At 57.3% G+C, this 56,451-nt stretch carries 52 protein-coding genes, 1 pseudogene and 1 other annotated feature (2 of these 54 running past the window's edge); of the genes and pseudogenes, 24 read left to right on the top strand and 29 right to left on the bottom strand.

Features of this window, described 5'->3' with window-relative positions:
* Together FOY96_RS16730 and FOY96_RS16725 are read left to right on the top strand one after the other, a co-directional pair.
* Positions 1-970, top strand: partial view of a LacI family DNA-binding transcriptional regulator gene (locus FOY96_RS16730; protein WP_143347461.1) — the 3' portion only. It extends 101 nt beyond the left edge of the window; only the last 970 of its 1,071 coding nucleotides appear in the window; the start codon falls outside the window, past its left edge; its stop codon occupies positions 968-970.
* 102 nt (positions 971-1,072) lie between these two features.
* Complete coding sequence (locus FOY96_RS16725; protein WP_143347460.1) at positions 1,073-4,162, top strand: beta-galactosidase; 3,090 nt, start codon at positions 1,073-1,075, stop codon at positions 4,160-4,162.
* A gap of 38 nt (positions 4,163-4,200) precedes the next feature.
* On the opposite strand, the gene FOY96_RS16720 is transcribed toward FOY96_RS16725, so the two are convergent.
* Positions 4,201-5,028: a nickel/cobalt efflux protein RcnA gene (locus FOY96_RS16720; protein ID WP_143347459.1), complete on the bottom strand. Its 828-nt coding sequence runs from the start codon at positions 5,026-5,028 to the stop codon at positions 4,201-4,203.
* Positions 5,029-5,162: 134 nt separating this feature from the next.
* On the opposite strand from FOY96_RS16720, the gene FOY96_RS16715 reads away from it, so the two are divergent.
* Positions 5,163-5,435 carry a metal-sensing transcriptional repressor gene (locus tag FOY96_RS16715; protein ID WP_023310594.1) on the top strand — a complete coding sequence of 91 codons (273 nt, stop codon included), beginning with the start codon at positions 5,163-5,165 and terminating at the stop codon, positions 5,433-5,435.
* Here FOY96_RS16715 and FOY96_RS16710 read toward each other — a convergent pair.
* Positions 5,428-6,993: an EAL domain-containing protein gene (locus FOY96_RS16710; protein ID WP_047061248.1), complete on the bottom strand. Its 1,566-nt coding sequence runs from the start codon at positions 6,991-6,993 to the stop codon at positions 5,428-5,430. The genes FOY96_RS16715 and FOY96_RS16710 overlap by 8 nt on opposite strands.
* A 219-nt stretch (positions 6,994-7,212) precedes the next feature.
* On the opposite strand from FOY96_RS16710, the gene FOY96_RS16705 reads away from it, so the two are divergent.
* Entirely contained in the window at positions 7,213-7,473 is a 261-nt protein-coding gene (locus FOY96_RS16705) for a type B 50S ribosomal protein L31 (RefSeq protein ID WP_010428154.1), read from the top strand.
* Positions 7,474-7,475: 2 nt separating this feature from the next.
* The gene (gene ykgO, locus FOY96_RS16700; RefSeq protein ID WP_003859006.1) at positions 7,476-7,616 is read left to right on the top strand and encodes a type B 50S ribosomal protein L36; all 141 of its coding nucleotides are present in this window, start codon (positions 7,476-7,478) and stop codon (positions 7,614-7,616) included.
* Here ykgO and FOY96_RS16695 read toward each other — a convergent pair.
* Positions 7,613-8,323, bottom strand: a complete 711-nt coding sequence (locus FOY96_RS16695; RefSeq protein WP_096149983.1) for a GNAT family N-acetyltransferase — start codon at positions 8,321-8,323, stop codon at positions 7,613-7,615. The genes ykgO and FOY96_RS16695 overlap by 4 nt on opposite strands.
* A 101-nt stretch (positions 8,324-8,424) precedes the next feature.
* Here FOY96_RS16695 and pdxR point away from each other — a divergent pair, with 101 nt between their 5' ends.
* Positions 8,425-9,885 carry a MocR-like pyridoxine biosynthesis transcription factor PdxR gene (gene pdxR, locus FOY96_RS16690; protein WP_143347458.1) on the top strand — a complete coding sequence of 487 codons (1,461 nt, stop codon included), beginning with the start codon at positions 8,425-8,427 and terminating at the stop codon, positions 9,883-9,885.
* Here pdxR and FOY96_RS16685 read toward each other — a convergent pair.
* From FOY96_RS16685 to acrA, 6 genes are all read right to left on the bottom strand, one after another.
* On the bottom strand, positions 9,857-10,324 hold the full coding sequence (locus FOY96_RS16685) for a YlaC family protein (RefSeq protein ID WP_045400719.1): 468 nt from the start codon (positions 10,322-10,324) through the stop codon (positions 9,857-9,859). The two genes, pdxR and FOY96_RS16685, sit on opposite strands and share 29 nt — an antisense overlap.
* A gap of 117 nt (positions 10,325-10,441) precedes the next feature.
* Positions 10,442-10,993, bottom strand: coding sequence for a maltose O-acetyltransferase (gene maa, locus FOY96_RS16680; RefSeq protein WP_039263961.1), 552 nt, complete (start codon positions 10,991-10,993; stop codon positions 10,442-10,444).
* Between the two features lie 205 nt (positions 10,994-11,198).
* Positions 11,199-11,417 carry a hemolysin expression-modulating protein Hha gene (hha, locus tag FOY96_RS16675; RefSeq protein WP_008499287.1) on the bottom strand — a complete coding sequence of 73 codons (219 nt, stop codon included), beginning with the start codon at positions 11,415-11,417 and terminating at the stop codon, positions 11,199-11,201.
* 27 nt (positions 11,418-11,444) lie between these two features.
* Entirely contained in the window at positions 11,445-11,819 is a 375-nt protein-coding gene (gene tomB / locus FOY96_RS16670) for an Hha toxicity modulator TomB (RefSeq protein ID WP_008499288.1), read from the bottom strand.
* 511 nt (positions 11,820-12,330) lie between these two features.
* On the bottom strand, positions 12,331-15,477 hold the full coding sequence (acrB, locus tag FOY96_RS16665) for a multidrug efflux RND transporter permease subunit AcrB (protein WP_029741964.1): 3,147 nt from the start codon (positions 15,475-15,477) through the stop codon (positions 12,331-12,333).
* A 22-nt stretch (positions 15,478-15,499) separates the two neighbouring features.
* Positions 15,500-16,693: a multidrug efflux RND transporter periplasmic adaptor subunit AcrA gene (acrA, locus tag FOY96_RS16660; RefSeq protein WP_029741963.1), complete on the bottom strand. Its 1,194-nt coding sequence runs from the start codon at positions 16,691-16,693 to the stop codon at positions 15,500-15,502.
* Positions 16,694-16,834: 141 nt separating this feature from the next.
* Between acrA and acrR the strand changes: the two genes are divergently transcribed.
* Together acrR and mscK are read left to right on the top strand one after the other, a co-directional pair.
* A complete protein-coding gene (gene acrR / locus FOY96_RS16655; protein WP_033144791.1) occupies positions 16,835-17,488 on the top strand; it encodes a multidrug efflux transporter transcriptional repressor AcrR in 654 nt (217 codons plus the stop codon).
* 113 nt (positions 17,489-17,601) lie between these two features.
* The gene (gene mscK / locus FOY96_RS16650) at positions 17,602-20,949 is read left to right on the top strand and encodes a mechanosensitive channel MscK (protein WP_143347457.1); all 3,348 of its coding nucleotides are present in this window, start codon (positions 17,602-17,604) and stop codon (positions 20,947-20,949) included.
* A gap of 11 nt (positions 20,950-20,960) precedes the next feature.
* On the opposite strand, the pseudogene rsmS reads toward mscK, so the two are convergent.
* Positions 20,961-21,159 (bottom strand): annotated as a pseudogene (rsmS, locus tag FOY96_RS16645) (pleiotropic regulatory protein RsmS).
* A 14-nt stretch (positions 21,160-21,173) separates the two neighbouring features.
* Positions 21,174-21,701: a primosomal replication protein N'' gene (gene priC / locus FOY96_RS16640; protein WP_064673431.1), complete on the bottom strand. Its 528-nt coding sequence runs from the start codon at positions 21,699-21,701 to the stop codon at positions 21,174-21,176.
* A gap of 50 nt (positions 21,702-21,751) precedes the next feature.
* On the opposite strand from priC, the gene FOY96_RS16635 reads away from it, so the two are divergent.
* From FOY96_RS16635 to FOY96_RS16595, 9 genes are all read left to right on the top strand, one after another.
* On the top strand, positions 21,752-22,129 hold the full coding sequence (locus tag FOY96_RS16635; protein WP_033144794.1) for a DUF454 family protein: 378 nt from the start codon (positions 21,752-21,754) through the stop codon (positions 22,127-22,129).
* A gap of 150 nt (positions 22,130-22,279) precedes the next feature.
* Entirely contained in the window at positions 22,280-22,831 is a 552-nt protein-coding gene (gene apt, locus FOY96_RS16630; protein WP_000127359.1) for an adenine phosphoribosyltransferase, read from the top strand.
* An 88-nt stretch (positions 22,832-22,919) separates the two neighbouring features.
* Complete coding sequence (dnaX, locus tag FOY96_RS16625) at positions 22,920-24,845, top strand: DNA polymerase III subunit gamma/tau (RefSeq protein WP_143347456.1); 1,926 nt, start codon at positions 22,920-22,922, stop codon at positions 24,843-24,845.
* Positions 24,175-24,239: a sequence feature (DnaX frameshifting element), on the top strand. Its footprint overlaps the gene before it by 65 nt.
* Positions 24,846-24,899: 54 nt before the next feature.
* Positions 24,900-25,232, top strand: coding sequence for a YbaB/EbfC family nucleoid-associated protein (locus FOY96_RS16620; RefSeq protein WP_003858972.1), 333 nt, complete (start codon positions 24,900-24,902; stop codon positions 25,230-25,232).
* Entirely contained in the window at positions 25,232-25,837 is a 606-nt protein-coding gene (gene recR, locus FOY96_RS16615) for a recombination mediator RecR (protein ID WP_008499298.1), read from the top strand. The genes FOY96_RS16620 and recR overlap by 1 nt, the downstream gene beginning before the upstream one ends.
* A 110-nt stretch (positions 25,838-25,947) precedes the next feature.
* Positions 25,948-27,822 (top strand): molecular chaperone HtpG, encoded by a 1,875-nt coding sequence (gene htpG / locus FOY96_RS16610; RefSeq protein WP_143347455.1) that lies wholly within the window; start codon positions 25,948-25,950, stop codon positions 27,820-27,822.
* Between the two features lie 194 nt (positions 27,823-28,016).
* Positions 28,017-28,661: an adenylate kinase gene (gene adk / locus FOY96_RS16605; RefSeq protein ID WP_006809841.1), complete on the top strand. Its 645-nt coding sequence runs from the start codon at positions 28,017-28,019 to the stop codon at positions 28,659-28,661.
* 123 nt (positions 28,662-28,784) lie between these two features.
* Entirely contained in the window at positions 28,785-29,747 is a 963-nt protein-coding gene (gene hemH, locus FOY96_RS16600) for a ferrochelatase (RefSeq protein ID WP_033144798.1), read from the top strand.
* A gap of 62 nt (positions 29,748-29,809) precedes the next feature.
* Positions 29,810-31,114 (top strand): inosine/guanosine kinase, encoded by a 1,305-nt coding sequence (locus tag FOY96_RS16595; RefSeq protein ID WP_029741032.1) that lies wholly within the window; start codon positions 29,810-29,812, stop codon positions 31,112-31,114.
* A gap of 282 nt (positions 31,115-31,396) precedes the next feature.
* On the opposite strand, the gene ybaL is transcribed toward FOY96_RS16595, so the two are convergent.
* Both ybaL and FOY96_RS16585 read right to left on the bottom strand, forming a co-directional pair.
* On the bottom strand, positions 31,397-33,073 hold the full coding sequence (gene ybaL / locus FOY96_RS16590) for a YbaL family putative K(+) efflux transporter (protein ID WP_047061258.1): 1,677 nt from the start codon (positions 33,071-33,073) through the stop codon (positions 31,397-31,399).
* A gap of 229 nt (positions 33,074-33,302) precedes the next feature.
* Positions 33,303-34,511, bottom strand: coding sequence for an MFS transporter (locus FOY96_RS16585; RefSeq protein WP_143347454.1), 1,209 nt, complete (start codon positions 34,509-34,511; stop codon positions 33,303-33,305).
* A gap of 169 nt (positions 34,512-34,680) precedes the next feature.
* Here FOY96_RS16585 and ushA point away from each other — a divergent pair, with 169 nt between their 5' ends.
* Complete coding sequence (ushA, locus tag FOY96_RS16580; protein WP_143347453.1) at positions 34,681-36,333, top strand: bifunctional UDP-sugar hydrolase/5'-nucleotidase UshA; 1,653 nt, start codon at positions 34,681-34,683, stop codon at positions 36,331-36,333.
* Between the two features lie 121 nt (positions 36,334-36,454).
* Here ushA and ybaK read toward each other — a convergent pair whose 3' ends face one another.
* The 3 genes from ybaK to copA form a co-directional block, all read right to left on the bottom strand.
* Positions 36,455-36,934 carry a Cys-tRNA(Pro)/Cys-tRNA(Cys) deacylase YbaK gene (gene ybaK / locus FOY96_RS16575; RefSeq protein ID WP_023310615.1) on the bottom strand — a complete coding sequence of 160 codons (480 nt, stop codon included), beginning with the start codon at positions 36,932-36,934 and terminating at the stop codon, positions 36,455-36,457.
* A 199-nt stretch (positions 36,935-37,133) separates the two neighbouring features.
* A complete protein-coding gene (locus FOY96_RS16570) occupies positions 37,134-37,928 on the bottom strand; it encodes a TraB/GumN family protein (protein WP_143347452.1) in 795 nt (264 codons plus the stop codon).
* Between the two features lie 50 nt (positions 37,929-37,978).
* A complete protein-coding gene (gene copA, locus FOY96_RS16565; RefSeq protein WP_143347451.1) occupies positions 37,979-40,477 on the bottom strand; it encodes a copper-exporting P-type ATPase CopA in 2,499 nt (832 codons plus the stop codon).
* Between the two features lie 108 nt (positions 40,478-40,585).
* On the opposite strand from copA, the gene cueR reads away from it, so the two are divergent.
* Entirely contained in the window at positions 40,586-40,996 is a 411-nt protein-coding gene (gene cueR, locus FOY96_RS16560) for a Cu(I)-responsive transcriptional regulator (RefSeq protein WP_039263976.1), read from the top strand.
* Here the strand turns inward: cueR and FOY96_RS16555 are convergent.
* The 3 genes from FOY96_RS16555 to FOY96_RS16545 are packed head-to-tail and all read right to left on the bottom strand — an operon-like array spanning position 40,993 to position 43,252.
* Positions 40,993-41,445 carry an NfeD family protein gene (locus tag FOY96_RS16555; protein WP_023310619.1) on the bottom strand — a complete coding sequence of 151 codons (453 nt, stop codon included), beginning with the start codon at positions 41,443-41,445 and terminating at the stop codon, positions 40,993-40,995. The genes cueR and FOY96_RS16555 overlap by 4 nt on opposite strands.
* Entirely contained in the window at positions 41,442-42,356 is a 915-nt protein-coding gene (locus tag FOY96_RS16550) for an SPFH domain-containing protein (protein ID WP_023310620.1), read from the bottom strand. Before FOY96_RS16550 ends, FOY96_RS16555 begins: the two co-directional genes overlap by 4 nt.
* A gap of 44 nt (positions 42,357-42,400) precedes the next feature.
* On the bottom strand, positions 42,401-43,252 hold the full coding sequence (locus FOY96_RS16545; protein WP_033144808.1) for a hypothetical protein: 852 nt from the start codon (positions 43,250-43,252) through the stop codon (positions 42,401-42,403).
* Positions 43,253-43,395: 143 nt separating this feature from the next.
* Here FOY96_RS16545 and fetA point away from each other — a divergent pair, with 143 nt between their 5' ends.
* Positions 43,396-44,067 (top strand): iron efflux ABC transporter ATP-binding subunit FetA, encoded by a 672-nt coding sequence (gene fetA / locus FOY96_RS16540; RefSeq protein WP_045887951.1) that lies wholly within the window; start codon positions 43,396-43,398, stop codon positions 44,065-44,067.
* Positions 44,060-44,842 carry an iron efflux ABC transporter permease subunit FetB gene (gene fetB, locus FOY96_RS16535; protein WP_039263980.1) on the top strand — a complete coding sequence of 261 codons (783 nt, stop codon included), beginning with the start codon at positions 44,060-44,062 and terminating at the stop codon, positions 44,840-44,842. The genes fetA and fetB overlap by 8 nt, the downstream gene beginning before the upstream one ends.
* Before the next feature lie 49 nt (positions 44,843-44,891).
* Here fetB and FOY96_RS16530 read toward each other — a convergent pair whose 3' ends face one another.
* From FOY96_RS16530 to tesA, 3 genes are read right to left on the bottom strand one after another with little or no spacing between them, the layout of a single operon-like run.
* Entirely contained in the window at positions 44,892-45,746 is an 855-nt protein-coding gene (locus tag FOY96_RS16530) for a co-chaperone YbbN (protein WP_023310624.1), read from the bottom strand.
* A 58-nt stretch (positions 45,747-45,804) separates the two neighbouring features.
* Positions 45,805-46,575: an SDR family oxidoreductase gene (locus FOY96_RS16525; protein ID WP_014882827.1), complete on the bottom strand. Its 771-nt coding sequence runs from the start codon at positions 46,573-46,575 to the stop codon at positions 45,805-45,807.
* Positions 46,576-46,603: 28 nt separating this feature from the next.
* Positions 46,604-47,227, bottom strand: a complete 624-nt coding sequence (gene tesA, locus FOY96_RS16520; RefSeq protein ID WP_032661743.1) for a multifunctional acyl-CoA thioesterase I/protease I/lysophospholipase L1 — start codon at positions 47,225-47,227, stop codon at positions 46,604-46,606.
* Here tesA and ybbA point away from each other — a divergent pair.
* From ybbA to FOY96_RS16505, 3 genes are all read left to right on the top strand, one after another.
* A complete protein-coding gene (gene ybbA / locus FOY96_RS16515; protein ID WP_143347450.1) occupies positions 47,198-47,884 on the top strand; it encodes a putative ABC transporter ATP-binding protein YbbA in 687 nt (228 codons plus the stop codon). The two genes, tesA and ybbA, sit on opposite strands and share 30 nt — an antisense overlap.
* Positions 47,881-50,295 (top strand): putative ABC transporter permease subunit YbbP, encoded by a 2,415-nt coding sequence (ybbP, locus tag FOY96_RS16510; protein WP_143347449.1) that lies wholly within the window; start codon positions 47,881-47,883, stop codon positions 50,293-50,295. Before ybbA ends, ybbP begins: the two co-directional genes overlap by 4 nt.
* Before the next feature lie 183 nt (positions 50,296-50,478).
* A complete protein-coding gene (locus FOY96_RS16505; protein WP_023310628.1) occupies positions 50,479-51,624 on the top strand; it encodes a porin in 1,146 nt (381 codons plus the stop codon).
* 123 nt (positions 51,625-51,747) lie between these two features.
* Here FOY96_RS16505 and mnmH read toward each other — a convergent pair whose 3' ends face one another.
* The 7 genes from mnmH to ppiB all read right to left on the bottom strand — a co-directional run.
* Positions 51,748-52,818 carry a tRNA 2-selenouridine(34) synthase MnmH gene (gene mnmH, locus FOY96_RS16500; protein ID WP_143347448.1) on the bottom strand — a complete coding sequence of 357 codons (1,071 nt, stop codon included), beginning with the start codon at positions 52,816-52,818 and terminating at the stop codon, positions 51,748-51,750.
* A gap of 84 nt (positions 52,819-52,902) precedes the next feature.
* On the bottom strand, positions 52,903-53,970 hold the full coding sequence (gene purK, locus FOY96_RS16495) for a 5-(carboxyamino)imidazole ribonucleotide synthase (RefSeq protein WP_032661448.1): 1,068 nt from the start codon (positions 53,968-53,970) through the stop codon (positions 52,903-52,905).
* A complete protein-coding gene (gene purE, locus FOY96_RS16490) occupies positions 53,967-54,476 on the bottom strand; it encodes a 5-(carboxyamino)imidazole ribonucleotide mutase (RefSeq protein WP_023310631.1) in 510 nt (169 codons plus the stop codon). Before purE ends, purK begins: the two co-directional genes overlap by 4 nt.
* 161 nt (positions 54,477-54,637) lie before the next feature.
* The gene (locus FOY96_RS16485) at positions 54,638-54,823 is read right to left on the bottom strand and encodes a hypothetical protein (protein ID WP_032661445.1); all 186 of its coding nucleotides are present in this window, start codon (positions 54,821-54,823) and stop codon (positions 54,638-54,640) included.
* A 68-nt stretch (positions 54,824-54,891) separates the two neighbouring features.
* On the bottom strand, positions 54,892-55,101 hold the full coding sequence (locus FOY96_RS16480) for a YdgH/BhsA/McbA-like domain containing protein (protein ID WP_023310633.1): 210 nt from the start codon (positions 55,099-55,101) through the stop codon (positions 54,892-54,894).
* Positions 55,102-55,238: 137 nt separating this feature from the next.
* A complete protein-coding gene (gene lpxH / locus FOY96_RS16475; protein WP_143347447.1) occupies positions 55,239-55,961 on the bottom strand; it encodes a UDP-2,3-diacylglucosamine diphosphatase in 723 nt (240 codons plus the stop codon).
* A gap of 3 nt (positions 55,962-55,964) precedes the next feature.
* On the bottom strand, positions 55,965-56,451 hold the 3' portion of the coding sequence (gene ppiB / locus FOY96_RS16470) for a peptidylprolyl isomerase B (RefSeq protein ID WP_023310635.1). 8 nt of this gene lie beyond the right edge of the window; the window shows 487 of its 495 coding nt (coding positions 9-495); the start codon falls outside the window, past its right edge — the gene reads right to left on this strand; the stop codon is at positions 55,965-55,967.

The following is a 56,451-nucleotide window of genomic DNA, read 5'->3' as shown; positions in this document are numbered from 1 at the left end:
GCGAGAAAAGGTGCAGCAGGCGATGGCGGAGCTGCACTACGTTCCTAACCTTCGGGCGCAGCAGCTGGCGGGGAAACGCACCCGTACGCTGGGCCTCATCACCACCGATCTGGCCCTGCACGCGCCTTCGCAAATTGTGTCGGCGGTCAAATCGCGTGCGGCGGAACAGGGGGCGAGCGTCCTTATCTCCATGGTAGAGCAACCCCAGCAGTGTCAGGCCGCGCTTCAGGCGCTGCTGGCACAGCGGGTGGACGCGCTGCTGGTGAATGTGCCGCTTGACGATCCGCTCGCCGAAGAGCTCGGGGCGCTGGCGTCGCCCGTCCCGGTGCTGTTCCTCGATGTGGCGCCCTCAGCGCGGGTAAACAGCCTCGTGTTTAACGCGGAGCAGGGGGCGCGTCTGGGCGTTGAGCATCTGCTTTCTCTGGGGCATCAGCGCATTGCCCTGCTGAGCGGGCCGGAAAGCTCGGTCTCTGCGCGGGCGCGCCTGGCGGGCTGGAAAGCGACGCTGGCGCTGGCGGGTCTTAATGCGACGGCTGTGGCCTACGGTGACTGGAGCGCGGCCAGCGGATATGAGAAGGGGCACGTGCTGCTGTCGGGTGCGGCATTACCGGACGCGATTCTGGTGGCGAACGATCAGATGGCGCTCGGGGTGATGCGCGCCTGCGCGGAAAAAGGTATCGCGATCCCTGGCCAGCTTTCGGTGGTTGGGTTTGACGATACGGCCGACAGCACCTGGTTTTCCCCGCCGCTGACAACCATTCGTCAGGCGTTTCGCGAGGCGGGCGAACGCAGCGTGGAGTGGCTGCTGGCGCCTTCCGGGGGCGAAGCGTGCCGGCAGGTTCAGCTGCCGGTGACGCTGGTTATCCGTCATTCCAGCGCGCGGCGCAACCCTAAGCAGGCCGAACGTGAGGATCTGGCGCAGCAGCTCAGAAGCCTGGCACTGCTTGCCGAGCAGATTGCCCGCAAATAAAACTTTGTGATCGGACTCGCTACCCCGCGATTGAACGCTTTACCGTTGCCCGGTGCCAGGGCATGTTAACCAAAATTGTGAGCGCTTCGCAAAGAGGTTACTATGTCCACCACTTCACCGCTGACCCTCAGCGCCATTCTGGCCCGTCGGGACTGGGAAAATCCTGGCGTCACCCAGTGGAACCGTCTGGCCGCACACGCGCCGTTACACAGCTGGCGCAATGAGCCCTCTGCCAGAGAGGACGCTGGATCCATCAGCAGGCAATCTCTGAACGGAGTGTGGCAGTTTAGCTTCTTTACCGCGCCGGAACGGGTTCCTCAGGCATGGGTAACCGAAGATTGCGCGGATGCCGTTGCGATGCCCGTGCCGTCTAACTGGCAGATGCAGGGGTTCGACACGCCCATCTATACCAATGTCACCTATCCTATCCCCGTTAACCCGCCTTTCGTGCCGCAGGAAAACCCGACCGGTTGTTACTCGCTCACATTTGAGGTGGATGACGCCTGGCTTCGAAGCGGGCAGACCCGCATCATCTTCGACGGCGTGAACTCGGCGTTCCATCTCTGGTGCAACGGGCAGTGGATGGGCTATTCCCAGGACAGCCGATTGCCCGCCGAATTTGACCTCTCGGCGGCCTTGCGCCCCGGGCAGAACCGGCTGGCGGTCATGGTATTGCGCTGGTGCGACGGCAGCTATCTGGAAGATCAGGACATGTGGCGCATGAGCGGCATCTTCCGCGATGTGACGCTGCTGCATAAACCCAAGACGCAGATTGCCGATTATCACGTGGTGACGGACCTGAATGCGGAGCTGGACCGCGCGGTGCTGAAGGTGGATGTCGCGCTGGCAGGCGCTGGCTTTGCAGACTGCGAGGTGGTCATGACCCTGTGGCGCACGGGTGAAAAATGCGCCAGCGTTTCCCGGCGTCCAGGATCTGCCATCGTCGACGAGCGCGGCAGCTGGGCAGAGCGCTTAACGGCGGCGATCCCTGTTGACCAGCCCGCGCTCTGGAGCGCTGAAACGCCAGAACTGTATCGCCTGACGATTGCGCTTCTTAACCCGCAGGGTGAGGTGCTGGAGGTTGAGGCGTGCGACGTGGGCTTCCGCCGCGTTGACATCGGCAACGGCCTGCTGAAGCTCAACGGTAAACCGCTGCTGATCCGCGGGGTTAACCGACACGAGCATCACCCGGAAAACGGTCAGGTGATGGACGAAGCGACCATGCGCCGCGATATCGAAATCATGAAGCAGCACAACTTCAACGCCGTGCGCTGCTCGCACTACCCTAACCATCCGCTGTGGTACCGGCTTTGCGACCGATACGGGCTGTACGTCGTTGACGAAGCCAATATCGAAACGCACGGCATGGTGCCGATGAGCCGCCTTGCTGACGATCCGCGCTGGCTGCCCGCCATGAGCGAGCGCGTGACCCGCATGGTGCAGCGCGATCGTAATCATCCCTCGGTTATCATCTGGTCTCTGGGCAATGAGTCGGGCCACGGCGCGAATCACGATGCGCTGTACCGCTGGCTGAAAACCACCGATCCTACGCGTCCGGTGCAGTATGAAGGCGGCGGCGCGAACACGGCGGCGACCGATATTGTCTGTCCGATGTACGCCCGGGTCGATCGGGATCAGCCCTTCCCGGCAGTGCCTAAATGGTCAATCAAGAAATGGATCGGCATGCCGGACGAAACGCGCCCGCTGATCCTCTGTGAATACGCCCACGCGATGGGAAATAGCTTTGGCGGGTTTGCGAAATACTGGGAAGCGTTTCGCAGCCATCCTCGCCTGCAGGGTGGGTTTGTCTGGGACTGGGTCGATCAGGCCCTGACGAAACGGGACGAAAAGGGCAACGCGTTCTGGGCCTACGGCGGAGACTTCGGCGATAAGCCGAACGATCGGCAGTTCTGTCTTAACGGGCTGGTGTTCCCCGATCGCACGCCGCACCCGGCGCTGTACGAGGCGCAGCGCGCCCAGCAGTTCTTTACCTTTACGCGGGTCAGCACCTCTCCGCTGGTGATTGAGGTGCAAAGCGGCTATCTGTTCCGCCACACCGATAACGAAGTGCTGAACTGGACGGTTGCCCGGGACGGGGACGTGCTGGCCGCGGGTGAGGTGACGCTCTCGATGGCGCCTGAAGGCACCCAGCGTCTGGAGATTGACCTGCCGGCGCTGAAAGCCGGGCCGGGAGAGATCTGGCTGAACGTTGAAGTACGCCAGCCGCGGGCAACGCCGTGGTCTCCGGCTGACCATCGCTGCGCGTGGGAGCAGTGGCCGCTTCCGGCTCCCCTCTTTATTGCTCCGCCAGCCCCGGCGGGCGAGCCGCCGGTGTTAACGCAAAGCGATCGCATTCTGGAGATCGCCCATCGTCAACAGCGCTGGCAGTTCGATCGCGCAACCGGAAACCTGTCCCAATGGTGGCGAAATGGCGTTGAAACGCTCCTTTCACCTCTGACGGACAACGTCAGCCGCGCGCCGCTGGATAACGACATTGGCGTGAGTGAAGCGACGCAGATCGATCCGAACGCCTGGGTTGAACGCTGGAAAGCGGCGGGCATGTATGAACTCACCTCGCGCGTTCTGCACTGTGAGGCACGGCAGCACGCAGGCGACGTGGTGGTCACAACCCAGCACGTGCTTGAGTATCGCGGCAAAGCCCTGTTCATGAGCCGTAAAGTCTGGCGGGTGGACGATCGTGGCGTTCTGCATGGCGATATTCAGATTGACGTTGCGTCTGATATCCCTGAACCCGCGCGCGTTGGCCTGAGCGTTCATCTTGCCGAAACGCCGGAAAACGTTCACTGGCTGGGGCTGGGGCCGCATGAAAACTACCCGGACAGAAAGCTGGCGGCGCAGCAGGGTCGCTGGACATTACCTCTCGAGGCCATGCACACGCCGTATATCTTCCCGACGGAAAATGGTTTGCGCTGCGATACCCGGGAACTTGTGGTGGGAACGCATCAGCTGAACGGCCGGTTCCATTTCTCGGTGAGCCGCTACGGCCAGCAGCAGTTGCGTGAGTCAACCCATCATCATCTGCTGCGCGAAGAGTCGGGATGCTGGCTCAATCTCGATGCGTTCCATATGGGCGTGGGCGGCGACGACTCCTGGAGCCCCAGCGTCTCTCCGGAATTCCTCCTGCAGACACGCCAGCTTCGCTATACCTTCAGCTGGCAGCAGAACCCTTAACTGACCAAGAGATGCGGCCACAGAGCGTGGCCGCAGTCTTACGCCAGAATGCCGCTCAGGCCATGCAGGCTCATGTAAATCCCTACTACGGTAATCAGCGCAGCGGAGATCCACGGCGCTTTACGGGATAATTCGCTAAACCCGGGCCAGCGTTTGGTCGCGTGCTTGAGGCTTAAGGCCGCAATCGCGCCGGAAGCGACCAGCGTTAACGCCAGACCAATACTGAAGCTGAACACCAGCGTCGCGCCGAGGGCGAAATGCTTCAGCTGCAGGCAGATCAGCAGCACGGTGATGGACGCCGGACAGGGGATAAGCCCGCCGGTCAGGCCAAACATCACGATCTGGCCTGTGGTGACGTTTTGACCGCTGAAGCGCCGGTTAATATCCTGCGCGTGAGCGCGCTGGTGGGCGTCCTGCCACTCTTCTTCAACCAGCGAGTGTTCGTGGTGGTGGTGGTGATGATCATGATGGTGGTCATGGTCATTGTGGTGGTGATCATGGTCGTGATGATGATGATCGTGCGGCTGGCTCTCTTTCCAGGTTCGCCACGCCATCCACAGGGCGATCGCAACGATCAGCACTCCGGAGATCAGCTGGAACCAGGGTTCGGACGTGTGCGCATCCCAGCCCCGACCAAACCATAATCCCGCCATCGCAACGAGCCAGACCACCGCCGTATGGGAGAGCGTGGCCGCCAGGCCTAGCAGCACCGCCTGTTTCAGCGTGCCTCGGATGGCAACAATAAAGGCGGCCATCATTGTTTTTGAATGGCCCGGTTCCAGGCCATGTAGCGCACCGAGCAGGATAGCGCTGGGAACAAACAGCCAGGCGTTGCCCTGCTGAAGGAGTGAAGCAAAATCGGTCATGGGAAATTCCGGAGTGGAAAGCGTGCGGAGATACTACTCCCCCCCAGTAGTTCAATACTACCCCCCAGTAGAAAAATACTCGGGGGGAGTAGAGCATGATATGCTTTAAAAGCCAAAAAATAAGGGGTACAGAGATGTCACATACCGTTCGAGACAAGAAGATGTTACTGACTCGCCTGAAGAAAATTCAGGGGCAGAGCACCGCGCTGGAGAAAATGCTCAACAGCGATCACGAATGCGCCGAGGTGTTACAGCAGCTGGCGGCGATCCGCGGGGCGGTCAATGGCATGATGATGCAGGTGATCGAAGGGCATTTAACCGATCATGTGGTGAAAGAGCCTGAAGAAGCGCAGCGTGAAGCCGATCTTGGCGTGGTGTTGCGGGTGATGAAATCCTATCTCAAGTAGCGTGCGTGCCGAGGTTATTTTCTGCCCAGAGAATAAATTCCGTTTTTGGCAGCGCTTTGCTGTAGTACCACCCCTGCCCGTACTGCACGCCGTGTTGGTGTAGCCAGGCGAGTTGCCCTGCGGTTTCGACGCCCTCCGCCACCATCGCCAGCTTCAGCGACTTCGCTATTTCAATGATGTGCGGCGTCACGTTTTTATACTCCAGCGCATCCACGAACGATTTATCAATTTTTAGCGTATCGACGTCCAGATCCTGCAGATAGCTCAGGCTGGAATAGCCCGTGCCAAAATCATCAATATAAACAGGGTGGCCTGAACGGCGAAATGCGGCGATAGCCGGTGCGCTAATTTTGGGATCGGCAAAGCCGCGCTCGGTGAGCTCCAGGGCGATTTGCCGGGGGTGGATCTGCCACTTGTTCAGGAGCTGGCTCAGCAGAGGCGGCAGGATGCCGGAGGTTAAATCGGCAGGGGCGAGGTTAATGGAGATATGCTGATCCGGATAGCGTTGCAGCCAGTGGCCCATATCTTCAAACACCTTTTCGATGACTAACTGTGTCAGCTTCGAGATGAGCCCCGTTTGCTCGGCAAGGGGGACAAAAATATCCGGCGAGAGGCAGCTTCCGTCCGGCTGAGGCCAGCGCGTCAGCGCCTCAGCGCCCACAATTTTTCCGCTACAGAGCGCTACGATGGGCTGATAGTGGACCACAAAATCCCGGCTGTTAATGGCGTCAAGCAGGCGATTGCGCGGCGACTGGATACGCCGCAGGATCCGCAGGACAAACAGTGCGGCGAGCAGGCTTATCAACATGCCGAACGGTAACCAGAAAAGAAGCTGCCGGTGCCAGGTTTCAGCCAGCGGTTTGAGCGTTGCCCATGCTACGACGGTAAATCCAAGCTCAGGTACAGACTTCATGACGTACATTGAACCGTTGTACTGCACGCTTTTCACACCCCGCTCCTGAACCATGTCGCGGATGTGAGAGTCGAGCTTGCTGCTGCTGGCAAATATGCGGTGCGTTGCGCTTCCTACCAGGGCGGCATCAATCGCTATCTCGCCGAAAGGGATCACGTCCACCAGCGAGGCAGGATCGATCATGACAAGGTAGTGGCCTTTTCCCAGCACCGTCATGTAGCGGTTAAACCCAAGATCGTTTTGCGTGGTCAGCCACGCGCTGTAACCATCTTCGGTAATGCGCATTGGAGGAGGGAAAGGGGACGCATGACTGGTTTGCTCCAGGGAGGAGCAGAGCGGTCGAAGGTTGTCGATATAAATCACTTCCTGGACATATCGCCACGAGAAAGCGACCCGGCGCATTTCCCGCAATTGCAAGGGGCTACACGGCACGCCCTCAAAGGCCTGCAGGTGATCGAGCGCTTCTTTTGCCTGATCCACAACCCTGTCGGTGCGAACCAGCACGCGGGAGGCATAGTTATCCAGCGCATCGGCGAATTTATCTTCCGCCTGGCGATGGGCCAGCCAGATGCTCAGGCAAATGGGGACCAGCACAGAAAAGATAAGTACGCCAGTCACCAGACTGACCAGATGTCGGGTTTTCATGCTGTCGTGTCCTTCCTCGTATGCCCGTTCCTGGGCATTGAGTTCCCTGCCTGAAGAGAAAGATTTTACCGCGAAATGATATAGTTATAGCACGTGGTTGGCATGGTTTTCATTTTATCTCAGGCATACGAGAAATTATCGTCAGAAGAGAGGGGTTGTTTTTTCAACCTCGCCTGGATATTATTTTGTTATGTTATAACAAAACATAAAGGATTTACGATGAAACCCGATATCCACCCAGCCTATCGCACCGTGGTATTCCACGACACCAGCGCTAATGAATACTTTAAAGTCGGCTCAACCATTAAAACCGACCGCGAAATTGAACTCGACGGTGAGACATATCCGTACATCACCATCGAGGTTTCTTCAAAATCGCACCCGTTTTATACCGGTAAGCAGAAAACGTTCTCCACGGACGGCAGCGCAGCGCGCTTCCGCAAGCGTTTTGGCGGTTTTCTCAATGCGAAGCGGGGCTAACCATGCAGGTACTTAACTCATTACGAAGTGCAAAGCAGCGTCACCCGGATTGCCAGATAGTCAAACGCAAGGGACGCTTATACGTGATTTGCAAATCTAATCCGCGCTTTAAGGCGGTTCAGGGACGTAAAAAAAGACGCTAAACGCGCGTTTCTCGCCAGCTTTCCAGGGATCTTTTCTGTTTGCCATCGGCAGTAAAATTGTCGGTGGCAAGCCAGCTTTCAAAGGCGTTAGCCAGCGCCGGCCACTCTTTGTCGAGAATCGAAAACCAGTCGGTATCCCGGTTACGGCCTTTTATCACCAGCGCCTGGCGAAAGCGTCCTTCAAACTGAAAGCCCAGACGCAGCGCCGCTTTACGGGAAGGCTCGTTCAGGCTATTGCACTTCCATTCATAACGCCGGTACCCCAGGGTATCGAATACGTATCGCATCAGCAGATACTGCGCTTCTGTCGACCCTGGCGTGCGGCTTAACAGAGGAGAGAAGTGAACGTGCCCCACTTCCACGACCCCGTTTTTAGGATCGATCCGCATCAGGGACAGCGTCCCGACAGGAGACTGGGTCCGGTTGTCCATAACGGTAAAGTGGATGGGATCGGATAACTCACTTACGCTCGCCACCCAGTTGGCAAACTCCTCTGCGGTGGCATCGGGTTCACGCAGCAGCCACGTCCAGCTGCGGGTATCTTCGGCCAGGGAATAGGCGGAGAACAACGCGTGGGCATGCTCCACGCGCAGCGGCTCAAGCCGACAATAGTGACCCTGAAGGACCACCCGGGACGGGTGCTGACGAGGCTGCCAGTCGATAAGGGCTTCGCCTACTGGCTGTCCAAACTCGTTGAATGTATTCATCTTTATTTCCATGACGTTGAAAAGATCTCCAGATTAGTGAATTGCTGGTTCCTTAAAAAGAACCACCAGGCTATGTTTTTCTGGTACCACAAGGAGGGAAGATGAATATACCGGGTGATGAGCTTTACACTTTGCTCCATGCTGCGCTGAAAAAGCGTGGGCAGGAGACGCTTCAGCGCGCGCTCTATCTCGCTTTGCGGGAGGCCATACTGAGCGGAAGGCTTCGGTCCGGCAGCCAGCTGCCCGGTTCGCGAACGCTGGCGCAGCAGATCTCGGTTTCCCGAAACACGGTCAATGCGGCGCTGGACCAGCTCACGCTCGAAGGTTATTTACTGCGTAACCGTCAGGGAACGCGGGTGGGGCAATTCGCTCATCGTACGATTGCCCGGGCATTGCCGGATCCTGACATCAGGCTGACAAAACGGGTCGCCCTGCTGCCCGCGCCCGTGCCGCGCGATACCCCGGTGATGGCGTTTACGCCGGGAACGCCAGCCATTAACTATTTCCCCTTGCCGCTGTGGCGGCGATTGTACGATCGTGTCCTGCGCGAGGAGGGAAGCGCCCTGTTAGGCTATGGCGACCCGGCCGGCGAGCCGTCGCTGCGCGCCGCGATTGCCCGGCATCTCGCCCTGTCCCGCGGTATCGACTGCGACGCCAGCCAGATTGTGATAACCGAAGGGGCGCTTGAAGGCGTCAACCTCTGCACGATGCTGTTAAGCGAGCCTGGCGATGTCGCCTGGGTAGAAAACCCCGGCTATAGCGGGGCAAAGAGTGCGTTTGTTAAAACTGGCCTGGCAATGACGGGAATACCGGTAGATGACGAGGGAATGTGCTGGGAAGGGCTGGATGCGCCTGCGCCCTCAATGATTTTTACCTCACCTTCGCATCAGTTCCCTTACGGGAGCGTGCTCAGCGCGCGGCGGCGGCTGGCGCTGCTGGAGCTGGCCCGGCAGCACAACGCGTGGATCATTGAAGACGATTACGACAGCGAGTTCCGCTATGCCGGTGAGCCCGTACCGGCGATGCTGGGAATGGTCAACAATGCGCCCGTTGTGTATCTGGGGACGTTCAGTAAAACGCTGTTTCCTTCGCTCAGAATGGGGTTCATGGTGCTACCGCCAGCGCTGGCGAAAGCGGCTCGCCCGGCCATCGGCTCGCTGTTGCGCGGGGGACATCGTGCGGAGCAGCGTACCCTGGCGCTATTTATTGAAGAAGGTCATTACGCCCGTCACCTTGCCGTCATGCGTCGGCTCTACCGTAAACGCTACCGCCAGCTGCGGGAGGTGCTGAGCGCAGAGCTTCATTCTCCGCATCGCATTCTGGCAGGCGAAGGGGGAATGCATCTGACGCTGGCGATATACGGTATTGACGACCAGAAGCTGGTGGAGCAGGCGAGGGCGTTTCAGCTGGCACCCGCTGCGCTGAGCGGGTACTACCTGGAGGCGAAGCAGGGGCAAACCGGTCTGGTTTTAGGTTACGGCAATACCTCTGCTTCTCAGTTTGCGCCGGGGATCCGACGCCTGCAGGCGTTAATTACGCAGCAGCAGGGCGGGAAAGGGTAAAGACATCATAGAAAGAGAGCTGACCTTTGGTGGAGACCATTTTCTGCAGCTTCTCTTTTTGCCCGGCTTCAACCGCCGGAGAGTGCATGATGTTTTCGATCAGCTCCTCTGGCACGTAACGCGTGTTGTACCATTCGCCGTTATAGCAGACCCGGAAATCGAGCACGTCGATATCTTCGTAACGGTAGCGCGGATTCACATCGAAAAAGAAAAAGGCGTTAAAGACGACAAACAGTACAACCAGCAGCCAGACGGAGTCCACCAGCGTTTCGGACTTTAGCATCACAACAAGCGTCGCCAGCCAGGCGGCATACATGGCGACAAACAGTCCAGGATGTTTGCGAATAAAGCTAATGCTAAAGCGCGGGCGATTGTCGCGCTTTTCGCGGAGGTTAAGATCGTCGATGGTGGCGGTAAGCAGGCGCTGTATCTCGGTCATTTTTTGCCTTCATAAGAGTTGACAATACAGGGGGTCTGCCAATTTTAGGGGAGCCATCAGGCTGAAAAAAGTAACAGTCTGGCGCTAAAAGACTATAACAGTTGACTCCCCGCAACCTCACAGCGTTTTGATGATTTTTGCCGGATTGCCGCCAACGACGACGTTAGCCGGGACGTCTTTCGTCACGACGGCGCCGGAGGCCACGACCACATTATCACCAATGGTGACGCCAGGGTTAATGACAGCCCTGCCGCCAATCCAGACGTTATTGCCAATATTGACGGGTTTTCCAAACTCCACGCCGCTGTTTCGTTCTTCCGCGTCCAGGGGATGGGTAGCCGTATAAATATGAACACCCGGTGCGAGCATACAGTTATCGCCAATATGAACAGGGCAGACATCCAGCATCACGCAGTCGAAGTTAGCGTAAAAGTTTTTGCCCAGATAAATGTTATATCCGTAGTCGCAGCGGAAGCTCGGCTCAATATAAGCGCCTGCGCTTTGTCCCAGAAGTTCCGCCAGAATGTTCTGGCGTTCTGTTTTTTCATCAGGCGCGGTGTGGTTATAGCGGTAAACCAGATGGCGGGCGTGCAGTCGGTCAGCCCGTAACGCCTCATCGCCGGGGCGGTAATGTTCACCGGCAATCATTTTCTGTTTTTCTAAGCTCATTGGAAACCTCTCTGGATGTTATTACCGAAGGGTAATCTGAACAGGCCAGAAGGGGAACGTTCCCGAAAAGCCGATGTGACTGACGTCACAACATTGCTGTTGATGAACACGTTTTACACGGAGACCTGGCTTACGCACAGGGAGCATAACGGGACAGGTAAATACTCAGAACGAGGCGTAGAACTCTACAGACACCCTTCAAAGATTAACGGACAAATTTCCACACAGAAGTAGGGATTTTGTCATACAGTTTATTCATTGTCAGTTCAGCAAGACGATGGTCAGCGGCTGAATAAAATACCGCCAGTTCATTATCAGAAAGCTCGTATTTATTCTTTTCAATGACGCGCTCAAGCGTGTCAATTGACTGACAACGTCGTAAGCGCATCAAATAATCGATTTTTGTGAGTGGTTTATCAGACATAAATTCACCTTAGTAATTGTAATAATTTTAACAGGAAAGACTCACCGGGTTAGCTCTGCTCACGTTGACGAAACAGCGGAATAGCCGATTTCCCGATTTACGCCATTTTTGCAAATCCTGAGCGTTAATGCCGTAACTGCTGAACAACATAAAGGTGTCGTCCAGGTATTCATCAATTTGCTCAATGAGCTTATTATCTTCATTGTACTTAATTTTATAATTAAGTGCGAAGGTTGCGATATGCTCTATCAGCTCATTCAACTGTAAATTGATGGCAGACGTTGGGTCGTTTACCCAGCCATGATTACTTTCATCAAGATTGGCAAGGCAGTCATGGTACAAGGATTCGCAGAGAAATTTCAACTGCGCGATATCATGCCTTTTTGGCGAGTACTCGTCCATAGCGCATCCCCTTCTGAGTGATTTCTTACTCACCGAACATCATTGTCGGGATGGATACAACTGACTTAGCTACATGAGTGCTGTGTTCCTGATAACCTAACTATAAGCCACTCCTTCCTGGATTTCACCGCGCTATTACGAAAAATTACAAATAAAAACCGCAGGCTGGGAGCGTGTACGCAAATGGTCACCCTGGACTCAACGTTTTTATCCAAATTAACGACGGGGTTTTATCGCTTCCTTACGTTTCATCGGCTTAGCAAAAATGATGAGAAAAGTTTAGATTCAGACTTATCTTTGTAAGAACTTCTTATTAGGAATATTCCTAATAGCTTAAGCGGGGAAATGAAATTAAAAAAATCCTGAATTCACCGATTAAGGTATCAGTTAATTATGATATGTCTATTTAAGATGGCAGAAAATAAATAGAGCCACAATAAGCGTAATTTATGATTTTTTCTGAAAATGAAAAAGGCCGCTAATGCGGCCTTTTTATCATGTGGAACCGGTATCAGTGAGGTTCTACCGAATGACTGTGTTCAACATCTTCATTCTTGCGGCTAAAGCGGCGGCGAACCACCACGAAGAACACCGGTACGAAGAAGATAGCCAGTACGGTCGCGGTAACCATACCGCCCATCACGCCTGTACCTACCGCGTTCTGCGCGCCGGAGCCCGCACCGGAGCTGATAACCAGCGGCAGTACGCCGAGGATGAACGCCAGCGACGTCATCAGGATTGGGCGCAGACGCATACGAACCGCTTCAAGCGTCGCCTCAATAAGACCTTTGCCTTCTTTCTCCATCAGATCTTTGGCGAATTCAACGATAAGTATCGCGTTCTTCGCCGACAAGCCAATGGTTGTCAGCAGGCCTACCTGGAAGTAAACGTCGTTGGTCAGTCCACGGAACGTTGCCGCAAGCAGCGCACCGATAACCCCGAGCGGAACCACCAGCATAACGGAGAACGGAATCGACCAGCTCTCGTACAGTGCCGCCAGACACAGGAAGACCACAATCAGTGAAATGGCGTACAGGGCAGGGGCCTGGTTACCGGACAGACGTTCCTGATAGGACATACCGGTCCAGTCATAGCCGATACCCGCAGGCAGTTTGCTTGCCAGTTCTTCCATCAGGTTCATGGCTTCACCGGTGCTTCGGCCCGGAGCAGCCTGACCCAGGATCTCCATAGATGGCAGACCGTTATAGCGTTCCAGACGCGGCGAACCGTATTCCCAGCGTGAGGTTGAGAACGCCGAGAACGGTACCATCTGACCATTGCTTCCGCGCACGAACCAGCTGTTGATATCGTTAGGCAACATACGGTACTGCGCCTCGGACATCACGTACACTTTCTTCACACGACCGCGATCGATGAAGTCGTTAACGTAACTACCGCCCCAGGCTGCGCCCAGCGTGGTATTGATGTCACTGATGGATACGCCCAGCGCCTGGGCTTTCTCCTGGTCGATATCGATCTTGTACTGCGGCGTATCTTCCAGGCCGTTTGGACGCACGCCGACCAGCAGGTCAGGGTGTTTAGCGACTTCACCAAACAGCTGGTTACGCGCCTGCGTCAGTTTTTCGTGGCCCAGACCGCCCTGGTCAATCAGCTGGAAGTCGAAACCGGTCGCCGTACCCAGTTCAACAATCGCTGGCAGGTTAAAGGCAAAGACCATCGCATCTTTAATCTGCGAGAAGGTGCCCATTGCACGACCAGTGATGGCTTCAACCTTGTTCTTTTCGCCCGGACGTTCAGACCAGTCTTTCAGAGAAACGAAGGCAATACCGGTGTTCTGACCACGACCCGCAAAGCCAAAGCCGTTAACCGCAAACACGGACTCAACGTTGTCTTTCTCTTTGGTGAGATAGTAGTCCGTCACTTCATCCAGCACTTTCTGGGTACGCTCTTGCGAGGCACCCGCCGGAAGCTGTGCCATCGTCAGGAACACGCCCTGGTCTTCATCTGGCAGGAACGAGCTTGGCAGACGGACGAACAGGAAAGCCATGCCCACCACGATGATGATATAGAGCAGCAGGTAACGACCGGTGCTGCGCAGGATGTTGCCCACGCTGTCGGTGTAGTGGTGCGTGCTCTTATCGAACATGCGGTTAAACCAGCCGAAGAACCCTTTGTGCTCGCCGTGACCGCCTTTCTGAATTGGCTTCAGCATGGTGGCACACAGGGCAGGAGTCAGGATCAACGCGACCAGCACCGACAGCGCCATCGCGGAAACGATGGTAATGGAGAACTGACGGTAAATCGCACCGGTAGAGCCTCCGAAGAAGGCCATCGGGATAAATACCGCAGACAGCACCATCGCGATACCGACCAGCGCGCCCTGGATCTGGCCCATTGATTTACGGGTCGCTTCCTTCGGCGGCAAACCTTCTTCCGCCATCACGCGTTCGACGTTCTCGACCACGACGATGGCGTCATCCACCAGCAGGCCGATGGCGAGCACCATCCCGAACATCGTCAGGGTGTTTATCGAGTAGCCGAATATCGACAGGATCGCAAAGGTTCCGAGCAATACCACCGGCACGGCAATCGTTGGGATAAGCGTCGCGCGGAAGTTTTGCAGGAACAGGTACATCACCAGGAATACCAGGATGATCGCCTCAACCAGCGTCTTAACCACTTCATGAATCGAGATTTTGACGAACGGCGTGGTGTCGTACGGGTAAACGATTTTCAGACCTGACGGGAAGAACGGTTCCATCTTCTTCAGCTCTGCGCGGATCGCCGTGGCGGTGTCCAGGGCGTTAGCGCCGGTCGCCAGTTTGATACCCAGACCGGAAGCCGGTTTACCGTTAAACTTCGCGATGATGTCGTAGTTCTCACCGCCCAGCTCAACTTTCGCCACGTCGCGCAGGCGAACCTGCGAACCGTCCTGATTCACCTTCAGCAGAATTTTGCTGAATTCATCGGCAGAGGTCAGACGGGTCTGCGCGATGATCGAGGCGTTAAGCTGCTGGCCTTTCACCGGCGGCGTACCGCCTAACTGACCTGCCGCTACCTGGGCGTTCTGCGCTTTAATCGCGCTGATCACGTCAACCGGGGTCAGTTGGAAGTTGTTCAGCTTGTTCGGATCCATCCAGATACGCATCGCGTACTGGGAACCGAACAGCTGCACGTCACCCACACCGGAAGTACGGCTGATGGCGTCCTTCATGTTGGCGCCCACGTAGTCGGAAATATCCTCCTGCGTCATGGTGCCGTTGGTGTTGATAACGCCGACAACCATCAGGAAGCTACTGGACGATTTCTCGACGCTCACACCCTGCTGTTGTACTTCCTGCGGCAGCAAAGGCATAGCCAGCTGCAGTTTGTTCTGCACCTGAACCTGCGCAATGTCAGCATCCGTACCTGACTGGAAGGTCAGGGTGATCTGCACCGTACCGGTGGAGTCACTGTTTGAGGACATGTACATCAGGTTATCGATACCGTTCATGTTCTGTTCGATAACCTGGGTGACGGTGTCCTGCACCGTTTTCGCATCAGCCCCCGGGTAGGTTGCGGAAATTGTCACCGCCGGTGGCGCAATCGTTGGATATTGCGCAACAGGCAGCTTCAGGATCGCAAGTCCCCCGGCCAGCATGATGATTATGGCGATCACCCACGCAAATATGGGGCGATCGATAAAGAAATTAGGCATGTCTTAACGGCTCCTGTTTAAGTTAAGACTTGGTTTGTTCTGACTGGCCAGCGGCCGAAGCTTGTTGTTTATCGTCAGATTTCACTTCCTGTGCTTTAACCTGCGCGCCAGGACGAACTTTTTGCAAACCAGTAACAATCACGCGATCGCCATCTTTTAGACCTTCCGTCACCAGCCATTTATCGCCAATCGCCTGAGTGGCGGTGATATTGCGCGTTTCGACTTTGTCATCAGCCCCAACAACCAGCGCGCTCGCATCGCCGCGTGGCGTACGGGTCACACCCTGCTGTGGAACCAGAAGTGCGGTTGGATTCGTTCCTTCTTCCAGACGCGCGCGAACGAACATACCTGGCAGCAGATTTTTGTCAGGGTTCGGGAAAATCGCACGTAAGGTGATGGAACCGGTGGTCTGGTCGACCGTCACGTCAGAGAATTCCAGGGTACCTTCCTGCGGGAACTTGATACCGTCATTGGTAATCAGTTCCACTTTGGCTTTGCCGTTTTCCTGTTTCAGGGTGCCGTTAGCCAGCTCCTGTTTCAGGCGCAGGAAATCGTTGCTGGACTGCGTCACGTCAACGTAGATCGGATCAAGCTGCTGCACGGTTGCCAGCGCATTGGTCTGACCGTTCTGCACCAGCGCCCCTTCCGTGACGGAAGATTTACCAATACGACCGCTGATAGGGGAGGTCACTTTGGTATAGGCCAGGTTAATGCGCGCGGTTTCGACGGCGGCTTTGGCTGCCACCACGGCCGCGTTAGCCTGCTGTGCGTCGGCCAGAGCGGTATCGTAATCCTGTTGGCTGATGTACTTGGTACCGAGCAGCTTTTGGTAGCGGTTCAACGTCAGCTGAGCAATTTTGGCCGCGGCTTGTGCTTTCGCCAGGTCGCCTTTCGCACTTTCATAAGAGGCCTGATAGGTTGCTGGATCAATCTGATACAGAGACTCACCGGCTTTCACATCACCACCTTCGGTGAAGTTACGCTTCAGGATAATGCCGCTAACCTGAGGACGCACTTCCGCAATGCGGTAAGCATTGGTACGGCCTGGTAATTCGGTGGTGATTTGTAGAGGTTCAGATTTGAGCGTCACGACGCCTACTTCTGGCGCCTGCTGAGCTCCTTGTTGAGCTGGTTTGTCGTCACATCCTGTTAGCGCTAAGCTGCCTGAGAGCATCAGAACGACCGCCAGAGGCGTTAACCCTCTGTTTTTGTTCATATGTAAACCTCGAGTGTCCGATTTCAAATTGATCAAGGGTCCTGAGTCTAAAAACCCATTGCTGCGTTTATATTATCGTCATGCTATGGTACATACATTCACAAATGTATGTAAATCTGACTCCTGTAAATTCACCCACCTATGGCACGAAAAACTAAACAACAAGCGCTGGAAACCCGACAACACATTCTGGATGTGGCAATACGTTTGTTCTCGCAGCAGGGTGTTTCATCCACCTCGCTGGCGCAGATTGCTCAGGCTGCCGGTGTGACGCGAGGAGCGATTTACTGGCATTTTAAAGATAAGTCAGATCTGTTCAGTGAAATCTGGGAGCTTTCAGAGTCCAGCATTAGCGATCTCGAGAGTGAGTATCGGGCAAAATTCCCTGACGATCCACTCTCAGTATTGAGAGAAATATTAGTATATATCCTTGAAGCAACGGTAGTTGAAGAACGTCGCAGATTAATGATGGAGATTATTTTTCATAAATGCGAGTTCGTGGGCGAGATGGCGGTGGTGCAGCAGGCGCAACGCAGCCTTAGCCTGGAGAGCTATGATCGTATTGAACAGAATCTGAACCTGTGTATGCAGGCAAAACTATTACCGGCCAATCTCTTGACCCGACGGGCGGCAATCCTGATGCGCAGCTACATTTCAGGTCTGATGGAAAACTGGCTTTTCTCGCCGCAATCCTTTGACCTCAAAGAGGAAGCCCGCAGCTACGTGGCGATTTTACTGGAAATGCTACAGCTCTGCCCCACGCTGCGCAGCGACGCGCCTTCGCTAACGGCCTGATCCCTTTCCAGGATTTATCTCAGAGGATAACGTTCGCGCTATTCTGCTTTCAGCGAGCGTGATATTCTTCACGCCGGACTATTTTCGGTCATCTTCTGACATCATTCACAACTATGCTGCCCATCAATCGCTCGCAACATCCTGTTTTTGCATTGCTCTTTGCGATGCTGTTTTTCTTCGCCACGGCGCCGCTGACCTGGGCCCGCGCCGATAACAGCAATGATATTCCCTCGCGCGGCGATGTTCAGTCGCAGCTCGACACGCTGAACAAACAAAAAGATCTCTCCCCTCAGGAGAAACTCGTCCAGCAGGATCTGACGGAAACGCTGGAAACGCTGGATAAAATTGAACGCATCAAAGCGGAAACCGTCCAGCTTCGTCAGAAGGTGGCGCAGGCGCCTGAAAACATGCGTAAGGCCACCGACGCGCTGAATGCCCTCAGCGATGTGGATAACGACGACGAGACGCGCAAGACGCTCTCGACGCTCTCTTTACGCCAGCTGGAGTCCCGCGTCGCGCAACTGCTCGACGACCTGCAAACCGCGCAGTCGGATCTCGCAACCTATAACAGCCAGCTTGTCTCGCTGCAGACCCAGCCCGAGCGCGTGCAAAACGCGATGTACGCCGCGTCTCAGCAGCTGCAGCAGATCCGCAACCGTCTGAACGGCACGACGGTCGGCGAAGGCACGCTGCGCCCGACGCAGCAAACCCTGCTGCTGGTTCAGCAGACCTTGCTCAATGCACAGATTGAACAGCAGCGTAAAAGCCTGGAAGGGAATACGGTGCTGCAGGACACGCTTCAGAAACAGCGTGATTACGTCACCGCGAATATTAACCGCCTGGAACACCAGCTTCAGCTGTTGCAGGAGGCGGTAAACAGCAAACGCCTGACCCTGACGGAAAAAACCGCCCAGGAGGCCGTATCGCCTGACGAAACCGCCCGCATTCAGGCGAATCCGCTGGTGAAACAGGAGCTCGAGGCCAACCACCAGCTTAGCCAGCGCCTGATACTGGCGACGGAAAACGGCAACTCGCTGGTTCAGCAAAATATCAAAGTGAAGAACTGGCTGGATCGCGCGCTGCAGGCTGAGCGCAACATCAAAGAGCAGATTGCGGTCCTGAAGGGCAGCCTCCTGCTGTCGCGTATTCTCTACCAGCAGCAGCAGACGCTCCCGTCCGCCGATGAGCTGGAGGACATGACCAACCGCATTGCGGATTTACGTCTGGAACAGTTTGACGTCAACCAGCAGCGCGATGCCCTTTTCCAGAGCGATGCCTTTGTCGCCAAAATTGAAGAGGGGCATTCCAGCGACGTGAACCCGGAAGTGCATGACGCGCTGCTCCAGGTCGTCGATATGCGTCGCGAGCTGCTGGACCAGCTCAACAAACAGCTGGGCAACCAGCTGATGATGGCCATTAACCTGCAAATCAACCAGCAGCAGCTGGTGAGCGTCTCGAAAAGTCTGCAGGAGATCCTGACCCAGCAGATTTTCTGGGTGAACAGCAACAAGCCGATGGACTGGGACTGGGTCAAATCCTTCCCGGAGACGCTGAAAACGCAAATTAAGAGCATGAAGGTCACCGTAAACTGGGAGAAAGCCTGGCCTGCGGTGACGATTGCCCTGCTGGCTGGATTACCGCTGCTGCTGATTGCCGGCCTGATCCGCTGGCGTCTGGGCTGGCTGAAAAAATACCAGGCGAAGCTGGCCTCCGAAGTGGGTCAGCTGCGCAACGATAGCCAGCTCCATACGCCAAAAGCGATTCTGATCGATCTCATCCGCGCCCTGCCGGTGTGCCTGATTATTCTGGCCGTGGGCCTGATTCTGCTCACGATGCAGCTCAACGTCAGCGACCTGCTGTGGGCGTTCAGTAAAAAACTGGCGCTGTTCTGGCTGGTCTTTGGCGTGTGCTGGAAGGTGCTGGAAAAAGACGGCGTGGCGGTGCGTCATTTCAACATGCCTGCGCAGCTGACCAGCCACTGGCGTCGTCAGATTGTGCGCATCAGCCTGGCGCTCCTGCCGCTGCACTTCTGGTCGGTTGTCTCTGAGCTTTCTCCGCTGCACCTGATGGATGACGTGCTGGGCCAGCTGGTCATTCTGCTGAACCTGCTGCTGATTGCGATCCTGATGTGGCCGATGTGCCGCGACAGCTGGCGTGATAAAGAGTCCCACAATATTCGCCTGGCCACCGTGACGGTGCTGGCGATCATTCCGCTGGCGCTAATGGTGCTGACGGCAACGGGCTACTTCTATACCACGCTGCGCCTGTCCGGGCGCTGGATTGAAACGGTCTATCTGGTGATCGTCTGGAACCTGCTCTATCAGACCGTGCTGCGCGGCCTGAGCGTGGCGGCCCGCCGCATCGCCTATCGCCGTGCTATCGCGCGTCGTCAGCATCAGGTGAAAGAGGGGGCCGAAGGCGCGGAGCCTCAGGAAGAGCCGACCATTGCCCTGGAGCAGGTTAACCAGCAGACGCTGCGCATCACCATGCTGGTGATGATCGCCCTGTTTGCGGTGATGTTCTGGGCTATCTGGTCCGATCTTATTACCGTTTTCGCCTATCTCGACAGTATTACCCTCTGGCAATACAACGGTACCGAAGCGGGCGCGGTGGTCATGAAAAGCGTGACCATGGGCAGCCTGCTGTTTGCGCTGGTGTCGTCGGTGGTGGCCTGGGCGCTGATTCGCAACCTGCCAGGCCTGCTCGAAGTGCTGCTCCTGTCACGTCTGAATCTCCGCCAGGGGGCGTCCTACGCCATTACCACGATCCTCAACTACGTGATCATTATTGTTGGGGCGATGACGGTCTTCGGCTCGCTTGGCGTCTCGTGGGATAAACTGCAGTGGCTGGCGGCCGCCCTCTCGGTCGGTCTTGGTTTTGGCCTGCAGGAGATCTTCGGTAACTTCGTGTCCGGCCTGATCATCCTGTTCGAACGTCCGGTACGAATCGGCGATACCGTTACCATCGGCACCTTCTCCGGTACGGTCAGCAAGATCCGTATTCGTGCCACCACCATCACCGACTTCGATCGCAAAGAGGTGATCATCCCGAACAAAGCGTTCGTGACCGAGCGTCTGATCAACTGGTCGCTCTCCGATACGGTGACGCGCGTGGTGATCCGCCTGGGCGTAGCCTATGGATCGGATCTGGAGAAGGTGAAAGAGGTGCTGCTCAAGGCGGCGTCAGAACATCCGAAAGTGATGCACGATCCGGCGCCGGCGGTCTTCTTCACCACCTTTGGGCCGAGCACGCTGGATCACGAGCTGCGTTTATACGTGCGCGAGCTGCGTGACCGCAGCTACACGGTGGATGAACTCAACCGTTCTATCGATCGTCTGTGCCGTGAAAACGATATTAATATCGCCTTCAACCAGCTTGAGGTTCACCTGCGTAACGAGAAAGGTGATGAGCATACGGAAGTGAAGCGCGACATTAAGGGTGACGATCCTACGCCTGCTTAATCTATTTTCTCTCAGCCCTCAGGGGCGAGGGAGCGATTTTCCCCCTCTCCCTCAGGGAGAGGGCTGGGGTGAGGGTAATTTACCTTCAAAATCCCGCCGCACAATCTCCAGCGCCTTAAGCACCGTCTCGGCGGGGATCTCATGATTCTCGAGAAGCATAATCAAATCGACGGCCAGCTTGACCTCATCGGGTGCATTTTCCAGTGACATGGGTGTGGCTCCTGTTAACGGGTCAAACGTTCAATGACGCGCTCAATCTCGTCCCGCGCCTGACGGCAGCGGACGATACGTCCTTCCAGCGCGCTAATCTCGCGCATCAATAGCTGCTGCTCTTCCAGCGTCTCGCTGTTGTTTAGCCGCGTCTCGCGCTCGCGCTTCATCTCAAACAGCCGGCGCTCAAACTCCTGGTTCTCCAGCCGCTTGCGCTGCCATTTACCGAGCCCCGGCGAGGCGCTGTCCCAGGCGCGCAGCGGCCAGGCGGCGATTTCGCGATGCAGAGCGGTGATCTGCTCTGTGAGATGCTCTGCGAGCCACGCCACCTGTTCCTGCTGTTCACTCTCAACCGCATGGCGAAGCTCGTCGAGGTTGGTCTGCGCTTCCGCCAGGTAATCCTGAATGACGGTGCTGCGGGTACGAAAAAGCTGCCGGTCAAAGCGCGGTTTCAGCGTGGCGTGGCCCATCAGCGGTGTAGCCTGCTCCCGCAGAACAATAAGCTGATTTTGCAGCCTCTCAAGAAGCAGTGCTGTTTTCAAGGCGCTCTCCAGTGGTAAAGTAGCCGTTCAGTTTGATAACGATTCGCATTATGAAGCGTACTATTTTAATCATCATTGGCTGGCTCGCGGTAGTGCTTGGCACGCTGGGTGTGTTTTTACCCTTGCTGCCGACCACCCCGTTTATCCTGCTGGCGGCCTGGTGCTTCGCCCGCTCGTCGCCGCGTTTTCACCACTGGCTGCTCTATCGCTCGTGGTTTGGCGGCTATCTGCGGCACTGGCAAAAACACCGGGCCATGCCGCCAGGCGCGAAGCCGCGCGCGATCGCGGTGATCCTCATCACCTTCGCTATTTCATTATGGCTGGTGAAAATGATGTGGGTACGTATTCTGCTGCTGGCGATCCTCTCCTGCCTGCTTTTCTTTATGTGGCGGATCCCCGTGGTTGATGAAAAGCAACAAAAGCACTGAAGCCTCATCATGGCTGTTGCAATTATCACGCGCAGCCAGTAAATTCGACCGTTTTCGAGCACAGGTGCGCCTGGTCAAAGGTTAAACAATTGTTGCCTTGGCCGACTCGTTGCGCGCTGTGAGTAACACTGTTTCATTTAGGCAAAACCGATGACCGCAACTGCACAGCAGCTTGAATATCTGAAAAACAGCATCAAAAGCATCCAGGACTATCCAAAGCCTGGCATTCTTTTCCGTGATGTCACCAGCTTGCTGGAAGACCCGAAAGCGTACGCGCTCAGCATTGAACTGCTGGTCGAGCGTTATAAAAACGCCGGGATCACCAAAGTAGTAGGTACCGAAGCCCGTGGCTTCCTGTTTGGCGCACCGGTTGCGCTGGCAATGGGCGTGGGTTTTGTGCCGGTGCGTAAGCCGCGCAAACTGCCGCGTGAAACCATTGCTGAGAGCTATGAGCTGGAGTACGGCACCGATCAGCTGGAGATCCACGTTGATGCGATCAAGCCTGGCGACAAAGTGCTGGTGGTGGACGATCTGCTGGCAACCGGCGGTACCATTGAAGCGACCGTGAAATTGATCCGTCGTCTGGGTGGTGAAGTGACCGACGCGGCATTCATCATCAACCTGTTCGATCTCGGCGGTGAACAGCGCCTGGAAAAACAGGGCATCACCAGCTACAGCCTGGTGCCTTTCCCGGGTCATTAATCCCGGTTTTCACAACCTCGCTCAATGGGTGAGGTTGTGATAGCATTCCCCTCCATAAATTCACCTTCCAGCGTTGCAGAGCCTGCCCATGAGTTATCAGGTGTTAGCCCGTAAATGGCGACCACAAACCTTTGCTGACGTTGTCGGTCAGGAACATGTGCTGACGGCCCTGGCGAACGGCTTGTCGCTAGGTCGCATCCATCACGCCTATCTTTTCTCCGGCACCCGCGGCGTCGGTAAGACCTCTATTGCCCGTTTGCTGGCAAAAGGTCTCAACTGCGAAACCGGGATCACCGCCACGCCGTGCGGCGTGTGCGATAACTGCCGGGAGATCGAGCAGGGGCGTTTTGTCGATCTGATCGAGATCGACGCCGCCTCGCGTACCAAAGTGGAAGATACCCGCGATCTGCTCGATAACGTGCAGTACGCCCCGGCGCGCGGCCGCTTCAAGGTCTACCTGATCGATGAAGTGCACATGCTGTCGCGCCACAGCTTTAACGCCCTGCTGAAAACGCTGGAAGAGCCGCCCGCGCACGTGAAGTTCCTGCTGGCGACCACCGATCCGCAAAAGCTGCCGGTCACGATTTTGTCGCGCTGCCTGCAGTTCCACCTGAAGGCGCTGGACGTTGAGCAGATCCGCGCGCAGCTTGAGCACATTCTTGATGAAGAGAAGATCGTTCACGAGCCGCGCGCTCTGCAGCTGCTGGCCCGCGCGGCGGACGGCAGCCTGCGTGATGCGCTCAGCCTGACCGACCAGGCGATTGCCAGCGGTGACGGCAAGCTCTCCACCGAGGCGGTCAGCACCATGCTCGGCACGCTGGATGACGATCAGGCGCTGTCGCTTATCGAGGCGATGATCGCCGCCAACGGCGAACGCGTGATGTCGCAGGTGAACGCGGCCGCTGCCCGCGGTATCGAATGGGAAGGACTGCTGGTTGAGATGCTCAGCCTGCTGCACCGCGTGGCGATGCTGCAGCTTTCTCCGTCCGCCATCGGCGCGGATATGTCCGCCATTGAACAGCGGATGCGTGAACTTGCCCGCACCGTGCCGCCTGCCGACGTGCAGCTGTACTATCAGACGCTGCTGATTGGCCGCAAAGAGCTACCTTTCGCGCCGGATCCACGAATGGGCGTTGAAATGACGCTGCTGCGCGCGCTGGCGTTCCACCCGCGTATGCCATTGCCGGAGCCGGAAGCGCCGCGACAGTCTTTCGCGCCGGTCGCCCCTACGGCGGTGATGTCGCCGCAGCAGGTGCCACCGCAGCCGACACCGCCGCCGCAAAACGTGCCGCTGTCGGATGCCACCAGTTCGGTGCTTGCCGCACGCAGCCAGCTGCAGCGTGCGCAGGGAGTAACCAAACCAAAAAAGAGTGAACCGGCAGCGCCAGGAAGAGCGCGGCCGGTGAACAACGCCGCGCTTGAACGACTGGCCTCGGTAACGGAGCGCGTTCAGTCGCGTCCGGCACCGTCCGCGCTCGAGCAGAAAGCCCCGGTGAAAGAAGAGGCTTACCGCTGGAAGGCAACCACCATCACCGAAGAGGTGAAGGAAGAGGTCGCCACGCCGAAAGCGCTGAAAAAGGCGCTGGAGCATGAGAAAACGCCGGAGCTTTCCGCGAAGCTTGCTGAAGAGTCCATTGCGCGCGACCCCTGGGCCGCCGAGGTCAGCAAACTCCAGCTGCCGAAGCTGGTCGAGCAGGTCGCGCTGAATGCCTGGAAAGAGCAGGACGGCAATCAGGTGCGTTTGCACCTGCGTCCGGGCCAGCGGCACCTCAATTCCCCTGGCGCGCAAAAGGCGCTGGCCGAGGCGCTCACCGCATTACAGGGTGCGCCGGTTGAATTGACTATCATTGAAGATGATAATCCGGCAGTGAAAACGCCGCTCGAGTGGCGCCAGGCCATTTATGAAGAAAAGCTCGCGCAGGCGCGCGAGGCGATTATTGCGGATAACAACATTCAGACCCTGCGCCGGTTCTTCGACGCCGATCTGGATGAAGAGAGTATTCGCCCCATTTGATCGTGAGTCTGACTTACGGTTGTAATCCTTAAACGTGAAAGAAGAGAGAAGCCTATGTTTGGTGGAAAAGGCGGTCTGGGTGGCCTGATGAAGCAGGCTCAGCAGATGCAGGAAAAAATGCAGAAGATGCAGGAAGAGATCGCTCAGCTGGAAGTCACGGGTGAATCCGGTGCCGGTCTGGTCAAAGTGACCATCAACGGTGCGCACAACTGCCGTCGCGTGGAAATCGACCCGAGCCTGCTCGAAGACGACAAAGAGATGCTGGAAGATCTGGTTGCAGCCGCGTTTAACGATGCCGCTCGCCGTATCGACGAAACTCAGAAAGAGAAAATGGCCTCTGTTTCCAGCGGTATGCAGCTGCCGCCTGGCTTCAAGATGCCGTTCTGATGCAAACCAGTCCGCTGCTCACGCAGTTAATGGAAGCACTGCGCTGCCTGCCGGGCGTTGGCCCGAAGTCGGCGCAGCGCATGGCGTTTACGCTATTGCAGCGCGACCGCAGCGGCGGGATGCGCCTGGCGCAGGCTTTAACCCGCGCCATGTCAGAAATTGGTCACTGTGCGGATTGCCGCACCTTTACCGAGCAGGACGTGTGTAACATCTGTACGAACCCGCGTCGTCAGGAAAACGGTCAGATTTGCGTGGTGGAGAGTCCGGCGGACATCTACGCCATCGAACAAACCGGGCAGTTTTCCGGTCGCTACTTCGTGCTGATGGGGCATCTCTCCCCGCTGGACGGTATTGGCCCGGATGATATCGGTCTTGACCGCCTTGAACAGCGTCTTGAGTCCGAAACCATCAAAGAGGTGATCCTCGCCACCAACCCGACGGTGGAAGGGGAGGCAACCGCCAACTACATCGCCGAACTGTGCTCGCAGTACGGCGTTGACGCCAGCCGCATTGCCCACGGCGTGCCGGTGGGCGGCGAACTGGAAATGGTCGACGGCACCACGCTGTCGCACTCTCTGGCCGGGCGTCACAAGATTATTTTCTGACCAAACGGAGGCTGCGCGCGCGGCCTCCGCTTGAAAATTTCCTCCCTTATCCCCATCTCTCACTCAACGTTTTAAAACCCCATTAAATGGCATTGTTGAGGTCGACATAGATGAAAGGACAAGAAACCCGTGGTTTCCAGTCAGAAGTAAAACAGCTTCTGCACCTGATGATCCATTCCCTGTATTCCAACAAAGAAATTTTCCTGCGTGAGCTGATTTCCAACGCCTCGGACGCGGCGGACAAGCTGCGCTTCCGCGCGCTGTCCAACCCGGACCTGTATGAAGGCGACGGCGAGCTGCGCGTGCGCGTCTCGTTCAATAAAGAGAACCGCACCCTGACCATCGCCGATAACGGCATCGGGATGAACCGCGACGAAGTGATCGACCACCTCGGCACCATCGCCAAATCCGGCACCAAAGCGTTCCTTGAGTCCATGGGCTCTGACCAGGCGAAAGACAGCCAGCTGATCGGCCAGTTCGGCGTCGGTTTCTACTCGGCGTTTATCGTGGCCGACAAAGTTACCGTCCGTACCCGTGCGGCAGGCGACAGCGCTGAGAACGGCGTCCTGTGGGAATCCAAAGGGGAAGGCGAATATACCGTTGATGACATCACCAAAGCGGATCGCGGCACCGAAATCACCCTGCACCTGCGTGAAGGGGAAGATGATTTCCTGAACGACTGGCGCGTGCGCTCCATCATCAGCAAATATTCCGATCACATCGCCCTGCCGGTAGAGATTGAAAAACAGGAAGAGAAAGACGGTGAAACCGTGGTTTCCTGGGAGAAGATCAACAAGGCGCAGGCGCTGTGGACGCGCAACAAGTCTGAAATTAAAGACGACGAATACAACGAGTTCTATAAGCACATCGCCCACGACTTTACCGACCCGCTGACCTGGAGCCACAACCGCGTGGAAGGTAAGCAGGAGTACACCAGCCTGCTGTACATCCCGGCACAGGCGCCGTGGGACATGTGGAACCGCGATCACAAGCACGGCCTGAAGCTGTACGTGCAGCGCGTATTCATCATGGACGACGCCGAGCAGTTCATGCCGAACTACCTGCGCTTCGTGCGTGGTCTGATCGATTCCAACGATCTGCCGCTGAACGTCTCCCGTGAGATCCTTCAGGACAGCACCGTCACCCGTAACCTGCGCAACGCCCTGACCAAACGTGCGCTGCAGATGCTGGAAAAACTGGCGAAAGACGATGCGGAAAAATATCAGACCTTCTGGAAACAGTTCGGCCTGGTGCTGAAAGAAGGCCCGGCAGAAGACACCGCGAACGTTGAAACGATCGCCAAACTGCTGCGCTTCGCCTCTACGCACACCGACTCCTCCGCGCAGACCGTGTCGCTGGAAGAGTACGTCTCCCGCATGAAAGAAGGGCAGGAGAAGATCTACTACATCACCGCCGACAGCTACGCGGCGGCGAAGAGCAGCCCGCACCTGGAGCTGCTGCGCAAGAAAGGCATCGAAGTGCTGCTGCTTTCTGACCGCATCGACGAGTGGATGATGAACTACCTGACCGAGTTCGACGGTAAATCCTTCCAGTCCGTAGCCAAAGCCGACGAGTCCATCGACAAGCTGGCGGATGAAGTGGACGAAAGCGCGAAAGAAGCCGAGAAGGCGCTGGAGCCGTTCGTTGAGCGCGTGAAAAACCTGCTGGGCGAGCGCGTGAAAGAGGTGCGCTTCACGCACCGTCTGACCGACACCCCGGCGATTGTCACCACCGATGCGGACGAAATGAGCACCCAGATGGCGAAACTGTTCGCTGCGGCGGGCCAGGCGATGCCGGAAGTGAAATATATCTTTGAGCTTAATCCGGATCATCCTCTGGTGAAACGCGCGGCGGATACCCAGGACGACGCCCGCTTTGCCGAGTGGGTTGAGCTGCTGTTGGATCAGTCCCTGCTGGCCGAGCGCGGCACGCTGGAAGATCCTAACCTGTTCATTAAACGTGTGAATGCGCTGCTGCTGGCGTAATTGAGCACGCCTCCCCTGGTCTTCTCCCTCTCACGTGGGAGAGGGCCGGGGTGAGGGCTCCAGACCTCACTAACCCAAATAATCTCCCCTCGTTAACCGTTTCAGCCTTCCCGCCTTCCTTGAGCGATGCCCGTTCTGGTGGTATTGTTTAGCGCTTTTGAAAAATTGAAACGACTTTTGAGGGGATTTTCGCAATGCGTATTATTCTGCTTGGCGCTCCGGGCGCGGGTAAAGGAACTCAGGCTCAGTTCATCATGGAGAAATACGGTATTCCGCAAATCTCCACCGGTGACATGCTGCGCGCCGCTGTAAAATCTGGCTCCGAGCTGGGTAAACAAGCGAAAGACATCATGGACGCAGGCAAGCTGGTGACCGACGAGCTGGTTATTGCTCTGGTCAAAGAGCGCATTGCGCAGGAAGACTGCCGTAACGGTTTCCTGCTGGACGGCTTCCCACGCACCATTCCTCAGGCTGACGCCATGAAAGAAGCGGGCATCAACGTGGACTACGTTCTGGAGTTCGACGTACCGGACGAGCTGATCGTTGACCGTATCGTTGGCCGTCGAGTACACGCTGCTTCAGGCCGCGTTTACCACATCAAATTCAACCCGCCTAAGGTTGAAGGCAAAGACGACGTGACCGGCGAAGAGCTGACCACCCGTAAAGACGATCAGGAAGAGACCGTGCGTAAACGCCTGGTGGAATACCATCAGATGACCGCGCCGCTGATCGGCTACTACACCAAAGAAGCGCAGGCGGGTAACACCAAATACGCCAAAGTTGACGGCACCAAAGCCGTAGCTGACGTACGTGCAGAGCTGGAAAAAATCCTCGGCTAATCGCGCGCCTCTCACCCGGGCCCCGGGTGAGAAATATTCTCATCTTACCTATTACAGCAATGGGTTTCGTTTAAACGCATTTCCGCTACAATTGACAACCTATCAAATGGTTAAGAGGCGTGAATGAGTCAGGCGAAAACCGGCATCCTGCTTGCCAATCTGGGCACTCCAGAAGCACCTACATCAGACGCGGTAAAACGCTACCTGCGACAATTTTTAAGCGACACGCGCGTCGTGGATTTCCCGAGACTGCTGTGGTGGCCGCTGCTGCGTGGCGTCATTCTGCCGATTCGTTCCCCGCGCGTCGCCAAACTCTATCAGTCCGTCTGGATGGAAGAGGGCTCGCCGCTGATGGTTTACAGCCGTCGTCAGGAAAAAGCGCTGGCCGCCCGACTGCCGGATATGCCCGTCGCGCTCGGCATGAGCTACGGAAAACCGTCCCTGCAAAGCGCGGTGGAATCCCTGCTGGCGCAGGGCGTGGACCATATCGTCGTGCTGGCGCTCTACCCGCAGTACTCCTGCTCGACGGTGGCCGCCGTCTGGGACGAGCTGGCCCGCATTCTGGCGACCCGCCGCCGTATTCCGGGCGTGACTTTTATTCGCGACTACGCGGATAACGATCTCTACATCCAGGCGCTTGCCAACAGCGCGCGCGCGTCGTTTGAAAAGCACGGCGAGCCGGATCTGCTGCTGCTCTCCTATCACGGGATCCCGCAGCGTTTCGCCAATGAAGGGGATGATTATCCGCAGCGCTGCCGCGATACTACGCGCGAGCTGGTTTCCGCCCTTGGCCTGCCGCCGGAGAAGGTGATGATGACCTTCCAGTCGCGCTTCGGTCGCGAGCCGTGGCTGACGCCTTATACCGATGAAACCCTCAAAATGCTGGGTGAGAAGGGCGTGAAGCACATTCAGGTGATGTCGCCGGGCTTCTCGGCAGACTGTCTGGAAACGCTGGAGGAGATCGCGGTGCAAAACCGGGAATTTTTCCTTGAGGCTGGCGGCGAAAAGTATGAGTACATTCCGGCGCTTAACGACTCGCCTGAGCATATCGATATGATGGTCTCGCTGGTAACGAACAGCCGCTGATCGCACTCCGGGCCGGGTTTGTGCTACCATTCCCGGCCCATATTCTTCGTACAGTTCAGACCATGAAATTTCCCGGTAAACGCAAATCCAAACACTACTTCCCCGTCGATGCCCGCGACCCGCTCCTGCAGCAAATCCAGCCAGAAAACGAAACCAGCGCGGCATGGGTCGTCGGTATCGATCAGACGCTGGTGGACATTGAAGCGAAAGTGGATGATGCGTTTGTCGCCCGTTACGGTCTGAGCGCCGGTCACTCGCTGGTGATTGAGGACGACGTTGCCGAAGCGCTGTATCAGGAGCTGGTGCGCGAAAACCTGATTACCCATCAGTTCGCCGGTGGCACCATCGGCAATACCATGCACAACTACTCCGTGCTGGCCGACGACCGCTCGGTGCTGCTCGGCGTGATGTGCAGCAATATCGAAATCGGTGGCTATGCCTACCGCTATCTCTGCAACACCTCCAGCCGTACCGATCTGAACTACCTTCAGGGCGTCGACGGGCCTATTGGCCGCTGCTTTACGCTGATTAGCGATTCCGGCGAGCGTACTTTTGCCATCAGCCCGGGTCATATGAATAAGCTGCGCGCCGAGAGTATTCCGGAAGAGGTGATCGCGGGCGCCTCGGCGCTGGTGCTGACTTCCTATCTGGTGCGCTGTAAGCCGGGCGAGCCGATGCCGGAAGCGACCATGAAAGCGATCGAGTACGCGAAGAAATACAACGTGCCGGTCGTTCTGACGCTGGGCACGAAATTCGTTATCGCCGATAACCCGGAGTGGTGGCAGGCGTTCCTGAAAGAGCACGTCTCGATTCTGGCAATGAACGAAGAAGAGGCCGAAGCGCTGACCGGCGAAAGCGATCCGCTGCTGGCGTCTGACAAAGCGCTGGACTGGGTGGATCTGGTGCTCTGCACCGCCGGCCCGGTTGGGCTCTATATGGCGGGCTTCACGGAAGAAGAGAGCAAACGCAAAACCCAGCACCCGCTGCTGCCCGGTGCGATTGCCGAGTTCAACCAGTACGAGTTCAGCCGCGGCATGCGCTACAAAGATTGCGTGAATCCGCTGCGTATCTACTCTCATATCGCGCCGTATATGGGCGGGCCGGAGAAGATCATGAACACCAACGGTGCGGGCGACGGCGCGCTGGCCGCACTGCTGCACGACATCACCGCGAACGCCTACCATAAAACCAACGTGCCGAACTCCAGCAAGCACAAGTTCAGCTGGCTGACCTATTCCTCGCTGGCACAGGTGTGTAAATATGCCAACCGCGTGAGCTATCAGGTACTGAACCAGCACTCCCCGCGCTTAACGCGTGGGCTGCCGGAACGTGAAGACAGCCTCGAAGAGGCTTACTGGGACAGGTAAAAGCAAAACGGCAACCCTGGTTGCCGTTTTTAGTGTTTGTTCCCTCTCCCTGTGGGAGAGGGTCAGGGTGAGGGCATCAGGCCGCACAAGGTAAAAGCAAAACGGCAACCTGTGGTTGCCGTTTTTAGTGTTTGTTCCCTCTCCTCGTGGGAGAGGGCCAGGGTGAGGGCATCAGGCCGCACAAGGTAAAAGCAAAACGGCAACCTGTGGTTGCCGTTTTTAGTGTTCGTTCCCTCTCCCTGTGGGAGAGGGTCAGGGTGAGGGCATCAGGCCGCACCAAACTTACCCCGTCACCCCTTCTTCAACCGGCGGTTTCTCCAGCAGCGTCAGCATCGTATTCGCAATCTCGCGCTCGCCCATCACCACCTTATTCGCACCGCGTTCGGTAATGTACTCCACCTCGTCGTCATAGTGCGCCCGGGCGATAATCTCAATCGTTGGGCACTTCTCGCGCGCGGAGGCCACAATTTCGCCCGCTTCATAGCCGTTAGGTATGGTCAGCAGCAGCCAGCGCGCGCAGTCCAGGTGCGCCAGATTCATGATCTCTTCGTTTGCCGCATTGCCCAGTACCGCACGAATACCGCGCTCGCGCAGCTCGTCGACGCGGGTGCGTGAGGTCTCAATCACCACCAGCGGAATGCCCTGCGCCATCAGCTTCTCACCGAGCAGGCTGCCCACGCGGCCAAAGCCGACCAGCAGGGCGTGATTGCAAATATCCACCGGGATCTGCTTCTCTTCTTCGATGGCCTCTTCCAGCGTCTGTTCTTCCAGCGTTTCGGTTTTATCGAGGTATTTTTCCAGCAGGGCAAACAGCACCGGGTTCAGCATAATCGACAGAATCGCCCCCGCCAGCACCAGGTTTTGCCCCGCCTGCGGCAGCAGGTTCAGGGCCATGCCCAGACCGGCCAGAATAAAGGCGAACTCACCGATCTGCGCCAGGCTGGCGGCGATGGTCAACGCCGTGCGCGGGGAGTGGCCGAACATCCGCACCAGGAAGAAGGCGGCAAGCGACTTACCAAAGATGATGATCGCCAGCGTGCCCAGCACGGCCAGCGGCTGGTGAATCAGGACCATCGGGTCAAACAGCATCCCGACGGAGACGAAGAACAGCACGGCGAAGGCATCGCGCAGCGGCAGAGTGTCATGCGCCGCGCGGTGGCTCAGCTCGGACTCGTTCAGCACCATCCCGGCGAAGAACGCGCCCAGGGCAAAGGAGACATCAAACAGCTCTACGGCACCAAAAGCGATACCCAGCGCCAGCGCCAGCACGGAGAGGGTAAACAGCTCGCGTGAGCCGGTTGCCGCGCTGCGGGACATGATCCACGGCACCAGACGGCGTCCCACCAGCATCATGATGGCGATAAACGCCACCACCTTACCGATGGTGATACTCATATCCAGCGCCAGCGAGGCAAAGCCGACGTTGTCTTTTTCCATCATCCCGGCGACGGCTGGCAGCAGCACCAGCGTCAACACCATGACCAGGTCTTCAACAATCAGCCAGCCTATCGCGATTTGCCCGCGCTGGCTGTCTATCAGCTGTCTCTCTTCAAGCGCGCGCAGCAGCACCACGGTACTGGCGGTTGAGAGACACAGCCCAAATACGATACCGGTCATTAACGACCAGCCCAGCACCGCCGAAAGCGCCATCCCCAGCAGCGTCGCCACCCCAATCTGGGCGATCGCTCCCGGTATGGCGATCGACTTTACCGCCATCAGATCCTTCAGGGAGAAGTGCAGGCCGACGCCAAACATCAGCAGAATCACGCCCAATTCCGCCAGCTCAGGGGCCAGCTTGGTATCCGCCACGAAGCCTGGCGTAAAGGGTCCCGCCAGTACACCCGCTAACAGATAGCCGACAAGAGGAGAAATACGCAGCTTATTGGCTATCATGCCGAGGATAAAAGCGAGCACAAGTCCACCAACAATGGTGGTGATAAGCGGTGTGGCGTGGTGCATTCCGTCTCCTTTCGTTGTGGGTGTTCCTTTTTGGCGAAAACCAAAAAACCGAGTAATAGTTTATGACAATTTTTACCCTTATGTTTATGAATTATTGTTGAAGTTTGAATAAAACAGCAATATGCCCGTAAAAAAGCGCGTTTTGATAAATTCAGCGAGGGTAAGAAGAAGAAACCCTTATGGCATCAGGGTATCAGGTAGCCAAAGTAAAACTTTGGCTACCCGTAATTTACGCTTTATGACGGTTATCAGGCAGGAATATGGTCAACATCCCAAGAAGTGGCAGGAAAGCGCAGATTTTATAGACCAGGAAGATGCTGGTGTGATCCGCCACTATCCCCAACACCGCCGCTCCAAGCCCGCCCATGCCGAAGGCGAAACCGAAAAAGAGCCCGGAAACCATACCGATACGGCCAGGCAGCAGCTCCTGGGCATAGACCAGAATGGCGGAAAAGGCGGATGCGAGGATAAAACCAATGATCACGGTTAAAATCCCCGTCCATTCAAGGCTCGCATACGGCAAAATAAGGGTAAACGGCGCCACGCCGAGGATAGAGCCCCAAATGACATATTTACGCCCAATCTTATCACCCACAGGCCCGCCAATGACCGTGCCGGCCGCGACGGCGAACAGGAAGGCAAACAGGTGGATCTGCGCATTCTGTACCGATAATCCGAATTTTTGCATCAGATAAAAGGTGTAATAGCTGCTGATGCTCGCCATATAGAAGTATTTCGAGAAAATCAGTACCAGCAGCACGGAAACCGCCAGGATAACCTTGTTGCGCGGAAGGGGATTGATAACCTTCGCTTTAGGTTTACCTTTATTCACGCGATGCTGAGCGGCATACCAGCGGCTGATCTGCGCCAGCACGATGATCGCCAGCAGCGCGGCCAGTACAAACCAGGCCACGTTGCCTTTACCGTAAGGGGCAATAATCACCGCGGCCAGCAGCGGGCCGAGAGAGCTACCAAAGTTACCGCCCACCTGGAAGAGAGACTGCGCCAGACCGTGACGGCCCCCTGAAGCCATACGCGCCACGCGCGAGGACTCCGGATGGAAGACGGACGATCCGGTGCCCACCAGCGCGGCGGCAACCAACACCGCTTCAAAACTCCCCGCCATGGCCAGCAGCACCAGCCCGCTTAAGGTAAAGCACATGCCGATCGGCAGCGACCACGGCATCGGGTATTTATCCGTCCAGTAGCCCACCACCGGCTGCAGCAGTGAGGAAGCCAGCTGGAAGGTCAGGGTGATCATCCCGATCTGCACGAACGTTAACGAAAACTCGGACTGCAGCAGCGGATAAATGGCCAGAATCAACGACTGGATCATGTCGTTGAGCAGGTGCGAGAGACTGATTGCGCCTAAGACTTTAAAGGAGGTGCGCGACGCCGGCGCGCCCGGAACGGGCTGGGTTGATTCACTGATTGCCATAGAGAGAAGTACCACGTTTTTCGTTATTAGAGATGCAGGGTGTAATTATTATCCGACTAACATACCCGTCCGGGACATTTGAAGAAAGTCGCAATTCTGAAAACTTATTTGTCTATTCTTGTTAGTCACTGTAATTTTTGCCTTTGTCTATTGGTCAGGGAGAGAGAAGATGAAGTTTATGAAGCGGGGCGTCGCGCTGGCGCTCATCGCCGCATGGGGCCTGGTAAGCCTGCCCGCGCAGGCGTATGAAAAAGACAAAACCTATAAAATCACCATTCTGCATACCAACGATCACCACGGTCATTTCTGGCGCAGCGAATACGGCGAATATGGCCTGTCGGCGCAAAAAACGCTGGTGGACGGCATTCGTAAAGAGGTGTCTGCCCAGGGCGGCAGCGTGCTGCTGCTGTCGGGTGGCGATATCAATACCGGCGTGCCGGAATCCGATTTACAGGACGCGGAACCTGATTTTCGCGGCATGAACCTGATTGGCTACGATGCGATGGCCGTGGGTAACCACGAGTTCGATAATCCGCTGACCGTGCTGCGTCAGCAGGAAAAATGGGCCAAATTCCCCTTCCTCTCCGCCAATATTTACCAGAAAAGCACCGGCGAACGCCTGTTTAAGCCGTGGGCGCTTTTTAAGCGTCAGGATCTGAAGATCGCGGTCATCGGCTTAACCACTGACGATACGGCGAAAATTGGTAACCCCGAGTTCTTTACCGATATCGAATTCCGCAAACCGGCAGACGAAGCGAAGCTGGTGATTCAGGAGCTGCAGCAAAACGAGAAGCCGGACGTGATTATCGCCACCACGCACATGGGGCACTACGACAACGGCGAGCACGGTTCTAACGCGCCCGGCGACGTGGAAATGGCGCGCAGCCTGCCCGCGGGCTCGCTGGCAATGATTGTGGGCGGTCACTCACAGGATCCGGTGTGTATGGCCTCGGAGAACAAAAAGCAGGTGGACTACGTGCCGGGCACGCCGTGCGCGCCGGACCGTCAGAACGGTATCTGGATTGTTCAGGCGCACGAGTGGGGCAAATACGTCGGCCGGGCGGATTTCGAGTTCCGTAACGGCGAGATGAAGCTGGTCCATTATCAGCTCATCCCGGTCAACCTGAAGAAGAAAGTCACCTACCCGGACGGGAAAAGCGAGCGCGTACTTTACACGCCAGAGATTCCAGAAAACCAGCAGATGCTCTCCCTGCTGACGCCGTTCCAGAACAAAGGCAAGGCGCAGCTGGACGTGAAGATCGGCACGCTGAACGGTCGTCTGGAGGGGGACCGCAGTAAAGTTCGCTTCGTGCAGACCAACATGGGCCACCTGGTGCTGGCGGCGCAAATGGCGCGCACCGGCGCTGACTTCGGCGTGATGAGCGGCGGCGGTATTCGTGATTCCATCGAGGGCGGAAACATTACCTATAAAGACGTCCTGAAGGTGCAGCCGTTCGGCAACGTGGTGGTTTATGCGGACATGAGCGGGAAAGAGGTGATTGACTACCTGACCGCCGTGGCGCAGATGAAGCCGGATTCCGGGGCCTATCCGCAGTTTGCCAACGTCAGCTTTGTGGCGAAAGACGGCAAGCTTAACGACCTGAAGATCAAAGGCGAACCGGTTGACCCGGCCAAAACGTACCGTCTGGCGACGTTAAGCTTTAACGCCACCGGCGGCGACGGCTATCCGCATATCGATAATAAACCGGGATACGTGAATACCGGCTTTATCGATGCGGAAGTGCTGAAGCAGTTCATCGAGCAGAATTCACCGATTGACGTGAATGCGTACGAGCCGAAGGGTGAGGTGAGCTGGCAGTAGTGGTGTGCGGCCTGATGCCCTCACCCCAACCCTCTCCCACCGGGAGAGGGCGCGAACACAAAAAACGGTAACGCCTGTTACCGTTTTGCTTTTACCTCGCAGCCGCCACCGGGCAATTTTCTCAATCCCGGCGCGCAATATCCGCAAACTTCGCGTCCAGCATTTTCGCCAGGTCGCCCGCCGCCAGCTCGATATCCAGCCCGCGTTTGCCGCCGGATATAAAGATGGTTTCAAACTCCTGCGAAGGGGCATCAATCAGCGTCGGCAGGCGTTTTTTCTGCCCGAGCGGACTGATCCCGCCCACCAGATAGCCCGTGGTGCGTTGCGCCACCATCGGATCCGCCATATCCACCTTCTTCGCCCCCAGGGCTTTGGCGACTTTCTTCAGATCCAGCTGTCCCGCCACCGGAGTAACCGCGACGGCGAGGTGTTTCATATCGCCATTCACCGCCACCAGCAGCGTTTTATAAACCTGGTCAGCATTCAGCCCCAGCTTGCGCACCACTTCATCACCAAAGTTAGTTTCATTCGGATCGTGATCGTAAGTGTGGATCCGGAAAGAAATGTTGTTTTTTTCGAGTAATTTAACGGCGGGAGTCATAGCTATCCTTCTTACGACAGACAAATCATGCCATCAGCATACGCCTGACGTTTGTCTAAAAAATAGCACCATCTTGCGCAATAGTATTGGCAGTGATGGTCACTTTGAGCGACAATCGGCTCAACCGAAGGTCTCCTTCGGCATAATAAAAACGATGAAATTCCTCTTTGACGGGCCAATAGAAATATTGGCCATTTTTTTATTTCAACAGTGACGGCAAATTCCCTTCTCCGTACAAATGTAACGCCCCAACCGCCACCACGTAATGCCCCGCGGGCAAAGCATGCAGCGTCTGCCGCCAGGCTTTGTTGCGCGCATTCATCAGCACATCATACAGCGATTCGCTGAAGGTCGACGGTAACGCCAACTTACCGTCCTCAGGCGGCGCGTCCAGCCACCAGCCAATCATGGTCTGCAGCAGGCGCGCGTTGGTGTGCCAGTGGGTCAACGTATCATCCAGCAGCATCAGGCCGTCGTCGGGAAGCTGGCGCAGAAGCGCAATCTGGCTGTCCGTCCCTTCCAGCTCGATGACGGGCAGGCTGCGGGCCCTTGCCGCGTTCAGCAACTGGTAATCAATGCCGTAGTCACCGCGCAGTCCCAGACGCTGCGCCTGCGTAGCCTGCAGCACCATCGCAATTTGCCAGAGCGGCAGGGTGTCAATCATGGAGAGCGACACGCCGGTTTCATCCGCGACGCGCGTCAGTTCCGCAAGCCGGGGATCATCCAGACGTTCCGCCAGAGTGAGATCGCTTTCCAGCCCGACAAACGGCGACTCCTGACCCGAAATGTCCGCCTCAACGACCAGCGCGTCGGCGCGTTTTAGCAGTTTAATCAGGCCGGGTGGCAGGGGAGACATATCCTGCGTACCCATATGAATACTGCCGACCAGATGCAGGTGCTGCCCGCCGGGGAGAGAGATATCCAGACCGGGCCAGGCATAACGGCGAGGAAAGAGGGCGCGAAACGATGCTTTTATACGATTAAACAGACCCATACGCGCTCCATGAATGGAAAGGTTCATGCTAGCGCGTACGGGTACAAGGTTCAATCCTTCGGTTTAAAGCGCAGCAGGCGGTTGGCGTTGCTCACCACGGTAATGGAGGAGAGCGCCATCGCCGCGCCCGCGACCACCGGGTTAAGCAGCGTGCCGGTCAGTGGCCACAGAATACCGGCCGCGATTGGGATACCGAGGGTGTTATAGACGAACGCTCCCAGCAGGTTCTGCTTCATGTTGCGCAGCGTGGCTTTTGAAATGGCCAGCGCGTCGGCAACGCCCATCAGGCTATGGCGCATCAGCGTAATGGCAGCGGTTTCGATGGCGACATCGCTCCCGCCGCCCATGGCAATCCCCACGTCCGCCTGGGCCAGCGCCGGGGCATCGTTGATGCCGTCGCCGACCATCGCCACCTGACGGCCCTGACTTTGCAGTTTCTTGATGGCGTCCGCTTTCCCGTCCGGCAGTACGCCTGCAATGACCTCATCAATTCCGGCTTCTTTCGCGATGGCGTTGGCCGTTGTCGGATTGTCCCCGGTCAGCATCACCAGACGATAGCCCGCGCGGTGCAGACGCTGCAGGGCGTCCACGCTGTCCTGGCGAAGCGGATCGCGCACGGCCAGCAGCGCGGCGGCTTTGCCATCCACCGCCAGCAGAACCGGCGTGGCGCCCTGAGACGCCTGCGCCTTCAGCTCGCTTTCCAGCGCGGCGGTATCAATACCATTTTCATTGAGCAATGCCTGGTTGCCCAGCAGCAGCGCGTGGCCTTCTGCTTCACCGCTGACGCCGAGCCCGCGCAGGGTGCGGAAATTGCTGACCTGCGGCAGGGCAGAAGCATTCGCTTTATCGAGAATGGCGCGCGCCAGCGGATGGCTGGATCCTTGCTCCAGCGCGGCGGCGAGGCGCAGCGCCTCCTCTTGCGCAATGCCTGCGGTAGTGACGGCCACCACCTGCGGTTTGCCTTCGGTCAGCGTCCCGGTTTTATCAAACACCAGCGTGTCGAGGGTGCTGGCCCGCTGCAGCGCGTCCGCATCCCGTACCAGTACGCCAAATTCGGCCGCGCGGCCTACGCCGGAGATAATCGACATTGGGGTCGCCAGGCCAAGGGCGCAAGGACAGGCGATGATCAGCACCGTAGTGGCAATCACCAGGGTGTAAACAATCTGCGGTGCCGGGCCGAAGAAATACCAGATCGCCGCGCTCAGCAGGGCAATGCCGACCACCACCGGCACAAAAATGGCCGAGATTCTGTCAGCAAGCTGGCCAATTTCCGGCTTGCTGCTCTGCGCCTGGCGCACCATGCGGATGATACGCGACAGCGTCGTGTGGCTGCCGACGGCGCTGGCGGTAAACAGCACGCTGCCGTCCTGCACAACCGTACCGGCATGAACGGCGTCGCCGTCTGATTTCTGCTGAGGGATAGGCTCGCCGGTCAGCATCGCTTCATCCAGCCAGGCTTCGCCCTGGGTTATCTTGCCGTCAACGGGAACGCGATCGCCCGTCGTCAGGCGCAGCGTCATGCCGGGCTGAACTTCCGCCAGCGGGACGCTTTTCTCCCCCTCGTCCGTGACCACGCGGGCCGTCGGCGGGGTTAAATCAAGCAATCTTTCCAGCGCTTTCGAGGAGCGCTGGCGGGCGCGGGCTTCCAGCATGTGGCCCAGATTAATCAGGCCGATAATCATCGCGCTGGCTTCATAATAGAGATGGCGCGCCTCCATCGGGAACCACTGCGGCCAGACGTTCACGCTCATCGAATAGAGCCACGCCGCGCCGGTTCCGAGCGCCACCAGCGTATCCATCGTCGCGGTGCGGTTTTTCAGGCTCTTCCAGGCGCTGGTATAGAAATGCCCGCCTGCAAACACCATCACCGCAAGAGTAATCAGACCAATCACCAGCCACAGCGTGCGGTTGTCGTCGGTGACCATCATGTTGTCACCCATCATGCCCCACACCATCACCGGAATACCCACCAGCAGGGCGACAATCGCCTGCCAGCGGAAGCGCTTCATGGTGGCGATAGCCGTTTCCTGCTGGCGCTCGCGGCGCTCGGCATCATCTTCGATGGCCTCCGCCCCGTAGCCCGCTTTCTCAACGGCCTGCACTAAATCTGCGGCGGAGGCGCTGCCCATCACCAGCGCAGTGCGCTCCGCGAGGTTTACCCGTGCCTGCGCAACGCCCGGTACGGCCTGCAAGGCGTTTTGTACCCGGGAGACGCAGCTGGCGCAGCTCATGCCGTTGATCAGCAGCTGTTGGCTGTCGTCAATATCATCAGCTGCCGGAAGCTCAGGAGTGGCCGCTGTCAGTGCTTCCGACGGGGATGATGACTCTGCCAGCGGTTTAGCCTTTGGGTGGCTTAACTCCGCCCCGTAACCGGCCTGCTTGATGGTATCGATCAGCGCATCCGCGCTGGCGCTGCCGGTCACGGCGGCATGATCGATAGTCACGTCAGCGCTTTCAACGTCAGGGCGCTGTTCCAGGCTTTCTTTAACGCGTTTGACGCAGTGGCCGCAGGAGAGGCCGTCCAGCGTCAGGTCGATAGTGTGAGACATAGTAAAACTCCCGTATAATGATCTGGTCAGTTGTTGACCGATACAGTGCTTTTCACTGACTGTTATAAAGGTTAAACCTTCCATCAAGGGGAAGGTCAAGGGGGAAATGTGAATATCAGTGACGTGGCAAAAAAAACCGGCTTAACCAGCAAGGCAATCCGCTTTTATGAAGAGAAGGGGCTGGTAACGCCACCGCTGCGCAGTGAAAACGGCTACCGCAGCTACACGCAGCTGCATCTGGATGAACTGACGCTGCTGCGCCAGGCAAGACAGGTGGGGTTTAATCTGGAAGAGTGCGGCGAGCTGGTGAACCTGTTTAACGATCCGAAGCGTCACAGCGCCGACGTGAAAAAACGCACGCTGGAAAAAGTGGCCGAGATCGAACGCCACATCATCGAGCTGCAGGCGATGCGCGAACAGCTGCTGCAGCTCGCGGAATCCTGTCCGGGGGATGACAGCGCCGACTGCCCGATTATCGATAATCTTGCCGGCTGCTGTCATCGTAAGGCCTCTGTCTAACAGGCCTTCACCCGCAGGGTAATGCCTTCCACCGCAATGACCTCAACCCGCGTGCCGGCGCTGAGGTCGTCGTCGGCGACTACCGGCCACGAGCTGTCGCCCACGCGCATGTGCCCGCGTCCGTTTACCAGCGCGGTGTCGAGCGTAAAACGCTTGCCGACAATCTGCTGTCCGCGCTGGTTGAGGTGCGCGTCCAGCGGCTTCTGCTCGTTAACCCGCCGGTTTAGCCAGCGCCACCACAGCCACGCGGCCACCAGCGTGAGCACGGCAAATAGCGCACCCTGCCACGCCCAGTCCAGGGGAAGGATCCAGACCAGAAGGCCCGTAATGACGGCGGCAACACCGCTCCAGAGCAGGTAGCCGTTGCCGCCCAGCATCTCCGCCGCCAGCAATAAGCCGCCGAGGCTTAGCCAGAAGGCATGAGGATGTGCAGCGATCAGCTCAATCATTTTTTACGCTCGTTTCCGCTGTCTTTAATCAGTTCGGCAATACCGGCGATAGAGCCCATCAGGCTGCTGGCCTCCAGCGGCATCATCACCACTTTGCTGTTGTTCGCCGAGCCGATCTGTTTCAGCGCGTCGGTATATTTTTGCGCGACAAAGTAGTTCACGGCCTGGATATCGCCGGCGGCAATCGCTTCGGACACCATCTGAGTGGCGCGGGCTTCCGCCTCGGCCGAACGTTCACGCGCTTCTGCCTGTAAGAATGCGGACTGACGATCGCCTTCCGCTTTCAGGATCTGCGACTGTTTTTCCCCTTCCGCTTTGAGGATCTCCGCCTGGCGTACCCCTTCGGCTTCCAGAATGTAGGCACGCTTGGTTCGCTCGGCCTTCATCTGGGCGTTCATGGAGGCGATCAGCTCCGCCGGCGGACGCACGTCGCGGATTTCAATACGGGTGACTTTGATCCCCCACGGGTTCGTTGCTTCATCGACAATGTGCAGCAGGCGGGTGTTGATGCTGTCGCGCTGGGAAAGCATTTCGTCCAGCTCCATCGAGCCGAGCACGGTACGGATGTTGGTCATCGTCAGGTTGACGATCGCCAGCTCCAGGTTGCTGACCTCATAGGCCGCTTTCGGCGCATCAATCACCTGAATAAAGCAGACGGCGTCGATGGTGACGTTGGCGTTATCCTTGGAGATGATCTCCTGAGAAGGAATGTCCAGTACCTGCTCCATCATGTTGATCTTGCGACCAATCCGATCCATGAACGGAACAATCAGGCTTAAGCCTGGCTGGAGGGTATTGGTGTAGCGACCGAAACGCTCGACGGTCCACTGATAGCCCTGAGGGACAATTTTGACGCCTGCGCCCACAATAACCAGCGCAACGAAAATAAGGACAGGAACAACGATAAGCATAAAAACCTCCTGTTTTGCATGCTGTGATGAGTGAAAGTGTGTGTTTATTGCTCGTAAGTATAGGTAAAGTCAGAGATGAATCCATCACCCGCTTCGGCAATGGCTTTGGATAATCCCTGGTAGTACTTCTCCAGCCCCAGCGCTTCGATACGTTGGATCTGTTCGCGAATGGGGGCGCAGAACAGAACGGCATTTCCCGCTTCAACGCGCTTGTTATTGGGAGGAAGATCGCCCGCGATGGCTTTGAACCACGTTCTGATACCCTGCTTTAAATTATGCGGCGCTTTAGTCAGGTTATCCATGCCCGTCAGAACCTGCAGGGTGGGAAACTCATCGGCCAGCACGGCGGTTTTCATGCGCGCAAAGAACTGGCTGAACAATTCAAACGATCCCAGATCGGTCACGCGCGGTTTGGTCGTTTTACCGTTTTTATTGCCGATTTTCCCTGCGGCTGACGCTGGGGCCGGAACCGCATTCACCTTTTCCAGCTCCAGCCCGAATAACAAATTACAGTGCGCACGGCGCTCTTTCAGCGGATAGGACATCAGCACGTCAATGAATTGGGTGGCCTTTACATCCGCAAGATCGTGGTTGATAAGCCACTGGGTACGAGAAAATTCAGCCGGAGAGACGAACCAGTCGGGTACCTCATTGAAACGTTTGGATTTTCCCTTGCCGTCAAATTCCAGGAAGTGTGTCCCGTTGTCGAAGGCGAAATAGCAATTTTTGAAACTGCCGATCGTGGTGTTCACGATGAGCGCCTTCTTAACAAAATCCACCACCTCTGCGCCAATGACAAAACGCGTGAGTTCCGACGATTTGATGACTTCCATTAATGTTTCGACATCAGGAACACCAGGCTTCAGGGAAGGAAACTCATAAAAGATATGTGCCATGCTGCTTACTTCCTGTAGTGATGGTGGAGACAAATGACAAACAAAAAGTTTAACACTTGCTTTAGCGTGAGGCTATTCGCTCTGTGCGCACGAAAGGATTATGCTACAGGCGGTTATTACACGAAGCGGTTAACGGAAGCGTAATGAACGATAAAAAAGAACTATTACATCTCAGGGATATCGGATTTCGTGTTGGAGAAAATATTATTCTCCAGCACGTCGGGTTTAGCCTGTCGCCGGGCGAGTTTAAATTAATCACGGGACCTTCGGGCTGCGGTAAAAGCACGCTGCTGAAAATTGTGGCCTCACTCCTCAGCCCGACGGAGGGCACCATTCTGTTTGAAGGACAGGATATCTCAACCCTGTCCCCGGAAAACTACCGCCAGCAGGTCTCCTACTGCGTGCAAACCCCCGCGCTGTTTGGCGATACGGTTTATGACAACCTGATTTTCCCGTGGCAAATCCGCAATAAAACGCCGGAGCCGGAAAAGTTTATCAGCGATCTGGCCCGCTTTGGCCTGGCGCAGGAGACGTTAACCAAATCCATCACTGCGCTGTCAGGCGGAGAAAAGCAGCGCGTCTCGCTGATCCGCAACCTGCAGTTTTTACCGAAGGTGCTTTTGCTGGATGAAATTACCAGCGCGCTCGATGACGTCAACAAGCGCAACGTTAACGAGATTATTCATCGCTACGCCCGGGAGCAGAATATTGCCGTGCTGTGGGTGACGCACGACGCTAATGAAATAACCCATGCGGATGACGTGATTACGCTTCAGCCGCACGGCGGGAAAATGCAGGAGGCTAACCGTGGGTGAGCATAACATTACCAATGAATCACTGGCGTTTTCGATGGTGCTGGTATTGATTGCAATTGTGGTCAGCTACCGGGAAAAGCTGGGGCTGGAAAAAGATATTGTGTGGAGTATCTGCCGCGCGGTGGTTCAGCTCATCATCGTCGGCTATGTGCTGAAGTATATTTTCAACGTCAACCACGCGGTGCTGACGCTGCTGATGGTGCTCTTTATCTGTTTCAACGCGGCGTGGAATGCGAAAAAGCGCAGTAAATACATTGATAAGGCGTTTATCTCGTCGTTTATCGCCATTACCACCGGGACGGCGCTCACGCTGGCGGTGCTGGTGCTCTCCGGCTCGATTGCCTTTACGCCGATGCAGGTTATCCCTATCTCCGGGATGATTGCGGGGAACGCCATGGTGGCCGTTGGGCTCTGTTATAACAATCTCGGCCAGCGCTTCAGCAGTGAACAGCAGCAGCTGCAGGAGAAATTAAGCCTGGGAGCGACGCCTAAAGTGGCCTCGGCGCGGCTGATCCGTGAGAGCATTCGCTCATCGCTGATCCCAACGGTAGATTCAGCCAAAACGGTGGGGCTGGTAAGCCTGCCGGGCATGATGTCGGGGCTGATTTTTGCCGGTATCGATCCGGTCAAAGCGATTAAGTATCAGATCATGGTGACGTTTATGCTGCTCTCCACGGCAAGCCTGTCAACCATCATTGCCTGCTACCTGACCTATCGGAAGTTCTACAACACGCGCCACCAGCTGGTGGTAACGCAATTAAAGAAAACGGGTTAAGCCTGTTTTGTAGGCCCGGTAAGCGTTAGCGCCACCGGGCATTTTTTTGTTAGTAGAGCAACGCGTACAGCTGACGACGATACTTCGACGCCAGCGCGTCTCCGGTGCCCAGCGCGGCCAGAATTTCCTGGAACATCTTGCGCGCCTGACCGTCTGCTGCTGCCAGGTCTTTTTGCAGGTGGCTGAACAGCAGCTCCAGCGCCTCTTCGTTACGCCCCACCTGGTGCAGCTGCAGCGCCAGCTGGCTTGCCAGCGCGGCATCGGCCGGGTTGTCGGCAACCTGCTGCTGCAGCTGCTGAATTTCCGGGGTGTCCGCCGCCTGTTTCAGCAGCTCAATCTGCGCGACCAGACCCTGATAGCGGGTGTCCTGATCCTGCAGCGGAACCGTCTTGAGTACGGCTTCCGCGTCTTCTGAACGGTGCAGGGCGATCTGCGTTTCCGCCAGCAGCAGGCCAATCTGGCTGTTCTGATTCGACAGCTGCCACGCCTCTTTGAGCAGCGGCAGCGCCTCGTCGTATTTACCTTCCTGCATCAGCGCCATGCCTTCCTGCGCCTTCAGCTCTTCTTCACGCGGCAGCACTTTATCCAACAGGGCGCGGATAGCCTCTTCCGGCTGCGGCCCCTGGAAACCGTCAACGGGCTGGCCGTTCTGGAACAGATAGACGGTTGGGATGGCGCGCAGACCAAACTGAGACGCCACCATCGGCTCGGCGTCGCAGTCCAGCTTAGCGAGAATGAACTGACCGTTGTACTGGGCGGCAAGGCTTTCCAGCACCGGCGTCAGCTGCAGGCAGTGTTGGCTGCGTTCAGACCAGAAGTAGAACAGGACCGGTTTGGTCATCGACTGTTCAAGGGTCTGTTGCAGGTTAGCTTCTGTAATATTGACGATATTCTGTACGGACATGCGGCTTTCTCTTTTGTCGGTTTGTTCTTTACATGGGGATGAGCGTCGTCGCTTCAACTCAACCGTGCAAAATTTTGTCCATCATCCGGCCCGGCAGCAGGCGTTTTAACCAGCCTACGGCATGGGTGACCAGCGTCACCGGATAGCGCATTTTAGGATGTTCGCTCTCAAAAGCATGGCGCACTTTGGCCACCACCGCCTCTGGCCCGAGGGTAAAACGTGCGGCAATGCCGGGGTTCTCGACCGGCTTATCCGCCTGGGTCTGGTTCACGTTTTCGGTAAAGCGGGTGCGGATCGGGCCGGGCTCAATCAGGCTGACCTTGATGCCGCTGTGGCGCAGCTCCATGCGCAGGGCGTCGGACCAGGCCTCCAGCGCATATTTGCTGGCGGCATAGGCGCCGCGGCCCGGGGTGGAAATCAGCCCCATCACTGACGATGTCATCACGATGCGCCCTTCACCGTGCGGCAGCATCGCGGGGAGCAGGCGCATGGTGAGCTGATGCACGCCGAAGAAGTTGGTCGAAAACTGTTTCTCCAGCGTTTCGCGGGAGAGCGTATCCAGCGGACCATACACGCCGTAGCCGGCATTGTTAAAGAGTCCGTACAGACGATTGTCGGTCAGCGCGATCACCTCATCGGCGGCGCGTTCAACGCTCTCCGGCGAGTCCATATCCAGCAGCACGCCGGTAAAGCCCAGCCCGTTCATTCGTTCGACATCGTCGGGTTTGCGACACGCCGCCAGCACCCGAAACCCCTGGCGCTTCAGTTCGAGCGCGCTTTCCAGGCCGATTCCACTGGAACATCCTGTAATTAAGACCGATTTTTGCATAACTTTACCTGTCAGGATCTCCGCTTAATCAGGAGTCATGTTTAACTAAAGGAGCCAGCCGCGTTGCCATCCAGTCGGCAATAAACGGCTGAGCATCGCGATTGGGGTGGATCCCGTCGTCTTGCATCCACTGGGGTTTGAGATAGACCTCTTCCATGAAAAATGGCAGCAGCGGAATATCAAACTCTTTGGCAAGCTTAGGGTAGATCGCGCTAAAGGCTTCATTATACCGACGACCGTAGTTAGCGGGCAGGCGAATTTGCATCAGCAGCGGCTGGGCGTTTGCCGCTTTGATATCCTGCAAAATGGTGCGCAGCGTTTGCTCGGTTTGCTGAGGCTGAAAACCGCGCAATCCATCGTTACCGCCAAGCTCCACCAGCACCCAGCGCGGCTGATGCTGTTTGAGCAGTGCAGGCAGGCGCGACAGGCCCTGCTGCGAGGTATCGCCGCTGATGCTGGCGTTAATTACCGACGTCTTGCTCTGCCATTTGTCGTTGAGCAGAGCGGGCCAGGCCGCGCTCGCCGCCATGCGATAGCCTGCGCTCAGGCTGTCGCCGAGAACCAGTAACGTGTCCGCTGCCGCCGCGCGGAAGGTCATCAGAATCAAAAACAGGAAGGGCAAATGCCAGCGGAAAACAGTGTTGAAGTTCATCATCTTAAGAAGTCCGTCGGTCAGGGGGAACACGAGCTTTCCATCCTTACTGGAGTTGAACTCGTTGTCAAACGCGCTGAAACCATCGCGCTGATTGGCGAATCCGGCTCCGGCAAGTCCACGCTGCTGGCGATTTTGGCCGGTCTGGACGACGGCAGCAGCGGCGAGGTCCACCTGGTCGGGCAACCGCTGCACCAGCTTGATGAAGAGGCGCGGGCCGCGCTGCGCGCGCGTCACGTTGGTTTTGTCTTTCAGTCCTTTATGCTGATCCCCACTCTGAACGCGCTGGAAAACGTCGAACTCCCGGCGCTGTTGCGCGGTGAAAACAGCCGTGAAAGCCGGGCGCACGCGAAGGCGCTGCTGGATCAGCTCGGTCTGGGCAAGCGTCTCGACCACCTTCCCGCACAGCTTTCCGGCGGTGAGCAGCAGCGCGTGGCGCTGGCGCGGGCGTTTAACGGTCGTCCCGAAGTCCTGTTTGCCGATGAGCCCACCGGTAACCTTGACCGTAAAACCGGCGACAAAATTGCCGAACTGCTGTTTTCGCTCAACCGCGAGCATGGCACCACGCTGATCCTCGTAACCCACGATCCGCAGCTCGCCGCCCGCTGCGATCGCCGCCTGCGGCTGGTGAACGGTATTCTTCAGGAGGAGGCATGATTACCCGCTGGTTCTGGCGCGAGTGGCGTTCCCCCTCGCTGCTGATTGTCTGGCTGGCGCTAAGCCTGGCGGTGGCCTGCGTGCTGGCGCTCGGCAGCGTCAGCGACCGCATGGAAAAAGGGCTTAGCCAGCAGAGCCGGGAGTTTATGGCGGGGGACCGGGCGCTGCAAAGCTCCCGCCCGGTGCCGTCGGGCTGGATTGACGAGGCGCGCAAAGAGGGGCTGAAGGTGGGGGAGCAGATAAGCTTCCAGACCATGACCTTTGCGGGCGACACGCCGCAGCTCGCCAGCGTGAAGGCCGTCGATGATATCTACCCGATGTACGGCGAACTGCAGACCAGCCCGCCAGGGCTGAAGCCAAAGCCCGGCACGGTGCTTCTGGCATCACGTCTGATGGTGCTTCTGAACCTGAAACCCGGCGATAGTATCGACGTCGGTGACGCCACGCTGAAAATCGCCGGGGAAGTGGTGCAGGAGCCCGATTCTGGCTTTAACCCCTTCCAGCTTGCGCCGCGCCTGCTGATGAACACCGCGGATGTTGCGGCAACCCATGCTGTTCAGCCGGGAAGCCGCGTCACCTGGCGCTATAAGTTTGGCGGCACGCCTGCCCAGCTTGACGCGTACGAAAAATGGCTTCTGCCGCAGCTCAAACCAGAGCACCGCTGGTACGGGCTGGAGCAGGACGAAGGGGCGCTCGGCAAATCTCTTGAACGTTCTCAGCAGTTCCTGCTGCTTTCGGCGCTGTTAACCCTGCTGCTGGCCATTGCGGCGGTTGCCGTGGCGATGGGCCACTACTGCCGCAGCCGTTACGACCTGGTGGCGATCCTCAAAACCCTGGGGGCGGGCAGGGCGCAGCTGCGCAAGCTGATTGTCGGCCAGTGGCTGATGCTGCTGGTCCTCTCCGCGATTACTGGCGGAATAATCGGGCTGCTGTTTGAAAAACTGCTGATGGTGATGCTGAAGCCGGTGCTCCCGGCCGCATTGCCGCCGGCCAGCCTCTGGCCGTGGCTGTGGGCAATCGGTGCGATGACGGTGATTTCGCTGCTGGTGGGGCTACGCCCCTACCGCCTGCTGCTCGCGACGCAGCCGCTGCGCGTGCTTCGCAACGATGTGGTGGCGAACGTCTGGCCGCTGAAGTTCTACCTTCCGGTGATTATTGCCGTGGCGGTGGGGCTGCTGGCGTGGCTGATGGGGGGCAGCACGCTGCTGTGGGCGGTACTGGCCGGGGCGGTTGTGCTGGCGCTGCTGTGCGGCGTGCTGGGCTGGATACTGCTTAACGTCCTGAAGCGGCTCACGGTGAAATCCCTGCCCGTGCGCCTGGCGGTCAACCGCCTGCTGCATCAGCCGTGGTCAACGCTCAGCCAGCTGTCGGCGTTTTCGCTGTCGTTTATGCTGCTGGCGCTGCTGTTAGTGCTGCGCGGCGATCTGCTGGATCGCTGGCAGCAGCAGCTTCCCCCGGAAAGCCCGAACTATTTCCTGATCAACATTGCCCCTGAGCAGGTCACGCCGCTGAAGGGCTTCCTGTCGGAGCATCATATTATTCCTGAATCGTTCTATCCCATCGTGCGCGCGCGTCTGACGCAGATCAACGGTCAGCCAACGGACGGAAACAAGGACGAGTCGCTGAACCGCGAGCTGAACCTGACCTGGCAGGAGAAACGCCCTGACCACAACCCGATAACCGCGGGCACCTGGCCGCCGAAAGCGGGTGAGGTGTCGATGGAAGAGGGGCTGGCGACGCGGCTGAACGTGAAGCTCGGGGACAGCGTGACCTTTACCGGCGATACCCAGGATTTCACGGCGAAAGTCACCAGCCTGCGCAAGGTGGACTGGGAAAGCCTGCGGCCAAACTTCTTCTTTATCTTCCCGCCGGGCGCGCTGGACGGTCAGCCGCAGAGCTGGCTGACCAGCTTCCGCTGGGAAAACGGCAACGGCATGCTGACCCAGCTCAACCGGGAGTTTCCGACGGTCAGCCTGCTGGATATTGGCGCGATCCTGAAGCAGGTGGGGCAGGTGCTGGAGCAGGTGAGCCGCGCGCTGGAGGTGATGGTGGTGCTGGTGACGATCTGCGGCGTGCTGTTGCTGCTGGCCCAGGTGCAGGTGGGCATGCGCCAGCGCCATCAGGAGCTGGTGGTCTACCGCACGCTGGGGGCTGGAAAGCGGCTGCTGCGGATGACGCTCTGGAGCGAGTTTGCGCTGCTGGGGCTGGTGGCGGGTCTGGTAGCGGCCATTGGCGCGGAAACGGCGCTGGCGGTGCTGCAGACAAAGGTCTTCGACTTCCCGTGGGAGCCTGACTGGCGCCTCTGGCTGATCCTGCCTCTCAGCGGCGCGGTACTGCTTTCTCTTTGCGGAGGCTGGCTCGGCACGCGGCTGTTAAAGGGGAAAGCCCTGTTCCGTCAGTTTGCGAGTTGATTTAGTACGGTGATAGTTGCGCGCCGGGTTTTAATGCCGGTGCGCAGCGTTTAAATAGCACAAAGTGATAATACCCACTCATTTAGTAGCACAAAACATTAAAAACCCGACCACACGGCCCGATTATTTCCAGTTAATATTCACCCGCTAAATATTTAGCAGCGTGTCTATTAAGGAAAAATAATGACTATAAAAAAATCAGCGCTGGCGGCAACGATCGGCGCGGCAGTGGCATTGACTACCTTCGCTTCTCAGGCGGAAATCACCGTTCTTAAGCAGGATCCTCAGGCGGGTAACCCGCTGAGCCGCCTGAACTTTACCGTTGGCGGCAGTATTCGTCCTCAGTTCCAGAACATGACCGGCGACGACGGTAAAAACAGCTACAAGCGTAACGGCTTTGACGGCGGCACCCGTTTCCGTTTCGCGGCTGATTACTATCTGTTTGATGACATCAGCTGGATCAGCTACTACGAGCTTGGTGTCAATATTCCTGCGCAGTTTAACTGGGATCACCACTACGCCGACGGCGCACACGACACCACGCGTCGTATGCTCTACACCGGTCTGAAGAGCGACACCTGGGGTACGCTGACCTTCGGTCAACAGAACAGCGTTTACTATGATGTGGTGGGCGCGAAAACCGATATCTGGGACTACGACATGATCGGTCAGGCGCCAGGTAACGGGATCAACGGCGATTACGACGGATCTTACCGTTCACGCCAGATGCTGAAATATAAGAAAACCGTGGGTGATGCCGATATTTATGCATCCTACCTGTTTGAAGACAGCGAATACCTGCCGGGCAACGGCCTGCGCTACAAGCGTAAAGGCGGCGGCTCGCTGGGTCTGGATTACCACCTGACCACCGACCTGACCTGGGGCGCGGCGTGGAACTACACCCGCGCGGACATGCGTAACCCGGACAACGGCGACAGCAAAACCTACGACCAGAACATCCTCGGTACCGCGCTGAGCTGGACGCCGGACAACTGGACCTTCTCCGCTGGCGGCGGCTGGTACCAGAACTTCCTGACCACCAAAAAAGTGTCTGTTAACGACTACTTCGCCGGTGATGCATGGGGTATTGAATACTTTGCGGGCTACAAGTTCCCAATCGGTCAGTACGCGGTTAAATCCATCCAGCCTTACTTCATGGGTGACCGTATTGAGTACGTGAACGGCCGTAACTACCAGCGCATCGACAACGGCGTGGGTATCAGCTTCCAGCTGGATTACGGTTTCCGCGTGGATTACGAACACGTGTTCACCTCCAGCACCGACAACCTGGGCGACATGAACCTGGTGCGTTTGCGTTACGACTTCTAAGTCGTCTTGTAGGGTGCGGCCTGATGCCCTCACCCTGACCCTCTCCCACGGGGAGAGGGAACAAACATTAAAAACGGCAACCCTGGTTGCCGTTTTGCTTTTACCTCGCCACCCGGCTTTGTTTTAGCGATTAAGCCAGTCAGCGACCTCGCCATACGTCCCGCGATACACAATCTTCTCCGCCTTTTTCTCCAGCTGATAGCCGTACATCGGGTCGTAATAGTCCTTCAGCAGCGGCGCAAGCCAGCTGAAGTGCGCCTCTGTGCTGCCGGAGAGTTGCTGTTCCAGCAGCGCGGAATCTAACAGCGCGGTGAATTCTGCATACCGCTGCAGCCCCAGACGGCGGCGAATGGCGAACAGGCCGTGGTGCAGATACTCGCTGTATTCTTTCCAGCCCGCTTCCTCGCCGTATGCGGCAGAAAAGTCTGCCCACATATGGTCGAAATACTCTTCGCGCAGGCGCTCAAGGCGGACGTCAAACGGGTCTTCGACGACAACGATAGGGGCTTCAGCCATGCGGTCGCGCAGGCACTCCGGCAGGTGGTTGGAGCCAATCATCCGGCCCTCGTCTTCCAGCACCCAGCGCGCGGCGTTTTTTTTCAGGAGCTCAACCGCAAGGTGGTTTTCAAAGCTGGCCTGGGAAAGCTGCGGCGTGAGCGTGCGGCCAAACGACGAACCGCGATGGTGCGCCAGCCCTTCCAGATCGATGCCCTGCGCGTGCTGCTTCACCAGCAGGGTTTTGCCGTTTCCGGTGCAGCCGCCAATAAGCACCATCGGCTTTTGCGACTGCTCGATAGTCACCTGAATCGCCGTCTGACGCAGAGCCTTATAGCCGCCGCGGATCAGCGGGTAGTCAACGCCCGCCTCTTTCAGCCAGGCCTGCGAGATATGCGAGCGCTGGCCGCCGCGCGCGCAGCAGAGAAAGCCCTCAGGATGGGTAAGGCTGGCTTCCCGCCAGGCGTTAATGCGTGCCTCACGCGTCTCGCCGCTCACCAGCTGATGGCCGAGCGCCAGCGCGGCCTCGGGGCCCTGGCGTTTATAGCAGGTACCGACGGCGGCGCGCTCGTCGTCGTTCATTAAGGGCAGGTTGACCGCCGCAGGCATCGCGCCCTGGGCAAATTCGATCGGCGCGCGAACGTCGATTAAAGGGGTATCAGACGCGAGGATCGCGCGATAGTCCGTTCCATCGTTCATGGTTGTTCCAGAAGAAAACTCAGCAGCAATGGGCGGGGATTGTACGCCGGGGAAGGGGAAGATCAACTCCCCGGCGCAGATGTCTTACTTGAGCTTAGACTGTGCCCAGACAATACCGCTCGCATATTCCGGCGGCAGGAGCGGGATCATCGCTTCCAGGGTGGCGCTCAGGCGGCCCGTGTCGCTGTCGTTCAGGTTCAGGTGACCGACCTTACGACCCGCGCGAACCTCTTTGTCATACCAGTGCAGATGCACGAGCGGCAGCTTCAGCCAGTCGTAGTTCAGATCGGTGCCGATCAGGTTGATCATCACCGACGGGCTGTTCACCACGGGCTGCGGCAGCGGCAGGTCCGTAATCGCGCGCAGGTGCAGCTCGAACTGGCTGATGGACGCGCCGTTTTGCGTCCAGTGGCCGCTGTTGTGCACGCGCGGCGCAAGTTCGTTGATCAGCAGACCGGACGGGGTGATAAAGCACTCCATCGCCATGACGCCCACATACCCGAGTTCGTGCATGATGGCAGAGAGCATATCTTCCGCCTGCGCCTGCTGGTCAGCATTGGCGTGCGGGAAGGCGACGCTGGTGCGGAGAATGCCGTCCTGATGCAGGTTATGCGTCAGCGGATAAAAGACGGTATGCCCGTCGTGCCCGCGCGCGCCAACCAGCGACACTTCACCGCTGAAGTTAATGCCCTGCTCAACGATGCACTCGCCGTAGCAGTCGTCCGGCAGTTCTGCCGTTTCATCTGCACGCAGGCGCCACTGGCCGCGGCCGTCGTAACCGCCCACGCGGCGCTTCACGATTGCCAGCTCGCCCAGCATCGCGAAAACGTCATTCCACTCGCTTTTATCGGACAGGAGCTGCCACGGCGCGGTCGGCAGACCGAGCTTGTCGAACAGCTGCTTTTGCGTCAGACGGTCGGCGATGATCGGGAACACGTCGCGGTTAACGAAGGCGTTATGACGCGCCAGCTCGCGGGTCAGAGCCGTTTCCGGCCAGCGTTCGATCTCGGCGGTGATCACGCTCTGGTGGAACGGTACGGCTTCCGGTTCGGCGTCCAGCCCGACGGGCCAGACGGCAATACCCAGCGGCTCACCGGCCTGACGCAGCATGCGGCCTAGCTGGCCGTTACCGAGGACGCAAACCTGCTTCATGCCGCACCCCGCGGGTCCGGATTGTCCAGCACCTCGTCGGTCTGGGCTTTACGCCACTCCGCCAGACGCTGGTGTAATGCTTTATCGTGCGTCGCAAGAATTTGCGCCGCCAGCAGGGCTGCGTTCGCCGCACCCGCTTTACCAATCGCCAGCGTGCCGACAGGAATACCGCGCGGCATCTGGACGATGGAGTAGAGGCTATCCACACCGCTTAACGCGGCGCTTTGGACCGGAACGCCCAGTACCGGCACCAGGGTTTTGGCGGCAATCATGCCTGGCAGATGTGCTGCGCCGCCCGCGCCGGCAACGATCACCTCATAACCGTTCTCTTCGGCGCTTTCGGCGAAGCTGAACAGTTTGTCCGGTGTACGGTGCGCGGAGACCACTTCAACGTGGTGCGGAACATTCAGGATTTCAAAGATTTCGGCGGCGAACTGCATGGTAGCCCAGTCGCTTTTGGACCCCATCACGATGGCGACACGCGCCGGATTATTGCGGGAAGACATGCGTCTTAAAACTCCTGTGGTGCGAAACACACTGCTTTCGAGGGCACAGAGAATAGCATGTTATACGGGCAAGGAAAACGGTTGCGCGGTTAAAAGGCGAGCAGTTATGGCGAGAAAGCGATAACAAAAAAGACCGCACGATGGCGGTCTTTTATGTGATGTTACTGAAGATCCCCTGCGGACAGGTTCTCGTTGTCGAACGCGCGGCTGACATCGATATGATTCACCATGCTGGTGTCGGCATTCGAGCCCGATTTTGGCACGGAGAAGCGATTCTCCGCGGCCTGTGCGCCAGTGGACAACACGACTGCCAGCAGCAGGGTACTTACGATGCTGATGTTTTTCATTCTCTGTTCCTTCCTCATCGTATTGTCGCTGTCGCACGTCTTCGCTGGCGGCACGGCAATCAGGGTTTTTATTTAGTCAGTTCTGCGGTCATGTACACGCGGTTGTTGACCTTCGCGCTCGTGATTTTATAAGAGGCATTCTGCTCGGCGGCCTGCGCGGCAATTTTCGCTTCTGCGCGGTCAAGGGTAGAGGCGGTTGCGCTCACGCTTTGAGCGAAAGAACCGAAAGAAACCAGGGAAAGAGCGGCAACTGCAACGAAAGTTTTGATAGATTTCATGGTCGTATTCCTTAAGTGTTTTATCTGGAATAGGGCGTGTTGCCCTGATGTGACAAATAATAGGCCGACCACGGGCTGATTAAAATCGAAACAATTTGCCGATATTGTTCAAAAAAATAGAATGATGGTGCGAGAGGTTAAAACGGAAACGCGATCAGCTCCACGCCCTCTGGCGTGACTTTGACCATGGAGCCTTCGGTGTGCCAGGCACCTAATACCACGCGATGGGCCGGTTCGCCGTTGGCGATAAGGGAATGGACGTCAGGACGATGGGTATGACCGTGGATCAACCACTGAACGCCATGCTTTTCCATCACGCTCACCACGGCCTGCGGGTTCACGTCCATGATGGTCATGGATTTGCTGCTGTTGGCGGCTTTACTGCCCGCGCGCATTCTGGCGGCGATACGGTTGCGGACAAACAGCGGCAGCGCAAGGAACACCTTTTGGATCCACGGGGTGTGGACTTTGGCGCGAAACGCGAGGTAGCCGGTATCGTCGGTGCAGAGCGTGTCGCCATGCATAATCAGAACCCTGCGGCCATAGAGGTCGAGCACCTGCTCTTCCGGCAGCAGCGTCATGCCGCTTTCGCGGGCGTAGCGCTTGCCGATCAGGAAATCACGGTTGCCGTGAATGAAGTAGCAGGGAACGCCGGAATCCACGAGCGCGTGAATGGCGGCGGCCATTTCACGGTGCAGCGGGTTAGGGTCGTCGTCGCCAATCCAGGCTTCAAAGAGGTCGCCCAGGATGTACAGCGCATCGGCGCTTTTCGCTTCACCGCGTAAAAAACGCAGAAAACCGGCGGTTATCGCCGGTTCTTCTGCTTGCAGATGCAGATCCGCAATAAAGAGTGTCGCCACGAATTACTCGCTGACGGTCACGCTTGTAATCACAACGTCTTCTTTAGGAACGTCCTGGTGCATACCGCTGCGGCCAGTAGCGACGGCTTTGATCTTGTCAACCACGTCCATACCTTCAACCACTTCTGCGAATACGCAGTAGCCCCAACCCTGCAGGCTTTCGCCGGAGAAGTTCAGGAAGTCGTTGTCCGCCACGTTGATGAAAAACTGCGCGGTGGCAGAGTGTGGCGCCTGAGTACGGGCCATTGCCAGCGTACCGCGGGTGTTTTTCAGACCGTTGTTCGCTTCGTTTTTAATCGCTTCTTTGGTCTCTTTCTGGTTCATGCCAGGTTCGAAACCGCCGCCCTGGATCATAAAACCGTTGATCACGCGGTGGAAAATGGTGTTGTTGTAGAAACCTTCGCGGCAGTAGTCCAGGAAGTTTTTAACTGTTTCAGGCGCTTTGTCATCAAAGGTTTTGATTACGATATCGCCATGATTAGTGTGGAAA

This window comes from Enterobacter asburiae (assembly GCF_007035645.1).
Taxonomy (GTDB): Bacteria; Pseudomonadota; Gammaproteobacteria; order Enterobacterales; family Enterobacteriaceae; genus Enterobacter; species Enterobacter asburiae_B.
Note: the sequence above shows the minus strand (reverse complement) of the source record. Positions and strands in the feature narration are given on the sequence as shown.

What these genes read in the sequence shown, in the direction of transcription:
- FOY96_RS16725 (WP_143347460.1), top strand. Translation starts at nt 1,073, where the DNA reads ATGTCCACCACTTCACCGCTGACCCTCAGCGCCATTCTGGCCCGTCGG.
- FOY96_RS16720 (WP_143347459.1), bottom strand. Translation starts at nt 5,028, where the DNA reads ATGACCGATTTTGCTTCACTCCTTCAGCAGGGCAACGCCTGGCTGTTT.
- FOY96_RS16715 (WP_023310594.1), top strand. Translation starts at nt 5,163, where the DNA reads ATGTCACATACCGTTCGAGACAAGAAGATGTTACTGACTCGCCTGAAG.
- FOY96_RS16710 (WP_047061248.1), bottom strand. Translation starts at nt 6,993, where the DNA reads ATGAAAACCCGACATCTGGTCAGTCTGGTGACTGGCGTACTTATCTTT.
- FOY96_RS16705 (WP_010428154.1), top strand. Translation starts at nt 7,213, where the DNA reads ATGAAACCCGATATCCACCCAGCCTATCGCACCGTGGTATTCCACGAC.
- ykgO (WP_003859006.1), top strand. Translation starts at nt 7,476, where the DNA reads ATGCAGGTACTTAACTCATTACGAAGTGCAAAGCAGCGTCACCCGGAT.
- FOY96_RS16695 (WP_096149983.1), bottom strand. Translation starts at nt 8,323, where the DNA reads ATGAATACATTCAACGAGTTTGGACAGCCAGTAGGCGAAGCCCTTATC.
- pdxR (WP_143347458.1), top strand. Translation starts at nt 8,425, where the DNA reads ATGAATATACCGGGTGATGAGCTTTACACTTTGCTCCATGCTGCGCTG.
- FOY96_RS16685 (WP_045400719.1), bottom strand. Translation starts at nt 10,324, where the DNA reads ATGACCGAGATACAGCGCCTGCTTACCGCCACCATCGACGATCTTAAC.
- maa (WP_039263961.1), bottom strand. Translation starts at nt 10,993, where the DNA reads ATGAGCTTAGAAAAACAGAAAATGATTGCCGGTGAACATTACCGCCCC.
- hha (WP_008499287.1), bottom strand. Translation starts at nt 11,417, where the DNA reads ATGTCTGATAAACCACTCACAAAAATCGATTATTTGATGCGCTTACGA.
- tomB (WP_008499288.1), bottom strand. Translation starts at nt 11,819, where the DNA reads ATGGACGAGTACTCGCCAAAAAGGCATGATATCGCGCAGTTGAAATTT.
- acrB (WP_029741964.1), bottom strand. Translation starts at nt 15,477, where the DNA reads ATGCCTAATTTCTTTATCGATCGCCCCATATTTGCGTGGGTGATCGCC.
- acrA (WP_029741963.1), bottom strand. Translation starts at nt 16,693, where the DNA reads ATGAACAAAAACAGAGGGTTAACGCCTCTGGCGGTCGTTCTGATGCTC.
- acrR (WP_033144791.1), top strand. Translation starts at nt 16,835, where the DNA reads ATGGCACGAAAAACTAAACAACAAGCGCTGGAAACCCGACAACACATT.
- mscK (WP_143347457.1), top strand. Translation starts at nt 17,602, where the DNA reads ATGCTGCCCATCAATCGCTCGCAACATCCTGTTTTTGCATTGCTCTTT.
- FOY96_RS16635 (WP_033144794.1), top strand. Translation starts at nt 21,752, where the DNA reads ATGAAGCGTACTATTTTAATCATCATTGGCTGGCTCGCGGTAGTGCTT.
- apt (WP_000127359.1), top strand. Translation starts at nt 22,280, where the DNA reads ATGACCGCAACTGCACAGCAGCTTGAATATCTGAAAAACAGCATCAAA.
- dnaX (WP_143347456.1), top strand. Translation starts at nt 22,920, where the DNA reads ATGAGTTATCAGGTGTTAGCCCGTAAATGGCGACCACAAACCTTTGCT.
- FOY96_RS16620 (WP_003858972.1), top strand. Translation starts at nt 24,900, where the DNA reads ATGTTTGGTGGAAAAGGCGGTCTGGGTGGCCTGATGAAGCAGGCTCAG.
- recR (WP_008499298.1), top strand. Translation starts at nt 25,232, where the DNA reads ATGCAAACCAGTCCGCTGCTCACGCAGTTAATGGAAGCACTGCGCTGC.
- htpG (WP_143347455.1), top strand. Translation starts at nt 25,948, where the DNA reads ATGAAAGGACAAGAAACCCGTGGTTTCCAGTCAGAAGTAAAACAGCTT.
- adk (WP_006809841.1), top strand. Translation starts at nt 28,017, where the DNA reads ATGCGTATTATTCTGCTTGGCGCTCCGGGCGCGGGTAAAGGAACTCAG.
- hemH (WP_033144798.1), top strand. Translation starts at nt 28,785, where the DNA reads ATGAGTCAGGCGAAAACCGGCATCCTGCTTGCCAATCTGGGCACTCCA.
- FOY96_RS16595 (WP_029741032.1), top strand. Translation starts at nt 29,810, where the DNA reads ATGAAATTTCCCGGTAAACGCAAATCCAAACACTACTTCCCCGTCGAT.
- ybaL (WP_047061258.1), bottom strand. Translation starts at nt 33,073, where the DNA reads ATGCACCACGCCACACCGCTTATCACCACCATTGTTGGTGGACTTGTG.
- FOY96_RS16585 (WP_143347454.1), bottom strand. Translation starts at nt 34,511, where the DNA reads ATGGCAATCAGTGAATCAACCCAGCCCGTTCCGGGCGCGCCGGCGTCG.
- ushA (WP_143347453.1), top strand. Translation starts at nt 34,681, where the DNA reads ATGAAGTTTATGAAGCGGGGCGTCGCGCTGGCGCTCATCGCCGCATGG.
- ybaK (WP_023310615.1), bottom strand. Translation starts at nt 36,934, where the DNA reads ATGACTCCCGCCGTTAAATTACTCGAAAAAAACAACATTTCTTTCCGG.
- FOY96_RS16570 (WP_143347452.1), bottom strand. Translation starts at nt 37,928, where the DNA reads ATGGGTCTGTTTAATCGTATAAAAGCATCGTTTCGCGCCCTCTTTCCT.
- copA (WP_143347451.1), bottom strand. Translation starts at nt 40,477, where the DNA reads ATGTCTCACACTATCGACCTGACGCTGGACGGCCTCTCCTGCGGCCAC.
- FOY96_RS16555 (WP_023310619.1), bottom strand. Translation starts at nt 41,445, where the DNA reads ATGATTGAGCTGATCGCTGCACATCCTCATGCCTTCTGGCTAAGCCTC.
- FOY96_RS16550 (WP_023310620.1), bottom strand. Translation starts at nt 42,356, where the DNA reads ATGCTTATCGTTGTTCCTGTCCTTATTTTCGTTGCGCTGGTTATTGTG.
- FOY96_RS16545 (WP_033144808.1), bottom strand. Translation starts at nt 43,252, where the DNA reads ATGGCACATATCTTTTATGAGTTTCCTTCCCTGAAGCCTGGTGTTCCT.
- fetA (WP_045887951.1), top strand. Translation starts at nt 43,396, where the DNA reads ATGAACGATAAAAAAGAACTATTACATCTCAGGGATATCGGATTTCGT.
- FOY96_RS16530 (WP_023310624.1), bottom strand. Translation starts at nt 45,746, where the DNA reads ATGTCCGTACAGAATATCGTCAATATTACAGAAGCTAACCTGCAACAG.
- FOY96_RS16525 (WP_014882827.1), bottom strand. Translation starts at nt 46,575, where the DNA reads ATGCAAAAATCGGTCTTAATTACAGGATGTTCCAGTGGAATCGGCCTG.
- ybbA (WP_143347450.1), top strand. Translation starts at nt 47,198, where the DNA reads ATGCCAGCGGAAAACAGTGTTGAAGTTCATCATCTTAAGAAGTCCGTC.
- tesA (WP_032661743.1), bottom strand. Translation starts at nt 47,227, where the DNA reads ATGAACTTCAACACTGTTTTCCGCTGGCATTTGCCCTTCCTGTTTTTG.
- ybbP (WP_143347449.1), top strand. Translation starts at nt 47,881, where the DNA reads ATGATTACCCGCTGGTTCTGGCGCGAGTGGCGTTCCCCCTCGCTGCTG.
- FOY96_RS16505 (WP_023310628.1), top strand. Translation starts at nt 50,479, where the DNA reads ATGACTATAAAAAAATCAGCGCTGGCGGCAACGATCGGCGCGGCAGTG.
- mnmH (WP_143347448.1), bottom strand. Translation starts at nt 52,818, where the DNA reads ATGAACGATGGAACGGACTATCGCGCGATCCTCGCGTCTGATACCCCT.
- purK (WP_032661448.1), bottom strand. Translation starts at nt 53,970, where the DNA reads ATGAAGCAGGTTTGCGTCCTCGGTAACGGCCAGCTAGGCCGCATGCTG.
- purE (WP_023310631.1), bottom strand. Translation starts at nt 54,476, where the DNA reads ATGTCTTCCCGCAATAATCCGGCGCGTGTCGCCATCGTGATGGGGTCC.
- FOY96_RS16485 (WP_032661445.1), bottom strand. Translation starts at nt 54,823, where the DNA reads ATGAAAAACATCAGCATCGTAAGTACCCTGCTGCTGGCAGTCGTGTTG.
- FOY96_RS16480 (WP_023310633.1), bottom strand. Translation starts at nt 55,101, where the DNA reads ATGAAATCTATCAAAACTTTCGTTGCAGTTGCCGCTCTTTCCCTGGTT.